The organism is Streptomyces resistomycificus, from assembly GCF_001514265.1.
In the GTDB taxonomy this organism is placed as follows: Bacteria; Actinomycetota; Actinomycetes; order Streptomycetales; family Streptomycetaceae; genus Streptomyces; species Streptomyces resistomycificus.
The window spans coordinates 281,133-324,496 of record NZ_KQ948996.1 but is presented as its reverse complement, the minus strand read 5'-3'; the positions used below and the strand labels follow the sequence as shown (position 1 = coordinate 324,496).

Genomic DNA, 43,364 nt, shown 5'->3' with positions numbered 1-43,364 from the left:
TAGATACTGCTCAGGAGTCAAACCAGGAGCTCGGATCAGAAGCTCGGATCTGAGGTTCGGATCCAGGTGGAGTTGAGCGTTTCCCGTTCGGCTGATTCGACCACTTGTTAGCGTGCGCGGATGGAAGATCTGGGACCCGTGGCTTGGCCGCCTGAGCGGATCAGGACCGACAGGCTCGTGCTCCGTCAGCCCGAAACCCGGGACCGTGCGGCCTTCATCGAGTTGCTCGCCTCGCCACAGGTGCACACCTACCTCGGCGGCCCCCGCCCACGACACGAGCTCGAGCGCGAACTGCCCGACGCGCCCGAGCGATGGCCCGGAAGCTTCGTCGTTGATCTCGACGGGTCGATGATCGGCCAGATCCTGCTCAGGAGAGCAACGGGGCACGGTCGCCCGGCCGCCGCGAGGAAGGCCGATCTCGGCTACCTGTTCCTGCCGCAGGCGTGGGGATACGGATACGCCGCCGAGGCGTGCGCGGCGGCACTCCACTGGCTCGCCGGCGCGCTTCCCGGCGAGCCGGTGGTGCTCACCACCCAGAGCGCCAACGTCGGCTCGATGCGCCTCGCGGCGAAGCTGGGATTCGCCGAGCTAGAGCGGTTCCATGCCTGGGGCGCTGAACAGTGGCTCGGCATACGGTCCCCGGCCACACCCTCCAGTTGAGTTCACGACGCAGCCACCAGGAAGCACCCACCCACCCACTCACCCTGCGGGCCTGACACACGATGTGACTGGCGCGCATCGACAACAAGACCGCCGATCTCCAGCAGCGGAAGGCCGAGCGCCAACACGGTCGGCGTGTCCGGCGGCCCGCCGAGCAGCGTCCGGGAGCATGCGCGGGTGGAGTGCGGCTGCGTTCAAGGCCCCTGCAACCGGTGGTCGTCGGGCCTTGGACCAGCCGGGTGCGGGATGCACCGCCCGCAACCGACGCCGCTGACACCAAGGTGCCACCGGCACAAAGCGGGAGTGCGTCACCTTGGATATCCGGTCAGGACGCGATCGCGCCTGTCGCGGTCTGGGCGAACGCCCAGTTGGAGTGCACGATGCGCCACTCGCCGTCGATCAGCCGGTACGCCTCGGTGGCGTTCCAAGCGCGCAGCTGCCGCTCGTCGCCGTTGTCGTCGAGCACGTAGGTGCTCAGGTTGTAGGCCAAGACAGCGAAGTCACCGCCGTCGCTGACGTGCACGACGGGGTTGAGGTACTCGTTGCGCACGATGTGCGGGTTGGAGTAGATCGCCTCGATGTGGGCGACGGTCGCGTCACGGCCGAGCACCAGGTCCTTTTCGATCGGGTCGAAGTAGCTGATCTCCTCGGCGTAGTTGTCGAGGTAGCCGCGGTTGTCGCCGACGCTCCACCGCTCGTTGAAGGACTTCTCCAGTTCCAGGATGGTCTTGCTGATTTCTCCCTTGTTGACGCCCATGACGGTCTCCTTTTCGTGCATGCCGCCGGCCGGCTCCGGTCGGCGGTGGACGGGTGTGTTTCTCAGTCGTCGAGCAGCGCCACGTGCATGCCCAGTGTCGTGCCGGCCTCGACGTCGGCCTGGGTATCGCGAACCTGCTCCAGGCCGTGGTAGACACTCGCGACCGGGCCTTGAGCCGCCCGGCGGCGATGGCTTGCGCTACACCCACGGCCCGCAGTCTCCCCGGCCCGGTCCGGGCTGCGGGTGGTGGACAGCACGGTGGCAAAGCGGTCCCTCGCGATCGTGGTCGCGCTCAGCCCGACCACGGAGGTGCCGCCGCAGATCAGCAGCGTCTGCACCGCCTGCAGACCGAGGCCCGTGGCGAGGGAGCCGTAGGCGGTCTGGAACATCTCCGGCAGCGCGCCGGCCACTTCCCACGGGAGGTCGATTTCGAACGGGACGACCTTTCCGCGGGGGCGGTCACGTTCTGCGCGTACGAGCCGTCGAGGGACCGGCCCATGCCGCCCAGCATGGTCGCCACCTGCTGCCCCGGGCGCAGCCCGCTGCCCTCGTCGGCCTGGTCGAGCACACCAACGCCCTCGATGCCGAGAATGTGCGGGTAGGTGACCTCCGGGTCCGACTCGCCCTTTCGTGTGGTGACCTCGGACTTGTTCACGCCGAACGCCTTCTTGATGAGCACCCATCCGGGCTGTGGCTCGGGCATCGGCACCGTGGTGACCTGAAGAGCGTCCAGGCCGCCGGGCTGAGTGACGACGACCGCTCGCATCGTCGCGGAGGCGGCGCCTGCGGATGCTGCACGCTTGTCCATGCCAATTCCTTACATATCGCTTGCTGCCCGCAGGCTCGCCGCGCTGCGGCCTGCCGCGAGGTGGTCGCGGCAGCACCTCTCGATCTTCTGTCGACATCCGGCGAATCGCTCAGTCAGTTACGGACATCCGATTGTCAACGGGAGACACTCGTGAAGCCCCGCGATCGCAGGGCTTCACACGGCAGGCCCTCACCCCGGCCAGGGAAGCCCCGCGTGCCCGCCCCGTCACCCGTTCGGCTCGGCCGGAATTGTTGTGGAGTGGTCGACTGGGAGGGATAGACCCGAGGCGTCCTGGTCAGGCCGCCGGGCGGCGAGAATGCGACGCATGCCTGTCACCGGTACTGTGCGGTGCGCAGCTCTTCGGTAAACCGAGCGAGGGCCTCCTCGGCCGTGGGGACAGGGCCGAACAGCTGCTCCTGGCGGCGGGAGTCCGCGACGTAGCGTCCGGTCTCGAACCAGCGGAACATCGCGGCCATGTCCGTGATCAGGGGCACGAAGCGGCCGGCGACGGCTCCTGCGGCGCGAGCGACAGCGGACGGGACGACCCACACCTTGATCTTCTTTCCGGCCCGGCTGCCCATCACGTCGGCCACCTCGCGCATGCTGACCGGACGGTCCCAACCGATGTCGATCCGTTCACCGGCCTCGGCCTCGGTGTCGACCGCGGCTGCCAGGTACGCCGCGAGATCGGAGGTGTGGACGAAGGTCAGCGGGACGGTGGCCTTGCCGATCCACACCATGCGGCCCTTGTCGACCGGGTCGCCCGCCATGCTCGCGACCTGGTCGAGGAACGCCCCCGGGCGCAGGGCGACGAACGGGACGCCGAGCTGTTCGAGCTTGTCCTCGGCGAGCTTCTTGTGCCAGAAGTGCGGGACGTCGGGCGTCTGGTCGCTGGTGAGGATGCTGGTCAGGACGAACCGCCGGATGCCGGTGCGGTGGGCGGCCTCGGCCAGGTTGGCGTTGCCGACGGTGTCGATGTCCTGCGCGTTCTTGCCACCGCGGGTGTAGCCGGCGGCGGTGGTGATGACGGCGTCGGCGCCCTTCATGGCGGCGATGAGCGTGTCGAGGTCGAGCATGTCGCCGCGGGCGATCTCTACGCCCCGGCTTTCGAGCCTGCTCGCGTCGGTGGTCGAGCGGACCAGCGCGCGGACGTTCTTACCGCGCTTGAGTAGTTAGTCGACGACCTTGCTCCCGAGGGAGCCGGTCGCCCCGACGACGAGGACCGGGAGGATGGTGGCCATGAGGGGTCTCACTTCCATCAGGTCAGTGGTGGGGGGATTGAGTGGGTAGGGCAGTGGTGACCGCGGACGTGGGCGCCGTTGGCCCGGAACGCACACGGGCGGGCCTTTGGTGGGCGGGTCCGCGGCGGGTCGCCGCCGTCCGGCAAGGAGCTTGCGGAGGTCCAGGGTGACCGGGACCCGGCTGATGCGGTCGTCCTCGATGCGCGGCCGTTCGGCGACGTGGAAGGGCTCGCCGTCCCCGCAGGGCTGTTTCCCTACCCCCAGGAGGAGTTCAGTCCTGCTGCCAGCGGGACAGCTCGCGCTTGCCCCTGATGCGCCCGCTCACCCCGTTTTCCCTGACGTACCGGGGCGAGCGGGCGGGTCCGCCACGGCCGCCGGTTCACCGGGTTCAGGCGACAGTCGGGGCGCCTGGCTCCGTGCAGCACGGCCTTCGTGAGCTGCAGCACGGTCCACTGAGCAGGCACGCCGGAAACGATCCGCGCTCCAGACCGGGACCGGGATACAAGCCGCGGGGAGTTACTCGGATTCCTCCCCCGCAACGGCACGACTGTTGATCGCGTCGGCGATGGCGTAGGCGGTGCGGACGAAGGCCTCTGCCTCCTGCGCCGACAGGTCCTGCGCGGAGGTCTCCTCCAGGCTCCGCCACATGGCTGCCAGGGGCTCGCGCATGGCACGGCCCTTGTCGGTGAGGCGAACGACCATGACGCGCCGGTCGTGTTCGGCCGGCTCGCGGATGAGCAGGCCGGCGTCCTGCATGCGGCGTAGGGACTTGGAGACGGTGGAGTGGTCCAGGCCAACGCTTTCGAGCAGCTCGGACTGGGTCTGGCCGTCCCGGTCAAGGAGGTGCATCAGCAGCAGTTCCTGTCCGGGATGCAGGTCCATCTCGCGGAGCATGGCGGCGGCGCGGGCTCGGTGAGCGCGGGCGAGCTGGAAGATCGCGTAGCTCATCGGCCCTTCGCTGGCCGTCGTGGGGGTGCGGGGTGTGGGGGCGGGCATGGTTTGGTTCCTCAGACGGTGTGGGTGGGGTAGTCGGTGTAGCCGGCCACTCCGCCGCCGTAGAAGGTCGCCGGGTCGGGGGTGTTCAGCGGCGCGTCAGAGCGTAGCCGCTCCACGAGGTCCGGGTTGGCGAGCGCGAGGGCGCCGACGGAGACGAGGTCGGCCGTGCCGTGGTCGATGTCCTTGGCGCGGGTGGGCAGGTCGGTGCCGGCCCGGTTGAGGATCAGCGTGGTCGGCCACAGCGCGCGCAGAGTGTCCAGCAGCTCCTCGTCGCCGGCGTGCATCACGTGGAGGTAGGCCAGGTCGAGGGGGCGCAGGGCGTCGAGGAGCGCCGGGTACAGCTCGGCCGTGTCGGACTCGGCGATGTCGTTGTAGGGGTTGCCGGGAGAGATACGGATACCGGTGCGCTCGGCGCCGATCTCGTCGGTCACCGCGGCGGCGACCTCGACCGCGAAGCGGATGCGGCCCTCGATCGAGCCGCCGTAGCCATCGGTGCGCTGATTGGTGTTGTCGGACAGGAACTGGTGCACCAGGTAGCCGTTGGCGCCGTGGATCTCCACGCCGTCGGCGCCTGCCGCGACGGCAGCCGCTGCGGCACGGCGGAAGTCGTCGACGGTCGCCGCGACCTCCTGCGTCGACAGCGCACGGGGGGTCGGCATCTCCTGGGGCCCCGAGGCGGTGAACATCGCGCCCTGCGGCCGGATCGCCGAAGGGGCGACCGGCCGACGGCCGTGGGGGGTGTTGTCGGGGTGGGCGATGCGTCCGGTGTGCATCAGCTGGATGACGATCCGGCCGTCGGCCGCGTGCACGGCGTCGGTGACCTTGCGCCACCCGGCGATCTGCTCGTCGTTGTGGATGCCGGGGGTCAGGAGGTAGCCCTGGCCGTCGGCGGAGGGCTGGGTTCCCTCGGTGATGATCAGCGCGTGCGAGGCCCGCTGGGCGTAGTACTCGGCGTTCAGCTCGGTCGGTACGCCTTCAGGCGTGGAGCGGTCACGGGTCATGGGGGCCATGACCAGGCGGTGCGGCAGAGATATTCCGCCGAGAGTGGTCGGCGTCCACAGGGAATCCAGCATGAGGGGTCCTTCGATAGGGCGGTGACCGGCCGTCACCGTAAAGGCATCGAGTGGTGTGTGAGGGGTGGGCGGGGGTGCTCAGCCGACGGTCAGGACGAGCTTGCCCCGCACGTGCCCGGCGTCGCTGACCTGCTGGGCCTTTGCGGCCTGGTCGAGCGGGTAGGCGGCGACGGCGGTGACGAGCTTGCCGGCCGCGGCGTCCTGGGCCAGGGCGGCCAAGCGGGCGGTCGAGCGTTCCTGGGACCCCTGGGAGAAGGTGATGCCCAGTTGCCGTGCCCCGAAGTCGGCGATGGTGACGATGCGGTCGGTGCCGCCCCGCAGGGTGATGGAGTCCTCCAGGGCTCCCTTCCCGGCCAGGTCGAACACCGCGTCCACGCCGTCGGGGGCCAGCGCCTGCACCCGCTCGACCAGACCGTCGCCGTACACGGTCGCGGTGGCGCCGAGCGAGGCGAGGTAGTCCTGGTTGGAGGGGCCCGCGGTGGCAATCACGCGGGCTCCGCGGGCCGTGGCGAGCTGGACCGCCACGGTTCCCACCGCTCCGGACGCGCCGTGCATCAACACGGTCTCCCCGGCGACGACCCCCAGCAGGTCCAGGACCCGCTCGGCCGTCTCGCCGGCCACCGGCAGCGCGACCGCGTGCGGCCAGTCGAGGCCGGCGGGCTTGGGGGCCACGGTGGTGGCCAGCGCGAACTGGGCGTACGAGCCGGTGTCCGACCAACCCAGCACCTCATCGCCGACCTGCACGTCTCTCACGCCCTCCCCCAGGGCGTCCACCACCCCGGCGAGCTCGCCACCTGGGACGGCGGGGAAGGTCGTCGGGCGGACGGCCTCCAGCATCCCGGCGCGAATCTTGCCGTCCAGCGCGTTCAGCCCGGCGGCCTTCACGCGGACCCGGACCTGGCCGGGGCCGGGCTGCGGGACCTCGATGTCCGCCTCGTGCAGCACGTCCGGGCCACCGAACCGGTCGAAAACAATTGCTTTCATGAAGGCTCCATCCTCTTGGCCACCAAAAGTGTGGCTGGCCACATAATCAAGGTAGCAGCAATCATGTGGCTAGCCAAGTATTCGCGGACGTGAGGACGACGGTGGCCACCTCGGGTCGACCATGGGCGCTCGCGCGGCTTCTACATCCCGACGCGCCGGTCGCTGCTGGTGGAGGACCCTGCCGCGCCCCGGGTGCGGGTGGGTGGCCGGTGGGTGCCGGTGGCCCGCCTGAATGCGGAGGAGCGGCGCCGGCTGCTGGTGACGACGGCCGATGGCAGGTGGGAGCCGGCGATGGGGTGGCTGAACCAGTGGGGCCTGCCGATGACGACGTCCGGGTGGAAGCAGGTCTTCGCCGACGCCAACGCACGGTGCCGTGCCCAGGGCGTAGACGTGGGGACGACGCTTCACATGCTGCTTCAGCGACGAGGGCCGACTGGAGCGGTCGGAGGTCGTCGCGTGAACGAGGAGGCACCCCGCGCGGGGCGCGGCCGTGCCGCGGCTGTTCCCGGCGGCTTCTACGAGCCGCGTGGCCGCAGTCCACGACCGTCGCGCATCGACGCAGCCGAAGAAGCCTTCGCCCGCGGCCAGTTCCTCGCCAAGCTGGGCGCCGACGACAACCGGCCGTCCCTGACGGGCCCCGCCGGAGAGGAAGCCGAAGCCCGGCTCGCCGAGCTCGCCCGCCACACCGTCTTCGACGGCCAGGTCGTCACCGACGAAGCCCGCCTGCGCCGCATCCTGGCCCGCCACGACACCCGCCTGAACCCGGGCACCTTCATCACCTGCGTCTACAACCCCGACCGTGCCCTGTGCCGCATGTCCGAGGGCCCCGCCGATCAGCCCGTCATGGCCGACTGCAAACCGCTGGTCTGCCGCAACACCGCTCTCACGCCCGCCAACCGGCAGGCCCTCACCGGTCACTTCGCCCGCCTGGAGGACGCCCTCGCCGACAGCGACCGCCTCGCCCTCTACATCCGTCACCACCTTGAGGAACAGCGCCGCGCCACCGCCGCGTTCCTCACCCGCCACACCCCGAAGACCGCCGAGTGAAACGCGCCCTGCCCGGCACCGAGACCGTCAAAGCCGCCATTGACACCGTCCTTGCCGAGGCCGCATCCCGCGGACGGCACGGCGCCCCACCGTGACCGCGATCGAGCAGCTCCTGGACATCCCACACACCACCTTCCACCGGCACTACGTCGACCTGATCGACGTACACTTCCGGTCCCGCATCCCGGCGCTGGCCCGGCCTGCGACGCCGACGGAACCCTCCGGATCCGACGTACGTACGGAAGCCAACCTGCGCCGGCTACGGAAGGAGAACACCGACCTGCGCCGCATTCTCGCTCTGTACGAGGAGGCCATCCGCCAGCTGGCTCTCGAAAACGACGCACTGCGCAGCGGCGGCACCGTTCTTCCACTGCCCCACCGCAGCAGGCCCGCGCCACCCGGACCGTCCTGAATCCGACACCCCCCGCAGGCGCCTGGCGTGGATAAGGTCGCTGGGCGTGGCGCTCAGCCGACTACCGATGATCAAGGACAGTTCATCAAGCCGTGCGTGCCGACGATGTGCTCGTTCCCGCCCGGGTCGCGTCCGCGCCCCAGCTGGCCAGCAGTCGCAGAGCCTCCGCCGACGGGGAGTTCGGTTCGGCGTGGTAGGTCACCAGCATCTGCTCGTGGGCGTCGGCCTGGTGGAACGACTCGAGGCGGAGGTCGAGTTCGCCGACGAGCGGGTGGTGCAGGCGCTGGACACCGTGGCACTTCTCCTTGACGTCGTGGGTGGCCCACAGCCGCCTGAACTCCTCGCTCTTGACGGAGAGTTCGCCCACCAGCGCGGACAGTCGGGGGTCGTCGGGATGGGAGCCGGCGTCCATGCGCAGCTGAGAGACGACGTCGCTGGCTTTGTGCTCCCAGTCCACGAACAGGTCGCGGTACTCGGGCCGCAGAAAGACCAGCCGCGCCCAGTTCTGCTCCCTGGCCGGCAGCTCGGCCCAGTCGCCGAAGACCGCCGCGGCCATCCGGTTCCAGACAAGGATGTCCGAGCGCCGCCCTACGAGGATCGCCGGAACACCGTCCATGGTGTCCAGCAGCGTCCGCAGGGGGCCCCGCACCTGCTGGGCGCGGCCGGCCGGCTTCTTCTGTTTCGGCTTCGCCAGGTGCGTGAGGTGGGCGTGCTCGGCGTCGCTCAGCCTGAGGGCGCGGGCGATGGCGTCGAGAACCTCTGGCGACACGTGCCGCCCGTTGCCCTGCTCCAGGCGTGTGTAGTACGCCACGGACACCCCGGCCAGCTGCGCGAGCTCCTCGCGGCGCAGCCCCGGCACCCGCCGGTACCGCCCGTAGTCCGGCAGTCCCACGTCCTCCGGCTTCAGCCGGGCGCGTCGGGTCCGCAGGAACTCACTGAGCTCGGCACGCGGGTCCAGAGCGCCGGCGGCGGGCTCGTGCACCGGTTCGGGGTATTCGTCCATGCCTCGAGTATCCCCGGTCGCACGCACACCATCCTGACCCAACCAGTGGTAGGCACCGCGCACGTACGCAAAGCCGTGACCTGGGTGGATGCCGGATCGTCCAGCACGCTGGCCACTGTGCCCGGCTAGAAGACGGCCAGGGCGTGGCCTGGATCAGGAACGGAGTACATCCCATGAGCGCAACACAGGGGATCGAGTCGAGAACGCATCAGAGCGAACCGGCCGCGGAGGTGGTGGGCCGCCTTCGTGCGACGTTCAACACCGGTGTCACCCGCCCATTGGACTGGCGCGTCGACCAGCTGCAGCGGCTGCGGGCCCTGCTGGTGGAGAACGAGCAGGAGCTGATCGATGCGCTCTGGGCGGATCTGAGGAAGAACGCCGCCGAGGCGAAAATGCAGGAGATCGACTTCACCGTCGCCGACATCGACGAGGCACTGGCGAACCTCGAGAACTGGCTTCAGCCCCGCCCGGTGGAGGTTCCTGCCCACTTCGGTCCCACGACCACGGCCTACACCACGTACGACCCGCTCGGGGTCGTCCTGGTCATCGCTCCGTGGAATTTCCCGCTGCACCTTCTCATCGACCCCATCATCGGCGCGCTGGCCGCCGGGAACACCGTGGTGGCCAAGCCGAGCGAGATGTCGGTGCACACCTCGGCGGTCGCTTCACGCCTGCTGCGCCAGTACTTCGACGCCGATGTGCTCACCGTGGTCGAGGGGGGCGCCGAGGAGACCACAGCCCTGCTGGCACAGCGTTTCGACCAGATCTTCTACACCGGCAATGGCACCGTCGGCCGGATCGTCATGGCCGCAGCCGCCAAGAACCTCACCCCGGTCACGCTTGAGCTCGGGGGCAAGTCGCCGGTCTTCGTGGCCCCCGACGCCGACGTGGACGAGACCGCGAAGCGGCTGGTCGGCGCCAAGTTCGGCAACGCGGGGCAGCAGTGCGTAGCCCCCGACTACGTACTGGCCGATCCTGCCACCGCCGCCGCGCTGGTTCCCGCCCTGCGTGCGGCGGTCGACGCCCAGTTCAGTGCCACTCCGCAGACCTCAGCCGACTTCGGCCGGATCATCAACGAGCGGCATTTCGACCGACTCACCCGTCTGCTGGATTCCGGCCGGGCGGCGGTGGGAGGCCAGCACGACCGCGACGACCTGTTCATCGCACCGACCGTGCTCACCGATGTCGACCCCGCATCGCCCATCATGCAGGAGGAGATCTTCGGTCCGATCCTCCCCGTCGTCGAAGTCGAAGACCTCGATGCCGCCATCGCCTTCATCAACGAACGCGACAAGCCCCTCGCCCTCTACGCCTTCACCACCTCCGAGGACATCAAGTCGCGCCTCGTGAAGGAGACGTCCTCCGGCGGCGTCGCCTGGGGCCAGCCGGTGATACAGCTGCTCATGCCGGGACTGCCTTTCGGCGGCGTCGGCGAAAGCGGCTTGGGCCGGTACCACGGCCGGTATTCCCTGGAGACGTTCAGCCACCTCAAGGCTGTCGCGGACGTGCCGCTCAGCTAGTCTCGCGCTTTCGTGGAGCAGGCTGTCCGATGGGCGATCGGCCGGCGGAAGTGCCTCAGGCCGATGAGAATGAGGAGCGCCGAGATCGCTGTTCCCGCCACCACCAAAGGCCCGTTCCAGGTGAAGTCGTGTATCGGTCCTTCGCGGGGGCGCGTCGAGGGAGTCGGTCGCGGCCCGGCCTGCAGACACCGATCCGTACCGACTCCGGCGGCGGCACCCGTGGCATCGTCACCTGGCTGACTGCTGATCGTGTGCAAGCAGCGAACGCCCGTACTGCGGCGGGCAGTTGCGCTTGACCGGCGTCGACGCCGACGGCATGCGGCTCTCACCGCCTTCGCCGCCGGCACCACCCACACCCCGATCGCGGTCGTGGAACCGCGTCACCGTCAGCGGGCCCGCGCCTGCCCGAGGACCGCATCCGCGCCTCCGCCGGGACAGCGTGGACCCCCTGCGTCGCAGGCCTTCATCCCGTTTCACTCCGTATTGCAGAAAGAAACCCATGACTGTCAACGTCTCAGAAGTTTCACCCGTCCCGTCGCTTTTCTCCCCCGTCTCCCTCGGGAAGATCGAGCTCGCCAACCGCATCGTCATGGCACCGCTGACCCGGGTCCGGGCCGGCTCCTCCGGCATCCCCGGGGACCTGATGGTCGAGTACTACCGGCAGCGGGCGAGCGTCGGAATGATCATCACCGAGGGCACCTACCCCGACCACGCGTCGCAGGGGTATGTCGGTGAGCCGGGCATCGCCACCGACGAGCAGGCGGCCGGCTGGCAGCGGGTGTTCGAGGCGGTGCACGCCGAGGGCGGCCGCATCGTCCTGCAGATCATGCACGCGGGCCGCGGCACCCACCCCGACATCAACGGCGGCCGCCGCATCCTCGCTCCCAGCGCGATCGCCATCGACAACAAGACGTTCACCGAGAAGGGCGAGCAGCCCTACCCCGTACCGGAAGCGATGACCACCGCGGAGATCCGGGCAGCCCTGGAGGAGTTCGTCTCCGCGGCCCGCCGGGCCATCGGGGCGGGAGCGGACGGCGTTGAAATCCACGGCGCCAACGGCTACCTGCTCCAGGAGTTCCTCTCCCCGGCGGCCAACCAGCGCACCGACGAGTACGGCGGTTCGCCGCACAACCGCGCCCGCTTCGTCGTCGAGGTCGTCACGGCGGTCGCCCAGGCCGTCGGTGCCGAGCGGGTCGGGCTGCGGATCTCGCCGGAGGTCGACCTCGGGGACGTCTTCGAGACCGACCGGGACGACGTCCTGGCCACCTACGGCACCCTGATGGACCAACTGCGCCCGTTGGGCCTGGCCTACCTCTCCGTGCTGCACACCGAGCCGGGCGGCGACCTTGTACAGGAGCTGCGGCGGCGTTTCGACGGCAAGCTGATCGTCAACAACGGCCCCTTCGGGGGGCAGACCACCCGCGAGCAGGCGCTCCAGCAGATCGAGGCCGACCACGCAGACGCCGTGGTCGTGGGCCGGGCCCTCATCGCCAACCCCGACCTGGTCGAGCGCTGGCAGGGTGGCCACCCGGAGAACGAGCCGCGGCCGGAACTGTTCTACGGGCCGGGCGCCGAGGGCTACACCGACTACCCCTTCCTCGAAGCGGCTTAAGGCCCACGGTCACGCCTGTCCATGCGGCAGCCCCACTCACACATGGACAGGCGCCCGACTGGCGACACTGTGCCCGCCCCTTTGAGCCCGCGGTCACAGCGGCGATCACCGGCTCGAGGACCGTCGGGTCCGTCAGGGCGTTGACGGTCCGCAAGTTCCTGGTCAGCAGCCTGCGTTCGGTGACCTCGACGAGCACATCGCTCTCGTACGTGGCCACCGCGGCGGCCTTCGGCCACAGCTGACGCCTATGACTGTTTTCCAGCGGCGGCCCACCCTGGCCTTGCCGATCACCAGAACCAATACCGGGAATCAGGCCGCGACGAGCTCCTGCTCGCGGTCCGGCGTCTTGATCTTGGGCTTCTTGTTCGGCAGCGAGAGCCGGAAGACCTTGTGCCACGCGGAGAACACCTGCTTGGGCAGCGGCCCGGTGACGTACTCCAGCTCGTACTTCTCGAACAGCGCGCGCACCTTCACCGCGACCTCGGCGTACCGGTTGCTCGGCAGGTCCGGGAACAGGTGGTGCTCGATCTGGTGCGAGAGGTTGCCGGTCATGAAGTGCATGGCCTTGCTGCCGCTGATGTTCGCCGAGCCCATCATCTGGCGCAGGTACCACTGGCCGCGCGTCTCGCCCTTGATCGACCGGCGCTCGAAGACCTGAACACCCTCGGGGAAGTGCCCGCACATGATCACCGAGTGGGACCAGATGTTGCGGACCAGGTTCGCGGTGAACGTGGCGGCGAGCGTGGGGAGGAACGACGGGCCCGACAGCAGCGGGTGGATCACGTAGTCCTTGAGCACCTGCTTGCGGATCTTGCGGCCCACGGCCTTGGCCCGCGCGCGGAACTCCGGGTTCTTGCGGCGGCGCTTGTGCAGATTCTTGCCGAGCTCCAGGTCGTACGCTGCGATGCCGTACTCGAAGAAGCAGGCGTTGATGAAGTTCCACAGCGGCTGGCCGAGGTGGAACGGGTGCCACTTCTGGTCCTCGTCGACGCGCATGATGCCGTAGCCGAGGTCGTTGTCCTTGCCGATCACGTTGGTGTACGTGTGGTGCAGCTCGTTGTGCGAGTGCCGCCACTGCTCGGACGGCGAGACGTGATCCCACTCCCAGGTGGTGGAGTGGATCTTCGGGTCCCGCATCCAGTCCCACTGGCCGTGCAGGATGTTGTGGCCGATCTCCATGTTGTCCATGATCTTCGCCACGGACAGACCGGCGGTGCCGACCAGCCACGCGGGCGGGAAGATCGAGAACAGCAGCACGCCCCTGCTGACCAGCTCGAGCTTGCGCTGCGCCGAGATGACCTTACGGATGTAGGCGGCGTCTTTCTCGCCGCGGCCGGCGATCACCTCGTCGCGGATCGCGTCCAACTCGCGGCCGAGCTCCTCGATCTGCTCCGCGGTCAGGTGGGCGGTGGGGTCGATGGCGGTCAAGGTGCTCCTACCGTTCGATGTCGCAGGGGCCCGCAGCGGCGGACACGCAGGTCTGGATGAGGACGCCCGGCTCGGCCTCGGTGATCTCGCCGGTACGCAGGTCGCGGACGGCGCCGGCCTTGAGCGGCGTGACGCAGCCGAAGCAGATGCCCATGCGGCACCCGGAGGGCATGAGCACGCCGGCCTCCTCGCCGACGTCCAGCAACGGCGTGGCGCCGTCCGCGTCGACGGTCGTGCCGGTGGCGCTGAACGTGACCTCGCCGCCGTCACCGGCGACGACGATGCTGGGGCGGAAGCGTTCGGTGTGCAGGCGCTCTTGTACGCCGTGCTCGCTCCAGTGCTCTTCGGCGGCGTCGAGCAGGCCCGCGGGCCCGCAAGCCCAGGTCTCGCGCTCGGCCCAGTCGGGCACGAGTTCGTCGAGACGGGCGATGTCGAGCATGCCGTCGGTGTCGGTGTGCACCTCGGTGAGCTGCAGCTTCTTGTCCGCGACCAGGTCGTGCAGTTCGTTGCGGAAGATCACGTCTTGCGGCTGTGGCGCGCAGTGGACCATGACGACGTCGTCGAACTCGGTGTCGCGCAGCATGCCCATCACGGGCGTGATGCCGCTGCCGGCCGTCAGGTAGAGCACCTTGGCGGGCCTGGCCTCCGGCAGCACGAAGTCACCGGTCGCCTGGTCAAGCTGGATCAGCGTGCCCGGTTTCGCCCTGCGGACCAGGTGGTTGCTGACCTTGCCGTCCGGGATCGCCTTCACGGTGATCGTGACCCGGCCGTCCCGGCGGTTTGCCGGTGAGGTGACCGAGTAGGCACGCCACAGGCGCACCCCGTCGACGTCGACGCCGATCCGCACGTACTGACCGGCCGTGTGGCCGCGCCAGCCCCGTCCCGGCCTGATCACGATGGTCGCGGCGTCACCCGTCTCGGGGTGCACGGCCTCGATGCGCCCACGCAGGTCAGCGCCCGCACGCAGCGGGCTGACCAGGTCGAGGTAGTCCGACGGCAGCAACGGTGTCGTGACCATCTCCAGCAGTTTCCACGCCCTACTGCGGAGGGCTGCACTCGTCATGACTCCAGCTTGCTGTGCCTCAAGGCGTAAAGTCCTGACCGCAGGACGTAAATCTGGTCGGCTGAATTGTTCACAGGGAACAAAACATGAGCCATGCAATCCGGAGGGCCAGCGAACTGGCCCTGGACGAGACGACGGTCACCGCGCTGCGGGCCGCACTGAAGACCACCGCCGACGAGGTCGTCCAGGCGATCATCGACGAGGTCCCTCCCTACGCCAACGCCCTTTCGGGCCACATGGGCGCCACCATCCGCCGAGCCGTCCGCACCGCCCTGGGGCACTACCTGGACCTCGCGAGCGGGAACGCCACAGGCGGCGACGCCGGTGACGCGGCCTACGAGTTGGGCCGCGGCGAGGTGCGCGACGGCCGTTCGATGGACGCCCTGCTCAGCGCCTACCGCGTCGGCGCCCGCGTGGCCTGGCGATGCCTGGCAGCCGGTGCCGTACCCGCAGGTCTGCCCGCCGCCGAGGTCGCCAAGTTCGCCGAGCTGACCTTCGCCTACATCGACGAGCTCTCCGCCGCGAGCGCCGCGGGCCACGCCGACGAACTGGCCGCCCGGGGCAGGGACCACGAGCGCCACCTGGAACACCTGGCCCGCGACCTCCTCGCCGGCGCGAGCCCGGACGTGCTGCGGGCCTCTGTTCAACGGGCGGGGTGGCAGCCTCCGGTTTCCCTGACCGCCGTCCTACTGCCCGCCGCCCAGGCCCGGCCTGCCTACCGCGCGCTCGACCCGAGCACCCTCGTCCTCGACGATCTGCCGGACGCCATCGGTGTGTTGCTCGTCCCCGATGCCGACCGATCACGTCTCTTGCGGCAGCTGACCGACCGCACCGCCGTGGTCGGCCCGGCCCGGCCATGGACTCGAGCGTCCGCCTCGTACGCACGAGCCGTACGCGCGCGCTCCCTCTCCTCTGATATCCGCGACACCGAGGACCACCTGCCCGAGCTGGTGCTGAGCGCCGACGTGGACGCGTTCGCAGACCTGCGTGCCCGAGCTCTCGCACCGTTGCGGACCTTGCCTGTCGCGACCGCACGGCGGCTGGAGGAGACGTTGCGGGCGTGGCTGCTGCACCAGGGCAGGCGGGACGAGGTGGCGGCGGCTTTGTTCGTCCATCCCCAGACAGTCCGGTACCGCATGTCGCAGCTGCGGGAGCTGTTCCCGGATCTCGCGTCGCCACACCGGGTCCTCGAACTGACGCTGGCGGTCGGTCTTCGGGGCAGCTGACGCGTACTTCGACCGTCCACGACCGCGTCCGCGAGCGGTCCAGGAATCGTGCCTCGTTCTCGGTGCCATCAGCTGGCTCATGCGGCCCGGGGTAGAGCGGTATGCGGTCCGCTACGCCGACCCCGACCAACACCCCGACTGGCCGACGTGCTGGATGCGGCCCCGCTGCTGCGGCCAGTCGACCGCTGGCACTTGGACGGCGGCGAACGCTGGTCCATGCTGCTTCTCTTCAAGCCGAACAGGTCGGGTCCCAAGGAAGCGGTCATGCTCGACGTGAGGTCGACCTGGTAGGGCGTCATGTACGCATCCCGCGCTCACGAGACGTCCACCGGCTTGATGGTCAGCAGGTTGGCGAACGCATCCTGGATGCCTGAAGGCTTGATGCCCACCATGGCGGTGCGGACTCGGCTGCGGATTGTGCGGCGTTCGCTCATGACCTGCTCGTCAGTCCCCCAGGTTTTCTGGCGGCACGGCTGCTGTCACCGCTGCGGGCAGCCGGCCGTTCAGGATTTGCTGGCGCGGCAGTGACAGCCCGAAGTGCTGCTGCAAGGCGGTCAATGTCGCACGCAACGAGTCGAACTCCTCGCTCAAGTCATCATCGAGGAGTCCGACTTCCTCGAACGCCGGGAGCAGGAACGCCATGCCCTCGTCCGGGGTGTCGCCGATGTCGAAGCGACCGACCGTTTGTCCGTCACGGTAGTACCAGCACTCCCTGGGTGGGTCGTCCGGCTTCGGCGTCAGGTGCAGGACTTCAACCCCGCCTGCGGAGACGTCGGGGTGAGCCCACCAAGCCTTGGAGGGCCAGCCCTGCTCCACCGCATATGACCAGCCCGCGCATTCACCGAAGCGGGCTACCCGGGCTGATTCCCGGTCCTTGAACGTCAACCGCTCGGCCTCAACGAAGGTGATCGGGTCGAGTACTTCCCCAGGCCGGGCACCAAGCCGGACAGCGAGGTCGCGTGGGCTGATGCCACGTGCGAAGGTGACGAACAGGATAGGGGCGTCTCCGAGCCAGGCGTCGGCCAGCCACGTGATGCCGTCGTTCAATGTCTTCTCCTGGTATTAGGGGTGCGACTGCGGCGGGAGGGTGCGGCCCTCCCGCCCCAGTCCGCGTCGTGTCCTACCAGCCGGTCACGGCCTCGGAACGGTGCATGACACGGTCGCCCTCGACGCGTCGCAGTGCGCGAACTCAGGGAAGGCCACCCAGTACTCGTCCTTGTCCAGCAGACGGTACTTCGATGCCGAGGAGAACGTTCCCGCGCGGCTGCGTCGACTGGGTGCCGCAGCATCCGCAGGTTTCCTTCCACGTCGGAGCAGCGCTACGGATGTCGCCGTACAGCCTCCAGTCGCCCGTCGCGATGCGAAGGCGTAGGTCTGCACGCAGTCGTTGCTGGTGTCCACCTCGCTCAGGCATCTTCTTCCCGACAAACGAGAGAAGGCGTGTGTGCCCATTCTGGCCGCCGGGTCCATGCGTTTCCCCTGAGCCAGGCTGGCGGTGGTCGGTGGCTGGCGGTCGCGCCGACCAATTTCCATGGCTGAGGTGACCGGTTCTCGGGGTACTCATGCTGGTCGTGGGAGGCAGCCTGAGAAGTAGATCGTCTGTCAGTGGGTCGGTCGGGTCGAAGAGAAACGCGATGCAGCAGCGTCGGCGGATGTGCGAGCCTTCATTTCCCAGACGCCGGCCGAGAAGACTCTGATGACCCTCGATGACGCCCTCAAGCAGCTCAGCCACATCGCGCGCGAGCGGGCCTTCGGTAGGCACGTCGGGTCCGACCGGCTCATCCAGGCAGGGCTCGACGCGCTCATTGCCGGGGTTGAGAGTCCCTCCCTCGCGATGCTGGCCGGCCTCCTCCGGAGCGAGGAGCCCGAAGCGCCGGCCCTCTTCGACCAGGTACTGGAGGAACTGGGACTGCTCTTCCATCCGCCCACTGATCCTCGGGCCGCAAAATGGGCGATGGCCTACTGGGTCGCTGGCCAGATCGCCGACGGAACCCTGGATCCCGCCACCGGCACCCACCTCATCCGGGCAGACGTCGCCTACGACCTCAACTACCCCGAAGAGCTGGAACCGCTTGTCCGTAGCGCGCACAACCTGGACGGCTGGGAGGAGAGCTGGGGAGTCTCCCTCGAGGAACTCAACAGGGAGGCAGTCGAGGTGGCGAAGCAGTTCCTGGACAAGCGGCCGGCAGCAGAAGCGGGGAGTTGACCGTCCGGTTCATGCTCGCTGCGGTTCGGTCGCCCCTACGATCCTGTCCATGCTCGACCCCGAGCTGCCGGAACGGATCACCGCGCGCCGTGCGGAACTGGACGAACGCGGAGAAGAGCTGGCCAACCAGCCGGCGGAGGTGCGGGACGAGCGCGACGAACTCGGCGTCGCCGGACGTGTACTTGAGCGAGCGAGCGAGCAACTCGCCGACGAACACGGCTCGGCCGCGCGGGCCCCGGGCCGGTGGGCGGCCGGGCGGTGATGCTGACGGCGCACCGCGAGGCTGGCGCTGAGGAGGCCAACGGTCAGCACGCCCGCGGATAAGGGCGAGGCGTATTGACGGGTGCCGTCGGTGACGCCACCCGCTCCCGGCGGCGACGAGGGGCGCCTACGGTGAGCTGCGGCGCGGCGGATAGCGTGCGGGCATGGTGATGACGGGGAAGCGACGGGTCCTGTACCGGCAGGGCAGCGGATTCTGGCGGATGACGGCGAAGTGGGTTCTGGTCTTCGGGGCCCTGTACCTGCTGGACGGCGGGCTGCTCCGGTCGTGGGGCGACGCTCTGGTCTGGCCGATGATCGGGATCCTGCTGTGGGTGCCGTTCGGGATCGGTGTCGTCTGGTACCCGAAGAAGGACCAGCGCGTCGAGCTGACGACGCGTGAACTGCGGGTGCGGCGCAAGCGGTTGCCGATGGAAAAGGTGAACCTGCTGCACGTGGCGCGGCTGTGGCTGGAAGGGCGGTCAACCGCGGACGACCAGCCTGTGCTGGAATGGACACGGTTCGACCGGGTGGTGTGGGTGCCGCTGCGGGACGGCCGAGCGTTCGGCGTGGAATTCCGCGACCCGGCCGCGTTCGCCAAGGTTTTCGGCGCCTTCGCGGTCGCGGCGTGCGGCGGTCCCGACATCGTCCGCGCAAGGGCCGCGGCGGAGACCTACCCGGATCCGCTCCCGATGCGGCCCCGTCCCGGCGGCGACTCAGGCTCGTGGCCGGACCTCCTGGACATATTCAACTGACGGCCGGAAACGCCGGCAAGGGGCAGCGCTCCCCTCAGGGCATGCGAGGCGATCTCATGGACGTGCTTGCTGCAGAGCTGGGAGTGCGCGCGAGAGAGGCACGCCGAGTTCGAACCCAAGAGGCGTGGTGCTGCTCGGCTTTCGGTGTGAGCCGGGCACGTGTCTCGACATATGGTTCCGAAGGCAAGGACGCCGTCGGCTGAACTCCACAGAAGGAACTGTTTCGTGAAGCTCATCCTGGAACACGCCGATTTCGCCCCCGCAGTCGCCGAGCAGAACCGCCAGACTCCGGTGTCAGCTCGACGCCCGCAGGTCGTGGATCAGCCGGGTCACCGCTTGGCTGAAGTGGAGATCGTCCTGCACCTGCGAGAAGTCCGGAATGAAGTACTCGCGAATCCTGCGCGCGACGTCTTGCCCGGTGTCGGCGTCGAATAGTTCCCAGGCACGGAGCTTGTCCATGCCGACCAGGCGAATGGGGAAAAGTTTCCGGGCTCCTGTCTGCTGCTCAGCGTTCCTGGCGCGGAGGATCTCGGTGGCGACCCAGTGGCTGGCCATGCTGGCCTCCGACAGAACCAGGATGACCTTGCTGCGCCGCTGAACCTGCTCCGTGAGCTGCTCCAAGATCGTCTGTCCGCCCTGCATGTCGTGCGGCGCGAACCAGGCATCTACGCCAAAGCTCTCCAGGTAGCGGTGCAGACGCGCAACGAACTCCTCGTCATGCGTGCTGTAGCTGAGGAAGGCCGTGGGATGGGTCACGGATTGCTGGAAGGAGGAGCCCTTGGCATGCGCGCGGACGGTCTCCGGTTCGACCCCGGCTGCGAGGAAGAACCGCTCCAGGCCTCGTAGCGCGCGCCTCAGGTCCAGCACGACCTCCTCGTTCCCTGGCGAGTTGACTGATTGGCCGAGAGCCAGGTTGTTGAGAAGCAGGGAGTCGGACACGGTCTTCAGATCGATGCTGCTGGGGCCGGCCATCTTGATGTCGTTCAATGTCGGAACGACGAAACTGACCTCTTCGAAGGTGTTCAAGCCGAAGATCGTCCCCTGGAACACCGATCCCTCGAACACTGTCTGCTTGAATGTGGCTTGGACAAAGAACGCCTCGCGGTAGTTGCCGGCCGACGTGCAGTCCATGAAGGACGCGCGGAAGAAGTCCGCCTCACCGAACGCCGCCTCACGGATCTCGCAGTCACGGAAGACGGTTCCTTCAAACGAAGCCCCGATAGCGTTGAGTTGCTGCAAGCGACAGGTCTGGAAGACGCACTCTTTAAACTGCGCCAGCGCGAAAATGCAGTTGAGGAACTCGCAGTCGGTAAACCTCGCTCCCGACAAGTCGCACTGGCCAAGACGCAGGTCACGCCACTTCCGGCCGATGAAGTCCCGGGTCCCTGCGGCGTACTCCGCGAGCAGGACCGCTGTGGCATCGTCGCCATTCACGTGTGTCACCGCCTCAGTATGCGGCGCCCAGGCCGCCGACGCCGCCCTGCAGGCGAGTGTGCCAAACGCCGCCGGGATAACGGCAGCGCGTACGGGGACCGGACGGTTTCCGAGATACGGCAACCAACGCGGCCAGACTTCTGACGTCACCTCAACCTCGAGTCTCAGTAGTAGCTCGACAGCATGGCTGTCACGCGCCGCCCCACAGCGCGGCGACCGAGTGACCGACGAGGAAGATGCCCACCACCGCCACCGAGCCCGGGAGCGCGAGGAGAAGGATGATGATCAGTGTGTCCAGGACGCTGACGCCCACCCTTGCGTCGCCGGGCCGCGCGGGATCGTAGATGATCTCGATCGGGTCCGTGCCACTGCCGGATGTCTGGTACGTGTAGCTCTGGCCGGTGGCCGTCGTGTAGGTGTACACCCGCCACTTGTTGGTGTAGTGCGAGAACTGGGCCACGACGGTGATGCCGTGCCGTTTCAGCCGCCAGTCCGCCACGTTCGCCCGGCCCCCGGCGTAGATCATGAAACACCCGGCGTACAGCGCGACCGAACCGCCGAGCAGTGCAGCCACCTGTTCCCCGCCCCCAGCCACGCCCACGGCCGCCACCAGCCCGGCATAGACCAGGGCGCCCACCGCGGCGACCGGTCTGCGCCCGGAGAACCACCCCCTGTTCCAGCCGGGCAGCGCACGCACGTCCACCAGCGACAGGCCGTCCACGGCCTCTGCGTCACCGTCGGGCGTCGGCAGCAACCGACCGACCGACTGCCCGAACGCGGCAGCGCCCGCCTCGGAAATCCCCTCGACACGGTAGACCACCGGTTCGGCTCCGCCCAGCAGTTCGATCTCGACGGCACGTCCCTCCGCCCGTACCTCCGCCATCGCTTCCACCGGTATGCGGAGCTCCTCGGCGGACCTCCGCAGTACCACCACCTGACCATCCAGGCGGAGCGCCGAACGTCTCTTTCCTCGCAGAACCAACGCGGCAGCCGTCGTCACCACTCCGTCACTCCCCCTCGACAGTCCCATCCCCAAAGCGCGGCACATCCTAATCGGGGCGACCGGCCATCACCCCCGCGCGACCTGGGGTGTGCAGAGGGAAGCGGAAGACGGTCAGCCGACTGCGGGGTGAAGGCACACGTCGTCTCCGCAGACTCCCGCGGCGAACGCGCGAGCACAGCAAAGCACCGGATGACCGTCACCTCGCAGGTCGAATCCGGCCCCGGGACCCACTGCGTGCGGACCGTTCCTCACCACCGTCGCGCTCGCGCACCTGGGCTTCGTGCCCGTCGTCACCGGCAGCGTCGCCTACTTCTCTCCCCCCTTGCTCCGACGGCACCAACGGGGCTGTCACCAGTCCTCCAGGGCCGCGTTGTCGGTGTCGGCTGACAGAATGAATGGATGGGGATAAGCAACGTGACGCGCCACGCAGTGAACCAGCAGCGCTTGGAGCAGGCCTTCGGGGACATGGCGGACCGTGTTCAGCGCCGTTTCGAGGACGTCTACTACAACGAGTACCCGATGCGCGAGATGTTGTCGGAGCTCGGCTACGAGCTGTTGGATCACGTTGCCGCACGCAGCGTGCAGGATCCCAGTCTGGAGGACGAACGCACCCGGCTCGCGCTGACGACGGCGGCCGAGTGCCTCTTCGGTGTGCTGGAGCTTGGCTGCTGCCCGAACGGTGACTGGGAGATCCCCTTCCCCCTGACACGTACGCGCTTCAGCAGCGAGGAGAAGGACTTCGACGAGATGCGGGACGCGACCGACACGGTCACCGCTCGCACCTGGGTTGAAGCCTTCAACCTCTGCGTGGCCAGCGGCCTGGTGTGGGACTGGGAGCGGGTGATCGGGCTGTTGCTTCGAAAGGACTACGCTCCGATGCTGCACGAGAACCTCCCCCACGCGCAGCGGGGCTCGATCTCCCAACCGGCCGACCTCGCGCACATGGACGCCCTCTGCGGCTACCTGGCCCCCGCCCAGGGCCACCTGCCGCGCGACTGGCCAAAGGTGACGCTGTGCAAGCCCTCCGTAGACGAGCGGCTGGACGCGGCCCTGGCTCTGGACGCGGCCGGCGCGACGAGCCCCGACCAGCGGCTGCTGCGCATCCTGCTCCGAGATGACCAGGGCGCCTTCGAGCACGCGCTGCACGAACGGCTTGTGGAGCACCGTGCGGGCGCCCGCGAGGACCCTGCGCCAAGGAGCCTGCTGCCCGTGGGCACGATCGCCCTGGCCGTGCTCGCCGTGCGGGTGCACGGCTGGGACCTGCAGATCGAGTCCGCCTATCTCCCCAGCTCGCTGCTGAATGCCCCTGCCTCAGTCGCCTCTTGAATGGCCCCGGCCTGTCCATAGCCGCGGGCAGGCCGGGTGCCGACCGGCACGGCGAGCCGCGCAGCCGTAAACCAAACACCCGCCGGGTCGTGGCCACTGCGCCGTGGGATGCCGACCCTCCGCTCCCAGACGTGTCACAGGGACCAGGATCCGGGCAGTTCCAGCGGAGGGTCACCTACGATCAGCCGCGGTCGCCGGGAGTGCCATGGCGCACTGTCCGCCTGGCCGTACAGGGGCACGGTAGCCAGTTCGAAGCGGGCATCCAGCGCGTCGAGCTCCGCTTGCCGCGCGGCCCGAATCCTGTCAGTGAACACGGGCCATGCCTCCGCTAGCCAGCGACGGCAACGAAGCATGTCCGCGTACTCCCAGATGAGTTCGACGTCGAACCCCTCTTCGACATCCTCCACCAACTCCTCCCACGCCTCCATCATGGCGTTGAGCGTCACCATCCCGTACCGCGCGGCCAAGCCTCGGCTTGCCCGGTGCACCGACTCGTAGTCATCTGCGCTGAGCGCCTCCATGCCCATGGACACAGCGTGCCAGCTGCGACGCGCCGGATTGGTGAGTCACTCAACAGGTGCAGGCTCCGTGGCCAAGACAACCACCAGAAGCTCCCGCCATGAGCATCGACCGCACAGCCGAACGCGACGCCATCCACGCGGCAATACAACGCCTCCTGGCCGGCACGTCGACCCGCTCCACCGGAGCCCTCACCGTCGTCCAGCTCACCGCCGAGGCCAGCGTCAAACGATGGATCCTCACCCACCACGAGGTCGTCTCAGTTGGTGGGGAAGTCACATACCTCGGTCTGGGCCGGATGCCTCGTGAGTGGGTTGGTCTGGTCCCGTGGGTGGGTACTGAAGCCGAACGGGGCCGGGGTGGAAGGCTGTGCTGTCCCAGCCGACCAAGGATCGCTGACCGGACCGAATCCGACCGACCGCGGCGAACCGGGATCGATCGGTTGGTACATGAACGCACGCCGCAACGCACGCGACTACGAACGTCTGCCCCAGCAATTCGAAGCACACCTGAACTGGGCACTCATCACCACGATGACCCGACGCCTCACCCGCAAGAGCCCCCGGCACCGACAACTGGGCCAAGAAGCGCGGCTCCACTTCGTGAACCGACCGTCTCTACGCCGGCATCACTCCGAGTCTTCAGCACGCCATTCCTCTTCGAGAATGCTGAACGTCAGGGAGTCCCGCCAGCCGTCCCGTATCCATGCCGTGTGTCGAAGTCGCCCCTCGTACGTCATACCGAGCTTGGCCAGCACTCGGGCGGAGCCGAGATTCCGCGGGTCACAGGTGGCGAAGATTCGATGAAGCCCCAACTCAACGAAGCCGCGTTGCAGAAGCTGGCGCCCGATTCCTGTGCCAACGCCTTGCCCCCATACCCGAGGATGCACGATGTAGGAGATCTCGCCCTGGCGCTGCGTGTGACTGCGGACATGCAGCTCGCCCACACCAACAACGTCGTCCCCGAAGCGCGCTACATGGGCGAACCTCTGCTGGGGTGTGCTCGACCAAGCCTCGACTGCGGCCTTCACGAAATCGCGTGTCTGGTCCTCAGTGTTCGGTCCCCAAGGCTGGAAACGACAAGCCTCTGGGAGACAGGCCCACGAGTGAATGGCCCGCCAGTCATCAAACGCGATCTTGTCCAAGGACACCGAGTGCTGACTCATGGGTTGATCTTGTCAACTGGAGTCAGACAGGGCTACGGGTTCAAGAACACCCACTCACTGATCAGTTGGGCCGCCATCACCATCATGATCAGGCGCATCACCCGCCGGGCCTCCCGCCGGAGCGGCCAGCCCGACTCCCGAGAAGCCGCACGGGACTGAAGGTCCTCAAGGACAGCGTCATCTCCTCGGCCAGAACCGGCGCAAACAACCAGCTGAGACTATGTCCTGGCTATCTCTTGCCGGAGCTGATGGGTGAAGCGGCGTAGCAGATCCTCCGTTTCCCTGTGCTCGGCCCTGCGATCGTCCCTGCCCTCGCTGGGCCGGGAGCTCCAGACCCGACGCGCGAGAGCGTCGGCGAGATCGACGGTGTCGTCGGCGCACAGTAGGTAGAGGGCCGACCGGGTGGCGTGGGGGGTGTGGGCGACCGGTGGATCGCGGACGCCTCCTACGAGACGGTTATGGCCTGCACGAGCGTCAGCTTCGGCTGTATCGCTGCCGCTGCAGTCCTGATCGTGCTCGCGGCACCTAAGGGTGCAGGTGCCCAGGCGGCTGGCCCAGTCGAACCACGGGAAGGCTGAGCAACGCCTTGCCGCGCCTGCCGCGTAACGGGGTGATCAGGCGGCCTGTGCAAGGGGCGTCGACGTTCCTGGAGGAAGACCCGGAGGGCCACGTCGACACCCATGCTCAGCTCAGCCCGTACCCCCGACATCGCACCGGCTCCCTCCTGCGGGGATGCCCGCGGCGGACGACGCCGACATCCCCCCGCGTCTGGGCTGAGCCGGTCATGCGAGTGTGGGGCCGACGAGTTCGGTCAGGACGTCTTCCATGGTGACGAAGCCGATCACGGTGCCCTTGTCGCCGGTGACGGCGGCGAGGTGGGTGCCGCCTGCCCGCATCGCGGTGAGGGCGTCGTCGAGCGGGGTGTCGATCTGCACGCGGGTCACGGGATGCAGTGCGGTGCGGGGGAAGGGCTTGTGCCGTTCGGGCACGCCGATGGCGTCCTTGATGTGCAGGTAGCCCATGATCGTGCCCCCGGGGCCGACGACGGGCATCCGGGAGTAGCCGGCACCTGTCGCGGCCTTCTCCAGCTGGGCGGGAGTGACGCGCTGGTCGACCGTGCTCATCCGGGCCAGCGGCACCAGGACCTCGCCGACCGGGCGGGTGCCCAGCTCCAGGGCGTCGTGCAGGCGGTCGGCGTCGGCGGGATCGAGGAGGCCGGCCTGACTGGAGTCGGCGACGAGGCGGGCGAGTTCGTCGTCGGTGTAGACGGCGGCGACTTCGTCCTTGGGCTCGACCTTCAGCAGGCGCAGCAGGGTGTTGGCGAAGGCGTTGATGCCAAAGATGAACGGCCTGAGCGCGCGGGTGAGGGCGACCAGCGGCGGGCCGAGGAACAGTGCCGTGGGCACCGGGGCGGCCAGGGCGATGTTCTTGGGGACCATCTCGCCGAAGAGCATGTGCAGGTACGTCGCGAGCGTCAGGGCGATGACAAAGGCGATCGGGTGGATCAGCCCCTCGGGCACCCCGATGGCGTGGAAGGGCGGTTCCAACAGGTGGGCGATGGCCGGCTCGGCCACGGCGCCGAGCACGAGGGAGGAGACGGTGATGCCCAGCTGGGCGGTGGCCATCATCGCCGACAGGTGCTCCACCCCCCACAGTGCGGTCCTGGCGCGCTTGTTGCCGGCCTGGGCCTTGGGTTCGATCTGGCTGCGGCGTACCGAGATCAGGGCGAATTCGGCGCCGACGAAGAAGGCGTTGGTCAGCAGGGTCAGGGCGCCGATGAGCAGTTGAATGGTGGTCATCGGGCACTCTCCTGCTCGGCACGGTCCGCGGCGGGGGCGGTGAGGGTGAGGCGGTCGGCGCGATGGTGGTCGACGTCGAGGACGGTGATGTCCCATCCGTCGAAGTGCACGGTGTCTCCAGGCTTCGGGATGCGCTCAAGGAGGGTGGCGGTCAAACCAGCGAGGGTTTCGTACGGGCCGTCCTCGGCGCTCAGGCCGATCTCGGCGAGCTCATCGGTGCGGACGCTGCCGTCGGCCTCCCAGACGGGCCGGCCGTCGTCAGTGTCGGGCCGCGGGAGCAGGTCGGGGGCCTCTTGGGGGTCGTGTTCGTCGCGGACCTCGCCGACGACCTCTTCGATGATGTCCTCGGCGGTGGCGACGCCGGCGGTGCCGCCGTATTCGTCGATGACCACGGCCATGGTGCGCGCCGTGCGCAGCCTGCCCAGGAGGGTGTCGACGGGCAGGCTGTCGGGCACCAGCAGCGGCGGCGTCATCAGGTCGGTGACCTGTGTGCCGTCGCGCTTGTCCTCGTCCAGGGCGAGGACGTCGCGGATGTGGACGGTGCCGATGATCTCGTCGAGGCTGTCGCGGTAGACGGGGAAGCGGGACAGGCCGGTGGCGTGCGTGAGGTCGACCGCGTCCGCGGCGCTGGCGTGGGCTTCGAGGGCCTTGACGTCCACCCGCGGGGTCATGACGTTCTCGGCCGTCAGCTCACCCAGGTGAAGGGTGCGCACGAACAGCTCGGCGGAGTCCTTCTCCAGCGCGCCCTGGGCGGCGGAGTGCCGGACCAGCGCCACCAGCTCCTGCGGGCTGCGGGCGTGGGCGAGCTCTTCGGCCGGCTCCAGGCCGAGGCGGCGTACGAAACGGTTGGCGGTGTTGTTCAGGTGCTCGATGAAGGGTCCGAACACGGCCGTGAAGCTGCGCTGCGGGGTGGCGACGACCTTGGCCACGGCCAGCGGCCGGGAGATAGCCCAGTTCTTCGGCACCAGCTCACCGACAACCATCAGCACCACGGTGGAGACGGCGACGCCGAGGACGGTGGCGATTGTGGAGGCCGCGCCCGCGAGACCGATCGTGGTCAGCGGACCGCGCAGCAGCGCGGCCAGAGACGGCTCGGCGAGCATACCGATCACCAGCGAGGTCACAGTGATGCCCAGCTGGGCACCGGAAAGCTGGAAGGTCAGCCGCTTGACCGCCTTCAGCGCACTGTCGGCGCCACGCTCACCAGCCTCAGCTGCGCGCTCGAGGTCAGCGCGCTCGACAGTGGTCAGGGAAAACTCCGCCGCGACGAATACCGCGCACGCGAGCGTCAGCGCCAGAGCGAGCAGGAGCAGCAGGATCTCGGTCACCGTGCCACCCCCGATTCGCAGCTCTCTGTCGGGCGGGGTATGGCACGGCTCGTACTGGGAGGCTCACCCATTGAGGGTCTGCCACTCCTTCATCTACTCAGCCGCCCCCGGCACCGGGGGCGGAACGTCTTCGTCGGGAGAGGGATTGTCCCCCACCCCATAGTAAAGGAACAGTAAAGCTGCTTCGGGGCGGCTGGGTCACGGTACGTCCCTGGACTTTTAACGCCCGTCGGACCCGGCCAGGCCTCGGGCGTTGTCACGGGTGGCTACCCGAGCCAGATGATGCCCAAGACCGGCAGGTGGGGCAGGGCGCGGTTCGCGAAGTAGATGACGGACAGAGGGTGTGACAGGTTCTCGCCCGCTCCGCATGCTCCCGGGGGCGCCATGGCGGACACTCCTGTATAGGGGCCGACGCATTTCGCGCCGGCCGTGGTGAAGGTGTTCGGCGTGCTTGAGGTCCCGCTCTGGCTGTGGGGGGCGTTCGCCGCGACGGTGATCGTGTCGCTGGCGGTAGACCTGCTGTCCCACCGCACCGCGCACGTCATCCTGTTCAAGGAGGCAGCCGCCTGGAGCGGCCTGTGGGTGAGCCTCGCCCTGATGTTCGGCGCGGTTGTCTTCCTCGTCCTCGGCGCCACGGCCGGCACCGAGTACACGACAGCCTGGCTGCTGGAGAAAAGCCTGTCGGTCGACAACCTCTTCGTCTTCGCCGTGATCTTCGCGTATTTCAAGGTGCCCCGCGCCTACCAGCACCGCGTGCTGTTCTTCGGCGTCATCGGCGCGCTCGTCTTCCGCGGGATCTTCCTCTCCCTCGGCGTGGCCGTGGTCAGCCGCTTCACCGCGGTGCTGTTCGCCTTCGCGGCGGTCCTCTTCTACAGCACCTACAAGCTCCTCAAGGACGAACAGGAGAGCTTCGACCCGGGAAAGAGCTTCGCCGTACGGATGCTCCGCAAGATCATCCCCGTGCGGGACGAGTACGCCGGGGCGAAGTTCTTCGTCAAAGAGGCCGGCCAACGGATGGCGACCCCGCTGCTCGCGGTGGTCGCCGCGATCGAGGCCGCCGACCTGATCTTCGCCGTCGACAGTGTCCCGGCCGTCCTCGCGGTCAGCGATGACGCCTTCATCGTCTACACCAGCAACGCGTTCGCCATCCTCGGCCTGCGGGCCCTCTACTTCATGCTCGCCGGCCTCCTGGACCGCTTCCACTACCTCAACAAGGGCCTCGCGATCATCCTGGCCTTCATCGGTCTCAAGCTCATCCTCCAGGCATCCCACAAGATGATCAGCCCCAGCATCCCGGAAATACCCTCACCGATCAGCCTCGCAGTCATCGTCATCGTCCTGGCCGGTTCCGTGCTGCTCAGCATCAGACGACCCGCCCCGGCAGGCACTCCCGAACAGACCGACGCACAGAACGGCGCCGCGAAAGCCACCGAGCAGCCCGGCTCACCACCTGTGGCGGAGGGGCCCGAGCCCCCCACCGGTTCATCAGGCCCGGACACTGAAACCGGCCGGCACTCAGGCCAGCGAGAAGACGGGGCACTTCCCGACACGTCGATACGGGCATATCGTAAAAAAATGGTCAAAGTGAAACGCAAGTCTGAATCGTACGCATGTCCGACCTGCAAGAAGCCCACACCGGCCGCGGTCCACCGCCACAAGACCCTCGGCGTATTCGTCCCCGTGTGGGGCCCGGGAGCATGCCAAAACCGCGACTGTCCCGACTTCCGGCTGGACCCCCACCGCAAGCACTCCACGGCCCAGTAACCAATACCGGCAGCCCGGTCCCCTCACATCAGGCAGCCCGCCGGGATCGTCGGCCAGCACGATGGCAGCTGATGCGCTTGCCCACCGGCTCACGTCGCTTCGCTGACCACCAGCGCCACCACGCCCATCGCACGCTCCGTCACCGGGAGCCCGTGAACGGCCTGCACCTCGGCCAGGAGGCCACAGGCAGCATCCCGGGCCTCGGCCCACCGGCTCACTGCCGGCGAAGGCCAGAGCCGACCGGATCGGGCAGTTGGCCAGGGCAGATCTTCGGCAAGGTCATCTTCGGCGTCGACTCCATCGACGGGTTCTTCGACCTCTCCACCTGGATCGCCGCAATCGCCGGGTCCGTCATCCTGCTCGCCCTTTACCGCCTCGTCACAGGCAACCGGCATTCGCACCGTCACGCGACCCGCTGAAGGCATAGCGCCTCCGGACCCACCTGGACGGCTCCCTTCCCTGTTCGCAGGAGGGGAGCCGTCAGCGTGTACGGCGGGCCACCCAGCGGCCCGCCGGTCGCCGTCGCCCCGGTCCCCCGCGTCCTGCCCGCCGTCCGAACAGGCGCCTTGCAGCTCGGTGGCATGATCGTGCTTCGCGTGGGCAGGCGATCTGCGTGTCGTGCACCCCGGCTGAACTCGTTACCCAGGTGAGCTCTTGCCTGGTCCAGGCCAGCTTCCAGGTGCTCGGCGACGTGGACAGCCGGGTTCCGGGACTGCGGGTGACCGAGGTGTCCGCAGGCGCTCTGGTCAGCTGGACGGCCTCGGACGGGTTCACCGCGCTCAGCCGTGACCAGGCAGGCCATGCAGCAAGCGACGACAGCATGAGGGTGATCGTGCAGGCCGCAGTAGCAGGGCTGCTGGTCCAACTCGGACACACCGTCACCGAAATGCCTGATGGCGGTGGCCTGATGGTGCTCACCGAAGCGGTCTTCCCACGGGGCAGCAAGAGCAACTGCGCGCCGAAGCCGTCGACTTCCCAGATGCCGCGTTCGGTGTAGCGGCCGTTGCGGCGGCACGTCGAACTCTCCGCGAGCGCAGGCCCCGCACGGCTCGGGGTCCGGGCGGCGCACCACGCCCCGGCGACAAGGTCACCGGCCGCGAAGTCGCTGCCGGGCGGCGACTGCCGCACCCGCCCGACCCTCATGGTGAAGCCCTCGGCCGCTGATGCAGGTGCCGAGGGCTTCAACCAGGGCTGCTTACGGTCCGACGGTCGGCGGGGACAGCAGAGGGGGAACGGTGTCCGAAGTGGCGTTGGGGGGGCTGCGAGTGCCAGGAGCGCCCGGTGCCCGGGGTGGGCGTGCCACGGTGAAGGCGTCCCGGAGGTGGCGTAGCCGTTCGGCGGTGAGGTCGAGGGCTTCCACGTCCGTGCGCGACTCCTTCAGGGCCCGCAGCGCCGTCAGGTCGATCGCCTCCGGGGGTCCGGTCTCCGGGTCCCGGTCGTCGTGCTCGGGGGCGGCGGCCGGGGGCGCGAGCAGTTGCTCGGGCATCGCCGCCTGCTGGTGCGCGACGACGTCGTGCGCCCGGCCCCGCAGCACGCGGGTGGCGGTGGTGGTGCGCAGCTGCTCCCGCACCACGGCACCGGCGAGGACAGCTCGCTCGTACTGCGGCGGGATGCGGGGTACTTCCCCCTTCCCCGCGTCCTGGCGCGGGGCCCGGGACGCAGCCGGCTTCAGCTCGCCGTCGTCGTCAACGGCGGTGACGTACTCGTGCTCCAGGTCCGCGAGGCAGGCGGCGATCTGGTCGCTGCGCCGGGCGGTCCAGCGGATCAGCTCGTGCGGCACCCCGGCGATCTCCATGACCGGCCGGCGCCCGGGGGTGACGGTGCGCGGCTCGGTCGCCAGCCCCAGCGCCTCGCAGACCTCACTCGATCGCCCGCTCGTGCGCGGCCTCGATCACCCGCCGGGTCTCCTCATCCCCCAGCGCCCACACGAGGTAGATCGTCGGCTGCGGCCGGAAGACGAAGTCGACGCCGTGACCGTCACCCGGCGACCGAGGGCACCGGCTCTGCACACAAGCCCATCCACCGTGCTGAGCCGCTACCGGCGGCGGCAGCAGAACTCTGCATGAGTGGGACGAGGAAAGGCGCGGGAGACTATGTCGAACCCGGCGCGTTGCAGCATGCCCTCGACGATCCAGGCGTAGGAGGAGAACTCCTCGCGGACATGGGCTTCGAAGTCGGCCTCGGTGAAGCCCTCGCCGTCCGGGCGGCCTGCTGCATCGATCCACTGTTGCAGGTGTGTCTCTGCGCTGGAGGGCTCGAAACTGAAGATCACGTCCCACAGGTAGAAGACCCCGCCACGACGGAGCATCCCGGCTGCGTTGAGCAGGGCCTGCTGCTTCCAGAAGTCCGGGAGCTGGTGCAGGGCCGACTTCGTGGTCACCACGTCGGCGAGAGGGCCTTGGTGGGCGTAGTCGAGAAAGCCGGCGTGGTGCCATTGCGGCGCAACACCGAACCGATCAGCCCGCGCCTTGGCGAAGGCCAGCATTTCCTCGGAGACATCCACACCATGCGCGACGGCCCCGCGCCGTGCGGCCTGGACAGCCAGTGACCCGGTACCGCACGCGAGATCGACCAGTTGGGTGCCTTCGCTGACGCCCAAGCGGTCCAGCAGCGCGTCGTCAGCTTGCGGGTCAGTGCCCTGGTTGCGGTCGTAGGCAGCGACTGCGGCTTTGCTGCCCAAGTCGATGCCGACCGGCGCATATTCGGAGAAGTACCAGACAGGACGGGGATGTGTGGTGTCGCTTCGTGGCATGCCCCGTTTGTAGGCTGCCCACAGGACTTACGGCAACGGCAACTTACGCACCGCGGCATTGCGAAAGGTGAAAGGTGCAGGACCACGACCAGTACCGGCTCTTCCTCCACCTCGCGGAGACGCTCAGCTTCACCCGCACCGCGGCTGACTGCCACGTCAGCCCTGCCACGCTGTCCCGGACCGTGCAGCGACTTGAGGCCGCCACCGGACATCGCCTCCTCGACCGCGGCCCTCACGGGGTATGCCTGACCACGCACGGCCGCGCCTTCCGCCAATACGCGGCCGAAGCCCTGGACCTATGGACCCGCTACCACAGCGACGGTGCAGCAGACGACGACCTCAGCGGACATCTGCGGGTGTTCGCCTCCGTCACCGCATGCCACACCATCCTGCCCGACCTGCTTACCCCCCTGCGCGACGCGCACCCGCGCGTGAGTATCTCCTTACGTACCGGCGACGCCGCAGCCGCCCTTGCCCTGCTCGACCAGGGCGAGACCGACCTTGCCGTCGCAGCCCTCCCAGCCCGGATACCCGCCACCGTGCTCGCCCGGCAGATCACACAGACCCCGCTCGTCCTCGTCCAGGCCGGTTCCGCGTTGGCCGACGAGGAGTTCACCACCGCGGCGGAGCCCTTCGTCCTGCCACGGCAGGGACTCGTGCGCGCTGCCGCAGACCAGTGGTTCCGAGACCTGGGTATCCATCCCCACATCGCTGCCGAGACCGACGGCCATGAAGCGCTGCTCACCCTTGTCGCTCTGGGCTACGGCACGGGCATCGTCCCCGATCTTGTCCTGCAACACAGCGGACTCCGCGCCAGACTTCGCCAGGTGACCGCCCCATCCGTACCAGATCGGCTCACCATCGGCGTCTGCATCCGACGGGCCGACGTACACCGCCCCTTGGCCGCCGCAGCCTGGGCGGCAACCCAGCCGGGCAGAGCGGACCGCCTGGCTCAGCTGTGAAGCGGTTCGAATAAACGCACCAAGAAGACGCCATGCGTGTGGACGGCGCGCGGGATGCGGGGATGAGCTCCGCCGGGTCGTCGCCCGGGTAGAGGCACTGGTGAAGTGTCGGTATTCGAGAGTCGCAGTATTCGGCCTTGGGACTGGTGGGCTCGCATGTTGAGGTGTCGCGTATTCGCGAGCCGCTTGGCGCGCCGGGCACGGTGAGTGATCGCTTGGGCATGGTGGCTGCCGCCGCGAGTAACGACTTCGGCTCGTCAGGGTGATGTTGGGGTGTCGAGGCTCAGGCCGGTGCCGGCTATGAAGCCGTCGAGAGCCGAGCTGTCCAATCTGCCCAGGGTGATCGGCGCGCCGATCACCGTTGCGTGGAACGCCAAGGAAGACCTCCTGGACCTGCTTGCCACCGCCCGGACCTGCCCGGACCGGGAACAGGTCCGCGATCTGGTGTACCGGTTCTACCGCCCATGCGCCGACGCCGACCTTCCCGAACTGCAGCGCCTAGCAACAACCGTCGAGACATGGCGGCCAGAGATCCTTGCGTTCCTGCACACTGGGATCGCCAACGCCGGCTCCGAAGGCACCAACCGGGTCATCGCGACCATCGCCCGCGACGCCTACGGCTTCCGCAACCCCGGCAACCAGCGCTTACGCACCCGCTGCGCGACCACCCGTCGAGCCCGTGGACACCTCGATGCCCGCTAATTTCGTTGAGCCCGCGCCCTGCAATCGTGTTGGCTAGCGGCACCGAACTGTCAGTACCGCAGGTGTCCGCTTGTCTGTAGCAGGGAGTTCAACGTGCAGGACATTGTTGTCGACCCAGTTGCCCACAATCGGGCAGCCTGGGACAAGTGTGTCCAAGAGGGCAACGAGTGGTCGAGGCCGGTGAGTGCTGAGGATGTCGGACGCGCCCGCATGGGCGACTGGTCGATTGTTCTCATCGGGCGTGAGCCAGTCGACCGCTCCTGGCTGCCGACGGACCTGACCGGCAAGGACGTGTTGTGCCTGGCCTCCGGCGGTGGCCAGCAGGGTCCGATCCTCGCCGCCGCAGGGGCGCGGGTCACCGTATTCGACAACTCACCCCGCCAGCTCGGCCAGGACCAGATGGTGGCGGCGCGCGACGGACTCGAGCTGCGCACCGTCCTGGGCGACATGCGCGACCTCAGCGCCTTCGGCGACGCAACATTCGACGTCGTATTCCATCCGGTCTCCAATCTATTCGTGCCAGACTTGGCACCGGTGTGGCGTGAGTGCTTCCGCGTCCTGCGACCGGGCGGAACGCTGCTCGCGGGCTTCCTCAACCCTGATGCGTACTTGTTCGACCACGAGGCGCTCGACGAGCGCGGCGAGCTGATCGTCGTGCACAAGCTGCCCTACAGCGATGTCACGCAGTACTCCGCCGAGGAACGCGCCACGAAGTTCGGCGCGGATGCCCCTCTTGAATACAGCCACACCCTCACCGACCAGATCGGCGGGCAACTCGCCGCGGGGTTCGTCCTCACCGGCTTCGCGGAAGCGCCGCACCAATCCAACGCATCCGCTCAATACATGTCGAACTATTTTGCGACGCTGGCGGTCAAGCCGGGCTGACCCAGCCGTGGGACCGGCCGAGACGGCCGTGTAAGCCTCATCGACCTCACCCGCGTCATCCTCGACACCGCCCACGTCAGGGCTAAAAAAAGGGGGCGAACACACAGGCCCGAGCCCCGTGGACCGGGGGCAGCCGGGTTCGAAGATGCACGTCTTGTCGGACGCGAACGGGCTGCCCCTCCTCGTCGGCATCTCGGCTGGCAACACCCACGGCAGCGAAGGACTGAAGCCCATGGTGACGGGCCACCGAACGAGACACGACCCCCAGCGCCTACACGCCGACAAGGCGTACGACCGACCCGGCCTACGACGATGGCTACGTGGCAAGCGAATAGGAGTGCGTAGCGCCCGCAAGGGCATCGAGTCCAGCGAACGCTGAGGGCGTCGAAGGTGGGTCGCCCCGGACGGCTCCGCCGTGAAGCTCGGGCCGACCTCACCGACGGACACCTGCCGGATCAGCCACCTCTCTGTCTGCCCGGGACGCGGCGCCTGAGCCGGGCCCGAACCCCCTGACGATCAGCCACCCGGCCAGCCCCAGCTCCCAGGCGAACACCGGGAGCGCGGCGGCCGACCCCGCCACGGAGAGCTGCGCGTAGGCCCCGAACATCACGGCTACGGCCGAGGCGCAGATCAGCGGCCCGCCAACCAGTCCGAGCACGGCGATGAAGCGCGGCACGAGCCGTGCGCGGTACGCCAGGTAGGCAAGCAGGACGGTGTTCAGGCCGAGGGCGATGTTGGGCCCGAGCAGGAACGTCCAGTCGTGCACGGCCACCAGCGCGACGTCGGCGCCTGCGCCTGCCCCCGCCCCCGCGTCCCGCCGCAGGGTGACGAGCGCCAGGACGGCGACGATCCCGAGGGCGATGACGGCCGCCTCCAGCAGCCGCCCGAAGGCGTACCCGAACGCGAGCCCCTCGCCGTGGCGCCGCAGGACGGGGAACAGCGCCGCCCCGGTACCGGCCACCGCCACCACCAGCACCACCTCGCAGAGCACCCCGAGCAGCGCCCGCGTGTCGACGCCCTGCGCGAGCCGACCGTCCGCCGCTCCCAGCAGGGGGCGGTACAGAACGGCCCCGGCTATCGCGGCGACTTCGGTCAGCAGGAACAGCGACCCGGCGGCCACCGCGGTTCTCCGGTCCGGACTCATCTTCTCGGTACCCCTCAATCGACGGTGGTGTACGCCGTACACCTCGTGGCGAGCATAGGTGTACGGCGTACACTGGTCAAGGAGAGGGTGCTGTCGAGGAGGGAAAGGGCCGAACCGGAATGACCCGGCAGGAAGCCGCACACACGCATCGGATCCCCCTGAACAGGGACCGCGTCCTGCGCGCCGCCGTCGCGCTCGCCGACGCCACCGGCATCGACGCGCTCAGCATGCGCAGGCTCGCGCAGGAGCTGGACGTCGTACCGATGGCCCTCTACAAGCACGTGGCCAACAAGGAGGAGCTGCTCGACGGCATGGTCGACACCGTGGTCGGCGAGATCGACCCGCCGGCTACGGGCCCCGACTGGCAACGCGTGGTCCGCGGGCGGATCCTCTCGGCCCGGCGGGTCCTGCTGTGCCACCCCTGGGCGGCCCGGGTCATCGAGTCGCGGACCGGCCCCACCCCGGCCGTGCTGGCGTACCTGGACTCGATGGCCGGGAGCTTCCGGGACGGCGGCCTCTCCGCCGACCTTACGCATCACGTCATGCACGCGATGGGCAGCCGCCTGCTCGGCTTCAGCCAGGAACTGTTCGACGCCTCAGGCCCCTCCGGCCCGCCGGACCCCGGGCTGGCGGCGCACTACCCGCACATCGCGGAGCTGGCCGCGACGGCCGCACACGACGGGAGTTCCACGGTCGGTGGCGGCTGCGACGACCAGTTCGAGTTCGAATTCGCCCTGGACCTCCTCCTGGACGGCTTCGAAGGCCTCCGCCGCCAAGGCTGGACGTCCGCGCGGAAGGCGTAGCGGGTGCGGGGGCTGATCTAACGTCGAGAGGGGGAGGAAAGCCCAACCGAGCCTGGAACTCGACGGCGATCCCTCAGATAAAGCGGAGCAAGCCCACGCTGACAGCCGCACAACGAGCTGCGCCGGACTGTGCGCCCGCCCACCGGCACGCGCCCGGTCGCCTCTGGTACGAGACGCGGGGGAGCGGACGTCTTCTCCGCACCACCCTCACGCGGCCCGGCCCGGCCCGGACAAGGTCAGCCTGAGCCTCCCGCGTTTGCTGCTCTTCGCGCTCCTGCCGCACCACCGCGCGGTCCGGCAGGACCCTGCCGGCCTCCAAGTCCCGGCGCACCACCCGGTGCAACGACGCCAGCGAGGGCACGTCGCCCCCGGCCTCCTTGAGATGCCGGTACAGCGCCGCCACGTTCCCGCCCGCGCCAGCACCTCCCGCGCCTGCTCGGACAACACCAGCCGGGCCCGCCGCCTGCGCTCGAGCGGCACCGCGTCCCCGCGGCCCTCCGTCCGCGCCGCATCCAGCCAGCGCCACACCGTGCAACATTCACCCCGACGACCCGGGCGCCCGCACGCACATGCGCCGTCGTCAACACCCCGGTGGTCAGGACTTCCGGCGCGATCTGCGCGCTTTTTCCTCACCGGTGATGGGCTCGTTGGTGAGTAGTTGCGGTCGGGGCTTCTGTGCGGCCAGTGACCGTCGCGACACCGACGAGGTTGGGCAGCAGGCCACAGGGGAATTCTCCGTCCGGCGGACCGTCGGCTGGAATGGTGACCCTGCGACGTCGCAGCCGCTGTGCGAGAGCAGGGACTTCAGGGGGAGTTGGTGCATGGTGGAGCGGCGTATGTCGGTTGCGACGCACTGGGGAAGTTTTATCGCGGTGGTCGATTCCGGTCGGCTGGTGCGGATTGAGCCGAGGGGCGATGACCCCGCGCCGTCGCCTATCGGCCCCGGAATGGTGACAGCCACCGACGATAGCGCTCGCGTGTTGCGGCCCGCCGTGCGCAAGGGCTGGCTGAACGGCTTGCCGCGCGCCCACGACACGGCCAGAGGCGCGGACGCCTTCGTGGAGGTGAGCTGGGACGACGCGATCACGCTGGTCAGTGATGAACTGCGTCGAGTGCGTTCACAGCACGGAGACAGCGCGGTATTTGGCGGATCCTATGGATGGGCGAGTGCGGGCGGGTTCCACAACGCTCAGGGGCAACTCCACCGGTTCCTGGCGTTGGGCGGGGGATATACCGACTCTCGCAACACGTACAGCACAGCGGCTTTGGAGGTCATCCTCCCTCATGTGATCGGTGGGCATCCGTGGAGCTACCAGTCCCGGATGCCGATGTGGGACGAGATCGCAGAGAACTGCGAGCTCGTGGTGGCGTTTGGAGGGCTGGCCCTCAAGAACAGCCAGATCAACCCTGGTGGGCTGGCCAGGCATCAGACGCAGGGCCTGCAGCGCCAGTGCCGTGAGGCCGGGGTGCGGTTCGTGAATGTCAGTCCCATCCGCAGTGACGTCGCCGGCTTCCTCGACGCCGAGTGGCTGCCCGTTGTCCCCAACACCGACACCGCCGCGATGCTCGGCATCGCCCACACGATGCTGGTCAACGGGTGGCACGATGAGGACTTCCTACGCCGGTGCTGCGTCGGGTTTGACCGCTTCGCTTCCTACCTGGTCGGCGAGCTCGATGGCGTCACCAAGGACGTTGCCTGGGCAGCGGAGATCACGGGCATAAGTCGCGACGCGCTCACCGATCTCGCACGCCGTCTCACCACGCAGCGTTCGCTCATCATGGTCAACTACGCGGTACAACGGGCAGACCACGGTGAACAACCGATCTGGATGTCCGTCGTGCTGGCCGCCATGACGGGCTCGATGGGCCGGCCTGGATGTGGCTGGGGCGCAGGCTACGCGACGATGGACGCGACCGGCGTTGCCAGAGGTCGTCCCTCCGTGGCGACGATTCCCAAGGTTTCCAACCCCGTTCCCGACTTCATCCCGGTCGCTAGGATCGCCGACACCCTGCTGCATCCGGGGAAGACCATCGACTACGACGGCCGGCGCCTCACGCTGCCCGAGCTTCGCCTGATCTACTGGTGCGGAGGCAACCCGTTCCACCACCACCAAGACCTGCATCGGTTGACCCGAGCCTGGCAGACCCCTGACACGGTGGTGGTTCACGAAGCCTGGTGGAACACCACGGCAAAGTTCGCGGACATCGTCCTCCCCGTCGCCACCAGCTTGGAGCGCGACGACTTCGCCGCCGGATTCTCGGATCCCCACCTGGTCGCGATGCCGAGAGTCCGCGAGCCGGAGGGCGAGTCGCGCACCGACCACCACATCTTCGCCGCATTGGCCTCCCGGCTCGGATACGACCAGGAGTTCACAGAGTCGCGCTCCGAGCTCGAATGGGTTCGACACCTTTACGAGCAGACGAGGGCCGAACTCGGCGACAATGCCGCCTTGCCGGGCTTCGACGACTTCTGGCGAAGCTCCACCGCTGAGCTACCGGCATTGACCGGACCGTTTCCCGGCAGCTTCGAGGCGCTCCGCTCAGATCCGCGGCGTTTCCCCCTGCCGACGCCGTCGGGCAGGATCGAGATCTTCTCCGAGGAGATCGACTCGTTCGGCTACGACGACTGCGCCGGGCATCCGACGTGGTATGAACCAGCGGAATGGCTTCGCGCCGATCTGTCGGACCGATTCCCGCTGCATCTGATCTCAAATCAGCCCGCCTCGCGCCTGCACAGCCAGTACGACAATGGCGGCCACAGCCTCAATTCAAAGATCCGTGGCCGTGAGCCCGTGACGATCAATCGGCTGGACGCCGCGTCGCGCGGCATCGAGAGCGGCATGATCGTCCGCCTCTACAACGACCGAGGCAGCTGTCTGGCGGGCGCAGTCCTGTCGGACGACGTCATGCCAGGCGTCGTACAACTGTCCACGGGAGCGTGGTGGGATCCGGTCCAGCCAGGCCTGAGCGGAACAATGGACCGCCACGGCAATCCGAACGTCCTCACGGCGGATCGGCCGTGCTCGCGCCTGTCCCAAGGACCAAGTGCTCTCAGTGCGCTGGTCGAGGTCGAGCTGTACGGCGGTCCCCTCCCTGATGTGCTCGCCTTTACACCACCAACCCTCGAACATTGACACGAAGGCTTCCTGATTCTTCGGGCTGGTTTCCGTGTCCGCCATGGTCAAGCGCGTAGCAGGCTGATTCTGGCCGGCGATAGGCTCTCCCCTTGCCGTTTGCTCTTGCGTGACGACATGAATACTGTGCGCAATCGTGACTGCACTTCAAGACCTCAAGTACGGCCAGTGGTTCAGGGGCGCCGACGTCGACGGCGACGGCTTCATCACCCAGCAGGACGTCCGCATGATGAGCGAGCGCTACATCGCCGCCCGCGGCACCGCGCCGGACTCCCCGACCTCCCGCCTGCTCACCGAGGGGATGGACGGGTTCTGGACGAACGTGATCGCCCCGATGGATCAGGACGGGGACGGGAAGGTCGATCTGCGGGAAATGACCGAAGGGTTCAGGCGGGTCCTGACCGACGCCGCCCTGTACCCGGAACAGATCGAGCCGGTGACCAACTGCTTCTTCGACCTCGTCGATCTCAACGGAGACGGCAAGATCGACCAGGCGGAGTTCCAGCAGATGTTCAACTCGGTCGCCGGCGTTCCCGGCGAGGACTGCGCCACGGTCTTCGCCGCTTTGGATCGGGACGCCTCCGGTGCTCTTGACCGCGCCGAATTCCACCAAGCGGTCACGGAGTTCTTCTACGGCAACGACCCGGACGCTCCCGCCAACCACCTGTTCGGCAGGATCACCGGCTGACTGCCCCGTATACATCCGTTTATGCCGTATGCCCGCGCCACTGCTGGTGTGGGCATACGGCGTGAAGACCTCAGGCCGGGCCTGAGTGTTGCCCGGACAACCACTCCAGAGGAACCTCGCGGCCCTGCGTCTGCCACACCCTTGCCACCCCCTGTCGGCCGGCCCAGGCCAGCGCCCCGACATCCTTATCGACGGACCCCCACCCAGCGCCCGCTCCCTTCTGAAGGAAGTCTCAACACCTCAACGCGGAAGAGGAACTGACATGCGTCACTTTCCGGGGTGCGGACGAGGTTCTCCCGGAACACCGCCAGCTCACGCCGCCGCCCGACGAACCCTCCTCTGCGCCGCCGGCGGATAAGTTCTTGCCGCGACACCGGCCCCTGAGCCATGCAGTCTCCCCCCGAGACCCGACCCTCAGAATGTCGCACCACAGCAAGCTCCGTGGGAGAAGCCGCACAACTGGCTCCGATGGGCGGCAGACACCGTACGGATGGATTTGAAGGTCACCGACGGAAACCCCCTTGGTGTACTACACGCCTCCTACCTGCCGGACTGCGACGTGTTCCTCACCGCCGACAAGATCTTCGTACTGGCGTTGGACCGCGTCGCGGAGCAGGCCCCGGTCCCCGTAGGCAGAGTCCATCGGGTGGAGCCAGCAGCCCACAACGGCATCGTGGAGGCGATTGAGGCCACGCTGCGCACCCTTTGAGGCGTTCGGCACCCGGCGACCCGCGCGGGGCTGGCCGAACTCAGACCTCTAACGCCCCGACCTCTGCGGGGAATGTGAAGCAGCCCGGCAATCCGTGCACGGAATGCCGCCGCGCTGGGGCAGCCACCAGCTAGGTCCTGGCCCGTCCGGGCGTCGAGAGAAGACCGACGGGATCACCGGCCTCCAGCCGCTGTCCCTCTGCATCGTGATCATCAAGGGCAGCCATCAGAAGCTGCGCAGGCAGGTCAAGGTTCCTCCTCAGAGGTCCCGATCAAGCAAAGAACACGGCCATGACACTCAGCTGGTGCGAGGGTCCGTTTCGCGCAAATGATCTACCGATGGAGACGTGATGAGAAGTATCCGCTTGAAGAGGAAGACAGCCGCCTGCGCTACGTCATTCGCGGCAGTGGCGGCCGTGATGGCGACCGCCGGCCCGGCGAACGCGGCGGAGTACACCGTCAGCGACAACTGTGACGTTCCGTGGATCAGCTGCTCGTACGGTGATCTGTGGCTGTTCTACAACTCGAAGGACATCGCCGTCCAGGACGGCTACTACAAGTCGGCCTTCACGACGTTCTACGGCGACGTGTCCGACCACTGGGGCACCAGCGAGTACCAGGGGTCGTCGCTGACGACCTACCGGTACGTCTTCGGCAACGGCGGCAATGGCAACGGCCAGTACATGAAGAACAATGCGGCGTCCGTGCAGAACTGCGCCGAGAACGACAACTACCGCGTCTACTACAACTCCGGCTACGGCGGCACGTCTCAGTACTTCGCGAAGAACGGCCCTTACGGAGACTGCAACATCACCGACCTGATCTCCGCCCTGAAGAACAACAACGCGTCCTCCCACTTCGCATAAGAAGGAACCGCCGTGAAGCACATCAAGCGGACAGCCGCCGCCGTAGCCTTGACCACTTCAGCACTACTGGTCAGTGCCTGCTCCTCCGGCACGAGTCCGGACATCACGAAGAACGCGGCCGACGGCAGACCGATCGTGAACAAGGAAAACTGGCCCAAGAGAGTTCCCACCAGTGGGCTGACCAAGGATCTGACCCTTCCACTGGAGGCGTACATGGCCTCCTACGAGGACCAGGTCACCGTCGAGCAGGCCGCCAACGATCTCCAGCAGTCCTGTATGAAGGACTACGGCATCGACCTGACGCTGCCGCGGGCGGGCGCCAACCCGCCTCCCAGTGACAACGACGCCAACATCGAACGCCGTTACGGCATTTCCGACCGGGCCGAGGCCGAGAAGTACGGCTACGAACTCCCTCCGGCACTGCAGGAGCACACCACGCAGACCATGCGTGATCTGTCCGGGGTCGAGGTCGAGGTCCTGACCGGCCACACCAAGCCCGAACCGCCCAAGGCCCCCACCGGAGTCAGGGCGGGAGAACCGGTCGCCGTCCCCGGCCAGGGCACCAAGCCCGCTCGAGCCGAGTACAACGGGAAGAAGTTGAAGACGGGCGGCTGCATCGGCTGGTCTAAGGACCAACTCGGCGTGAAGGAGGCCGACCCGACCTTCGTGGCGCAGCTCGCCGGGGACAGCCTGGTGCAGTCGATGAAGGACGACAAGGTCATCAAGGCCATCGCCGCGTGGTCTTCGTGCATGGACGGCAAGGGACACAAGGGACTTGCCGATCCCTACAAGGCGATGGATCAGGGTGTCAGCAACGACGGGAAGCCGTCGCGGGAGTCCATCTCTCTGGCGGTCGACGACATCGACTGCAAGAAGCAGACGGACCTGGTGAAGACGTGGTTCGGTGTGGAGTCCGCGATCCAGAACAAGCAGATCGCCGACAACAGGAGCCAGCTGACCGGCATCAAGGAGCAGCACGGCAGGGAAATCGCCGCGGCGCGCAGGCAGATGGCGGTATCCGCCCAGTGAAGGCTGTCGGAGTAGTGCCCGGATCGTGGATGGTTCGGGCACTGTGGCTGATCGCGGCGTGTGTGCTGTCCACCGCGTGCACGGACGGCGCCGTTGACAGGCCCCACGCGTCGCAGCGGCCGGTGACTCCGAGCGCTGAGCAGAGCAGTCCGGAGGTGCGTCCATCGCCTGTGGCTTCGGTGCACTCCGAAGGCCGTACGCGTGTTCTGGAGTACGGAGACCTGACCGTTCGTGCCACACCGGAAAGCAGCGGTGTGCGGACCGAGATCGAGGTAGCCAATACCTACGAGCGGGATGCGACGTA

42 protein-coding genes and 5 pseudogenes (1 of these 47 only partly in view) are annotated in these 43,364 nt (G+C 68.1%); 25 read left to right on the top strand and 22 right to left on the bottom strand.

Annotation, left to right across the window (positions count from 1 at the left end):
* The first annotated feature begins 120 nt into the window (after positions 1-120).
* Positions 121-660, top strand: coding sequence for a GNAT family N-acetyltransferase (locus AQJ84_RS27580; protein WP_030040555.1), 540 nt, complete (start codon positions 121-123; stop codon positions 658-660).
* A gap of 325 nt (positions 661-985) precedes the next feature.
* Here AQJ84_RS27580 and AQJ84_RS27575 read toward each other — a convergent pair whose 3' ends face one another.
* The 7 genes and pseudogenes from AQJ84_RS27575 to AQJ84_RS27550 form a co-directional block, all read right to left on the bottom strand.
* A complete protein-coding gene (locus AQJ84_RS27575; protein WP_030040556.1) occupies positions 986-1,417 on the bottom strand; it encodes a YybH family protein in 432 nt (143 codons plus the stop codon).
* 62 nt (positions 1,418-1,479) lie between these two features.
* On the bottom strand, positions 1,480-1,755 hold the full coding sequence (locus AQJ84_RS44410) for a hypothetical protein (RefSeq protein ID WP_225889164.1): 276 nt from the start codon (positions 1,753-1,755) through the stop codon (positions 1,480-1,482).
* Positions 1,740-2,225, bottom strand: a complete 486-nt coding sequence (locus AQJ84_RS44405) for an alcohol dehydrogenase catalytic domain-containing protein (protein ID WP_225889162.1) — start codon at positions 2,223-2,225, stop codon at positions 1,740-1,742. The genes AQJ84_RS44410 and AQJ84_RS44405 overlap by 16 nt, the downstream gene beginning before the upstream one ends.
* Before the next feature lie 332 nt (positions 2,226-2,557).
* Positions 2,558-3,385: pseudogene (locus AQJ84_RS27565) on the bottom strand (SDR family oxidoreductase); the annotation flags it as partial.
* A 597-nt stretch (positions 3,386-3,982) separates the two neighbouring features.
* Entirely contained in the window at positions 3,983-4,462 is a 480-nt protein-coding gene (locus AQJ84_RS27560) for a MarR family winged helix-turn-helix transcriptional regulator (RefSeq protein WP_030040557.1), read from the bottom strand.
* An 11-nt stretch (positions 4,463-4,473) separates the two neighbouring features.
* Positions 4,474-5,535, bottom strand: a complete 1,062-nt coding sequence (locus AQJ84_RS27555) for an alkene reductase (RefSeq protein ID WP_053192132.1) — start codon at positions 5,533-5,535, stop codon at positions 4,474-4,476.
* 78 nt (positions 5,536-5,613) lie between these two features.
* A complete protein-coding gene (locus tag AQJ84_RS27550; RefSeq protein ID WP_030040560.1) occupies positions 5,614-6,519 on the bottom strand; it encodes an NADP-dependent oxidoreductase in 906 nt (301 codons plus the stop codon).
* Positions 6,520-6,738: 219 nt separating this feature from the next.
* Between AQJ84_RS27550 and AQJ84_RS27545 the strand changes: the two genes are divergently transcribed.
* Both AQJ84_RS27545 and AQJ84_RS27540 read left to right on the top strand, forming a co-directional pair.
* Positions 6,739-7,566 (top strand): hypothetical protein, encoded by an 828-nt coding sequence (locus AQJ84_RS27545; protein ID WP_157874988.1) that lies wholly within the window; start codon positions 6,739-6,741, stop codon positions 7,564-7,566.
* Between the two features lie 91 nt (positions 7,567-7,657).
* Complete coding sequence (locus tag AQJ84_RS27540) at positions 7,658-7,978, top strand: hypothetical protein (protein WP_030040562.1); 321 nt, start codon at positions 7,658-7,660, stop codon at positions 7,976-7,978.
* A gap of 85 nt (positions 7,979-8,063) precedes the next feature.
* Here AQJ84_RS27540 and AQJ84_RS27535 read toward each other — a convergent pair whose 3' ends face one another.
* Complete coding sequence (locus AQJ84_RS27535) at positions 8,064-8,981, bottom strand: helix-turn-helix transcriptional regulator (protein ID WP_030040563.1); 918 nt, start codon at positions 8,979-8,981, stop codon at positions 8,064-8,066.
* 173 nt (positions 8,982-9,154) lie between these two features.
* On the opposite strand from AQJ84_RS27535, the gene AQJ84_RS27530 reads away from it, so the two are divergent.
* A complete protein-coding gene (locus tag AQJ84_RS27530; RefSeq protein WP_030040564.1) occupies positions 9,155-10,501 on the top strand; it encodes an aldehyde dehydrogenase family protein in 1,347 nt (448 codons plus the stop codon).
* A 499-nt stretch (positions 10,502-11,000) separates the two neighbouring features.
* Positions 11,001-12,113: an alkene reductase gene (locus tag AQJ84_RS27525; protein WP_053192128.1), complete on the top strand. Its 1,113-nt coding sequence runs from the start codon at positions 11,001-11,003 to the stop codon at positions 12,111-12,113.
* A gap of 309 nt (positions 12,114-12,422) precedes the next feature.
* On the opposite strand, the gene AQJ84_RS27520 is transcribed toward AQJ84_RS27525, so the two are convergent.
* Together AQJ84_RS27520 and AQJ84_RS27515 are read right to left on the bottom strand one after the other, a co-directional pair.
* Positions 12,423-13,541 (bottom strand): fatty acid desaturase family protein, encoded by a 1,119-nt coding sequence (locus AQJ84_RS27520; RefSeq protein ID WP_030040565.1) that lies wholly within the window; start codon positions 13,539-13,541, stop codon positions 12,423-12,425.
* A gap of 7 nt (positions 13,542-13,548) precedes the next feature.
* Positions 13,549-14,604 carry a ferredoxin reductase gene (locus AQJ84_RS27515; protein WP_030040566.1) on the bottom strand — a complete coding sequence of 352 codons (1,056 nt, stop codon included), beginning with the start codon at positions 14,602-14,604 and terminating at the stop codon, positions 13,549-13,551.
* An 86-nt stretch (positions 14,605-14,690) separates the two neighbouring features.
* On the opposite strand from AQJ84_RS27515, the gene AQJ84_RS27510 reads away from it, so the two are divergent.
* A complete protein-coding gene (locus AQJ84_RS27510; RefSeq protein WP_030040567.1) occupies positions 14,691-15,830 on the top strand; it encodes a PucR family transcriptional regulator in 1,140 nt (379 codons plus the stop codon).
* A 444-nt stretch (positions 15,831-16,274) separates the two neighbouring features.
* Here the strand turns inward: AQJ84_RS27510 and AQJ84_RS27505 are convergent, their stop codons facing one another.
* Entirely contained in the window at positions 16,275-16,877 is a 603-nt protein-coding gene (locus tag AQJ84_RS27505) for a hypothetical protein (RefSeq protein ID WP_030040568.1), read from the bottom strand.
* 649 nt (positions 16,878-17,526) lie between these two features.
* On the opposite strand from AQJ84_RS27505, the gene AQJ84_RS27500 reads away from it, so the two are divergent.
* The 3 genes from AQJ84_RS27500 to AQJ84_RS27490 all read left to right on the top strand — a co-directional run bounded on the left by AQJ84_RS27500 (position 17,527) and on the right by AQJ84_RS27490 (position 19,049).
* Positions 17,527-18,036, top strand: a complete 510-nt coding sequence (locus AQJ84_RS27500; RefSeq protein ID WP_037802933.1) for a hypothetical protein — start codon at positions 17,527-17,529, stop codon at positions 18,034-18,036.
* A gap of 49 nt (positions 18,037-18,085) precedes the next feature.
* Positions 18,086-18,298, top strand: a complete 213-nt coding sequence (locus AQJ84_RS27495; RefSeq protein ID WP_225877245.1) for a hypothetical protein — start codon at positions 18,086-18,088, stop codon at positions 18,296-18,298.
* A 163-nt stretch (positions 18,299-18,461) separates the two neighbouring features.
* Positions 18,462-19,049, top strand: a complete 588-nt coding sequence (locus AQJ84_RS27490) for a hypothetical protein (protein WP_030040570.1) — start codon at positions 18,462-18,464, stop codon at positions 19,047-19,049.
* A gap of 294 nt (positions 19,050-19,343) precedes the next feature.
* Here the strand turns inward: AQJ84_RS27490 and AQJ84_RS27485 are convergent, their stop codons facing one another.
* A complete protein-coding gene (locus tag AQJ84_RS27485; RefSeq protein ID WP_157874987.1) occupies positions 19,344-20,492 on the bottom strand; it encodes a toll/interleukin-1 receptor domain-containing protein in 1,149 nt (382 codons plus the stop codon).
* A gap of 181 nt (positions 20,493-20,673) precedes the next feature.
* On the bottom strand, positions 20,674-21,375 hold the full coding sequence (locus AQJ84_RS27480; protein WP_157874986.1) for a hypothetical protein: 702 nt from the start codon (positions 21,373-21,375) through the stop codon (positions 20,674-20,676).
* Positions 21,376-21,885: 510 nt separating this feature from the next.
* Here AQJ84_RS27480 and AQJ84_RS27475 point away from each other — a divergent pair.
* On the top strand, positions 21,886-22,812 hold the full coding sequence (locus AQJ84_RS27475) for an immunity 49 family protein (RefSeq protein ID WP_225877246.1): 927 nt from the start codon (positions 21,886-21,888) through the stop codon (positions 22,810-22,812).
* A gap of 134 nt (positions 22,813-22,946) precedes the next feature.
* On the opposite strand, the gene AQJ84_RS27470 is transcribed toward AQJ84_RS27475, so the two are convergent.
* Positions 22,947-23,339, bottom strand: coding sequence for a hypothetical protein (locus tag AQJ84_RS27470; RefSeq protein ID WP_128092273.1), 393 nt, complete (start codon positions 23,337-23,339; stop codon positions 22,947-22,949).
* 426 nt (positions 23,340-23,765) lie between these two features.
* Here AQJ84_RS27470 and AQJ84_RS44400 point away from each other — a divergent pair.
* Positions 23,766-23,894, top strand: a pseudogene (locus tag AQJ84_RS44400) (IS5-like element IS4811 family transposase); the annotation flags it as partial.
* Positions 23,895-23,959: 65 nt separating this feature from the next.
* On the opposite strand, the gene AQJ84_RS27465 reads toward AQJ84_RS44400, so the two are convergent.
* From AQJ84_RS27465 to AQJ84_RS27455, 4 genes and pseudogenes are all read right to left on the bottom strand, one after another.
* Entirely contained in the window at positions 23,960-24,496 is a 537-nt protein-coding gene (locus AQJ84_RS27465; RefSeq protein ID WP_030040575.1) for a GNAT family N-acetyltransferase, read from the bottom strand.
* A 218-nt stretch (positions 24,497-24,714) separates the two neighbouring features.
* Positions 24,715-24,900: pseudogene (locus tag AQJ84_RS45010) on the bottom strand (hypothetical protein); the annotation flags it as partial.
* 378 nt (positions 24,901-25,278) lie between these two features.
* Positions 25,279-26,295, bottom strand: coding sequence for a hemolysin family protein (locus AQJ84_RS27460; protein ID WP_030040577.1), 1,017 nt, complete (start codon positions 26,293-26,295; stop codon positions 25,279-25,281).
* Entirely contained in the window at positions 26,292-27,623 is a 1,332-nt protein-coding gene (locus AQJ84_RS27455) for a hemolysin family protein (protein ID WP_030040579.1), read from the bottom strand. Before AQJ84_RS27455 ends, AQJ84_RS27460 begins: the two co-directional genes overlap by 4 nt.
* Before the next feature lie 447 nt (positions 27,624-28,070).
* On the opposite strand from AQJ84_RS27455, the pseudogene AQJ84_RS27450 reads away from it, so the two are divergent.
* The 3 genes and pseudogenes from AQJ84_RS27450 to AQJ84_RS43195 all read left to right on the top strand — a co-directional run.
* A pseudogene (locus tag AQJ84_RS27450) lies at positions 28,071-29,060 on the top strand (TerC family protein); the annotation flags it as partial.
* A 518-nt stretch (positions 29,061-29,578) separates the two neighbouring features.
* Positions 29,579-29,806 (top strand): GlsB/YeaQ/YmgE family stress response membrane protein, encoded by a 228-nt coding sequence (locus tag AQJ84_RS27445; protein ID WP_374935418.1) that lies wholly within the window; start codon positions 29,579-29,581, stop codon positions 29,804-29,806.
* Between the two features lie 194 nt (positions 29,807-30,000).
* Positions 30,001-30,384 carry a hypothetical protein gene (locus AQJ84_RS43195; RefSeq protein WP_059198877.1) on the top strand — a complete coding sequence of 128 codons (384 nt, stop codon included), beginning with the start codon at positions 30,001-30,003 and terminating at the stop codon, positions 30,382-30,384.
* 198 nt (positions 30,385-30,582) lie between these two features.
* On the opposite strand, the gene AQJ84_RS44395 is transcribed toward AQJ84_RS43195, so the two are convergent.
* The 3 genes from AQJ84_RS44395 to AQJ84_RS27430 form a co-directional block, all read right to left on the bottom strand.
* Positions 30,583-31,182: a hypothetical protein gene (locus AQJ84_RS44395; RefSeq protein WP_225889160.1), complete on the bottom strand. Its 600-nt coding sequence runs from the start codon at positions 31,180-31,182 to the stop codon at positions 30,583-30,585.
* A 64-nt stretch (positions 31,183-31,246) separates the two neighbouring features.
* The gene (locus AQJ84_RS44390; protein WP_220450767.1) at positions 31,247-31,396 is read right to left on the bottom strand and encodes a hypothetical protein; all 150 of its coding nucleotides are present in this window, start codon (positions 31,394-31,396) and stop codon (positions 31,247-31,249) included.
* A 26-nt stretch (positions 31,397-31,422) separates the two neighbouring features.
* Positions 31,423-32,139, bottom strand: coding sequence for a class I SAM-dependent methyltransferase (locus AQJ84_RS27430; protein WP_030040585.1), 717 nt, complete (start codon positions 32,137-32,139; stop codon positions 31,423-31,425).
* A gap of 74 nt (positions 32,140-32,213) precedes the next feature.
* Between AQJ84_RS27430 and ilvY the strand changes: the two genes are divergently transcribed.
* The 4 genes and pseudogenes from ilvY to AQJ84_RS41390 all read left to right on the top strand — a co-directional run.
* Positions 32,214-33,101: an HTH-type transcriptional activator IlvY gene (gene ilvY / locus AQJ84_RS27425; protein ID WP_030040586.1), complete on the top strand. Its 888-nt coding sequence runs from the start codon at positions 32,214-32,216 to the stop codon at positions 33,099-33,101.
* A gap of 300 nt (positions 33,102-33,401) precedes the next feature.
* The gene (locus AQJ84_RS27420; protein WP_030040587.1) at positions 33,402-33,803 is read left to right on the top strand and encodes a transposase; all 402 of its coding nucleotides are present in this window, start codon (positions 33,402-33,404) and stop codon (positions 33,801-33,803) included.
* Between the two features lie 93 nt (positions 33,804-33,896).
* Positions 33,897-34,688 carry a class I SAM-dependent methyltransferase gene (locus tag AQJ84_RS27415; RefSeq protein WP_030040588.1) on the top strand — a complete coding sequence of 264 codons (792 nt, stop codon included), beginning with the start codon at positions 33,897-33,899 and terminating at the stop codon, positions 34,686-34,688.
* Positions 34,689-34,724: 36 nt separating this feature from the next.
* Positions 34,725-35,064: pseudogene (locus tag AQJ84_RS41390) on the top strand (transposase); the annotation flags it as partial.
* Positions 35,065-35,121: 57 nt separating this feature from the next.
* Here AQJ84_RS41390 and AQJ84_RS27410 read toward each other — a convergent pair.
* Positions 35,122-35,832, bottom strand: coding sequence for a DUF4386 domain-containing protein (locus AQJ84_RS27410; protein ID WP_030040589.1), 711 nt, complete (start codon positions 35,830-35,832; stop codon positions 35,122-35,124).
* A 119-nt stretch (positions 35,833-35,951) separates the two neighbouring features.
* Between AQJ84_RS27410 and AQJ84_RS27405 the strand changes: the two genes are divergently transcribed.
* The 7 genes from AQJ84_RS27405 to AQJ84_RS27370 all read left to right on the top strand — a co-directional run.
* A complete protein-coding gene (locus tag AQJ84_RS27405) occupies positions 35,952-36,635 on the top strand; it encodes a TetR/AcrR family transcriptional regulator C-terminal domain-containing protein (protein ID WP_030040590.1) in 684 nt (227 codons plus the stop codon).
* Positions 36,636-37,456: 821 nt separating this feature from the next.
* On the top strand, positions 37,457-39,769 hold the full coding sequence (locus tag AQJ84_RS27395; RefSeq protein WP_053192134.1) for a molybdopterin-dependent oxidoreductase: 2,313 nt from the start codon (positions 37,457-37,459) through the stop codon (positions 39,767-39,769).
* A 136-nt stretch (positions 39,770-39,905) separates the two neighbouring features.
* A complete protein-coding gene (locus AQJ84_RS27390) occupies positions 39,906-40,457 on the top strand; it encodes an EF-hand domain-containing protein (RefSeq protein ID WP_030040593.1) in 552 nt (183 codons plus the stop codon).
* A gap of 490 nt (positions 40,458-40,947) precedes the next feature.
* Positions 40,948-41,166 carry a hypothetical protein gene (locus tag AQJ84_RS27385; protein ID WP_030040594.1) on the top strand — a complete coding sequence of 73 codons (219 nt, stop codon included), beginning with the start codon at positions 40,948-40,950 and terminating at the stop codon, positions 41,164-41,166.
* Positions 41,167-41,530: 364 nt separating this feature from the next.
* Positions 41,531-42,031: a hypothetical protein gene (locus AQJ84_RS27380; RefSeq protein WP_225877249.1), complete on the top strand. Its 501-nt coding sequence runs from the start codon at positions 41,531-41,533 to the stop codon at positions 42,029-42,031.
* 12 nt (positions 42,032-42,043) lie between these two features.
* Positions 42,044-43,060 (top strand): hypothetical protein, encoded by a 1,017-nt coding sequence (locus AQJ84_RS27375; protein ID WP_030040596.1) that lies wholly within the window; start codon positions 42,044-42,046, stop codon positions 43,058-43,060.
* Positions 43,061-43,230: 170 nt separating this feature from the next.
* Positions 43,231-43,364: the 5' end (the start) of a hypothetical protein gene (locus AQJ84_RS27370; RefSeq protein ID WP_128092274.1), read on the top strand. Its footprint extends 187 nt past the window's final position; only the first 134 of its 321 coding nucleotides appear in the window; its start codon is at positions 43,231-43,233; its stop codon lies off the right edge, out of view.

What these genes read in the sequence shown, in the direction of transcription:
- AQJ84_RS44405 (WP_225889162.1), bottom strand. Translation starts at nt 2,225, where the DNA reads ATGGACAAGCGTGCAGCATCCGCAGGCGCCGCCTCCGCGACGATGCGA.
- AQJ84_RS27495 (WP_225877245.1), top strand. Translation starts at nt 18,086, where the DNA reads ATGCTCGACCCCGAGCTGCCGGAACGGATCACCGCGCGCCGTGCGGAA.
- AQJ84_RS27405 (WP_030040590.1), top strand. Translation starts at nt 35,952, where the DNA reads ATGACCCGGCAGGAAGCCGCACACACGCATCGGATCCCCCTGAACAGG.
- AQJ84_RS27580 (WP_030040555.1), top strand. Translation starts at nt 121, where the DNA reads ATGGAAGATCTGGGACCCGTGGCTTGGCCGCCTGAGCGGATCAGGACC.
- AQJ84_RS27470 (WP_128092273.1), bottom strand. Translation starts at nt 23,339, where the DNA reads ATGGGCATGGAGGCGCTCAGCGCAGATGACTACGAGTCGGTGCACCGG.
- AQJ84_RS27525 (WP_053192128.1), top strand. Translation starts at nt 11,001, where the DNA reads ATGACTGTCAACGTCTCAGAAGTTTCACCCGTCCCGTCGCTTTTCTCC.
- AQJ84_RS27530 (WP_030040564.1), top strand. Translation starts at nt 9,155, where the DNA reads ATGAGCGCAACACAGGGGATCGAGTCGAGAACGCATCAGAGCGAACCG.
- AQJ84_RS27460 (WP_030040577.1), bottom strand. Translation starts at nt 26,295, where the DNA reads ATGACCACCATTCAACTGCTCATCGGCGCCCTGACCCTGCTGACCAAC.
- AQJ84_RS27575 (WP_030040556.1), bottom strand. Translation starts at nt 1,417, where the DNA reads ATGGGCGTCAACAAGGGAGAAATCAGCAAGACCATCCTGGAACTGGAG.
- AQJ84_RS27510 (WP_030040567.1), top strand. Translation starts at nt 14,691, where the DNA reads ATGAGCCATGCAATCCGGAGGGCCAGCGAACTGGCCCTGGACGAGACG.
- AQJ84_RS27420 (WP_030040587.1), top strand. Translation starts at nt 33,402, where the DNA reads ATGAAGCCGTCGAGAGCCGAGCTGTCCAATCTGCCCAGGGTGATCGGC.
- AQJ84_RS44395 (WP_225889160.1), bottom strand. Translation starts at nt 31,182, where the DNA reads ATGGAGATCGCCGGGGTGCCGCACGAGCTGATCCGCTGGACCGCCCGG.
- AQJ84_RS27560 (WP_030040557.1), bottom strand. Translation starts at nt 4,462, where the DNA reads ATGCCCGCCCCCACACCCCGCACCCCCACGACGGCCAGCGAAGGGCCG.
- AQJ84_RS27395 (WP_053192134.1), top strand. Translation starts at nt 37,457, where the DNA reads ATGGTGGAGCGGCGTATGTCGGTTGCGACGCACTGGGGAAGTTTTATC.
- AQJ84_RS27430 (WP_030040585.1), bottom strand. Translation starts at nt 32,139, where the DNA reads ATGCCACGAAGCGACACCACACATCCCCGTCCTGTCTGGTACTTCTCC.
- AQJ84_RS27500 (WP_037802933.1), top strand. Translation starts at nt 17,527, where the DNA reads ATGACCCTCGATGACGCCCTCAAGCAGCTCAGCCACATCGCGCGCGAG.
- AQJ84_RS27490 (WP_030040570.1), top strand. Translation starts at nt 18,462, where the DNA reads ATGGTGATGACGGGGAAGCGACGGGTCCTGTACCGGCAGGGCAGCGGA.
- AQJ84_RS27535 (WP_030040563.1), bottom strand. Translation starts at nt 8,981, where the DNA reads ATGGACGAATACCCCGAACCGGTGCACGAGCCCGCCGCCGGCGCTCTG.
- AQJ84_RS27410 (WP_030040589.1), bottom strand. Translation starts at nt 35,832, where the DNA reads ATGAGTCCGGACCGGAGAACCGCGGTGGCCGCCGGGTCGCTGTTCCTG.
- AQJ84_RS27515 (WP_030040566.1), bottom strand. Translation starts at nt 14,604, where the DNA reads ATGACGAGTGCAGCCCTCCGCAGTAGGGCGTGGAAACTGCTGGAGATG.
- AQJ84_RS27550 (WP_030040560.1), bottom strand. Translation starts at nt 6,519, where the DNA reads ATGAAAGCAATTGTTTTCGACCGGTTCGGTGGCCCGGACGTGCTGCAC.
- AQJ84_RS27385 (WP_030040594.1), top strand. Translation starts at nt 40,948, where the DNA reads ATGGATTTGAAGGTCACCGACGGAAACCCCCTTGGTGTACTACACGCC.
- AQJ84_RS27465 (WP_030040575.1), bottom strand. Translation starts at nt 24,496, where the DNA reads ATGAGTCAGCACTCGGTGTCCTTGGACAAGATCGCGTTTGATGACTGG.
- AQJ84_RS27555 (WP_053192132.1), bottom strand. Translation starts at nt 5,535, where the DNA reads ATGCTGGATTCCCTGTGGACGCCGACCACTCTCGGCGGAATATCTCTG.
- AQJ84_RS27475 (WP_225877246.1), top strand. Translation starts at nt 21,886, where the DNA reads ATGGGGATAAGCAACGTGACGCGCCACGCAGTGAACCAGCAGCGCTTG.